We start from the raw sequence: 57,671 nt of genomic DNA on the forward strand, positions 1-57,671 counted from the left end.
CGACCCGATACGATAAAACCGCCGAAAGCTACCTTGGCTTCGTTCATATCGCCGCTATTCGCCTCTGGATGCACGCATTCGTCAACAGGACCTAGAATCACCGCTCGCGTACCCGCACAATTTTTCTTCTGAAAGGGAAGGATAAGGTTCGAAGCGGACGCTCGCATGAGACATCGGCCAAACATCATCCCCTTGCGGCATCACCAGACAAGCAGAATGCAAGTCCCGGCCACTAGAAATGCTTCTCGATTCAAGCTATTGAAAATCCGCTCCTTTCTCTTTCTGACGCATGGTACAAACATTCACTAACGCTTTTGAATATATTTCCTTGGCCTGCCTATCAAAGTCGATTCAATCAGAGATGAGCTAAACAAATAGACGGCAGGCGACTAAATACCTCAAAATATTACTGGTTATTAATCCATAAACTTAACAACTTTCACAGAAAAGCGTCATATAAGAGCTCAATGAGCAAGCTGTCCGAACGATTGCTTACCCAAGAGTGAAGATCAATAAAATTTAACTTGGAACCCATCACACCTATCGATATACAACTAAAAAATTTCACGATTCTGGTAAGATTTCAGATGTCAAGCCAGTACAAGGTCCTAGGAATGGTATTCCTCATGCCGACACTCTCTCTTCGGACAGACCATGAAAATGATTCGAAATCATAATTGATGCATCAGCTCGCTGTCTTTCAAGCAATAATTCCCTTTAGGCATTGCCTGTCGAATTGAAATATTCACAGAGCAGACAAAGGTAATATTGATGAATGATGTGTGCTTCACTATCTAATAGCGGTAATTGTTTATATTGCGTTCGGCGTTTCTCTGGGCGGCAAAGACATGGAAGCAGTGAACCGGTCTTCGTGGTTGTGTGTAACGGCGCGGGGTGCCAAGGCATGGCATTGTCCGGTATGGCGTAACTTCATTCCGTCTCGGATAAAGAAAACATCGTCTGAGCAGAGATTCCTGGACCGCATCATGAAATGAAATTCGCTATTTATTCCGTTTATTCCCCAGATTGTTCCGGCTCCAGGATCGCGAACGGCAGTTTTATGCACTACAATGTCCAATTATAAATGAAACTTCCCTTCTTAATTACTGGGTTTTAACTTGATAATTCCGCATAGAATTTAACTTTTATTTATTGGGAGAAAAAATTGGCTCGCTTGATTTCCAGCAAAATAGACACGTTACTTGCTTTGCGGGCCGATGGGCGTTTACTCGTCGGTCGTGAACGTATCACGCTGCTTGAAGCCGTTATCCAGCACGGAAGCATTACCAAGGCCGCTGAAATCGCTGGTTTCAGCTATAAGACCGCTTGGGATGCCGTTAACGCGATCAACAATCTTCTGCCACGCCCGGCGTTCATTACCCGCACCGGGGGGCCGCGCGGAGGAGGCGCTGAAGTCACCGAGGAGGGCCGCAGACTCATCACGGTTTTCCGCAGGCTCGAGGAAAAACTCGGACGGATCTCCGCCGCCATTGCTGAAGAAGGTCTGGAAAACGACCAGGATCTCCTGTTTTGGGGCGTGGCGATGCGTCTCAGCGCTCGCAACGCCTTCCATTGCACGGTGAAAGCGATCCTACCCGCGCCGGTGAACGTCGAAGTTCAACTCCAAGTCTCACCCGAATGCGAAATCGCAGCCGTTCTGACCAACGCCGCCGTTCAGGAACTTGGCCTCGTACCGGGCCGTCAGGTCGTCGCATTGGTCAATGCTTCATCGGTTATGCTGGCCCCGACGGAAGAGCCGCCGAAAATCTCCGCCAGGAATAAAATCGCCGGCACGGTCGTAAGTTATGTGAATGGCGGCATGGATTGCGAGGTCGCCATTGATATTGGCGAAGGTAAGACAATAACGTCCATCCTCTCCTGTGATGAAACATCCAAGGAAGATTTTCTGCCCGGTAAGAAAGTCTGGGCGATTTTTAAAACCTCCAATGTCATCATCGCAAGCGATTGAGGAAACGACCCGGGATCATGCCGCCGACGGAAACGACTTCTTGTCAAATATTCGTTGACGAGAGTCGTTTATTTCCCTAAGAACGCCCTTCGTCGTCGAAATAGGCTTTATTGCTTAACGGCACGATTACCAATTTTTCATGGAATCACAGGGGCCGGCCTCCACCGGACGTGGTTCAGAACCGTTTCTCGATATCATTCGAGGAACGATATGGAGAAGAGTTTTGGCTCGTATTGCTGGCGTTAATATTCCAACGAATAAGCGTGTGATCATCGCGCTCCAATATATTCACGGAATCGGTCCCAAAAAGGCGGAAGAAATCTGCGAAAAGGTGGGGATCCCGTCGGAACGTCGCGTAGTTGATCTGACCGATGCGGAGGTTCTCCAGATCCGTGAGACGATTGACCGTGACTATGTGGTCGAAGGTGATCTCCGCCGTGAAGTCGCGATCAATATCAAACGCCTGATGGACCTTGGCTGCTATCGTGGCCTTCGCCATCGGCGTCAGCTTCCGGTTCGTGGTCAACGCACCCATACCAACGCTCGAACCCGCAAGGGTAAGGCCAAGCCGATTGCCGGCAAGAAGAAATAAGCACTTGCCGCCTGTTTCTCGGGAAGTTTGGCTGGGGCGCGTTTATCACGCTCCACCTTATCGGCATAATTCGAAAATCTCAGAATTGTAGAGACTTAAATGCAAAATCGACTGGAAGTGTATGATTTCCAGTCGATTTTCATATTCCAGTTGGGGGCGTCTTCAATCCGTTCCCCTTTGATCACCTCATCCTGAATCCCGAGCGCCTGGTGTTACGGGCGCGCTCGCAAGGATCCTGAAAATGGCAAAAGAAGCTACTCGTATCCGCCGCCGCGAACGCAAGAATATCGTTTCCGGCGTAGCCCACGTCAATTCCACGTTCAACAATACAATGATCACCATTACCGATGCTCAGGGTAATACGATTTCCTGGTCCTCGGCGGGAATGATGGGTTTTAAGGGCTCCCGCAAATCGACCCCCTACGCGGCCCAGATGGCTGCTGAGGATTGCGCGCGTAAAGCGGTAGAACATGGCATGAGGACCTTGGAAGTCGAAGTTTCCGGCCCTGGTTCGGGGCGTGAATCGGCCTTGCGGGCGCTGCAGGCTGCTGGCTTTACCGTGACCTCCATTCGTGACGTCACGCCGATTCCACATAACGGCTGCCGCCCCCGTAAACGGCGGCGCGTCTGATCCTTTCGTTTCGTGGGCGCTACAGGCATCGCGCCCACGAAGCAGAAAGCCCGAACCATCATAACGCGGCAGTGGCAAGCACTTCCGCGTTGAATTTGTGTAGATAGTTTCAGTGCAACCTATTAGGCCTCGTCGCAACGAAGGATCTTTACCAAGCGGCAGCTCCCATGCCTGATCTTATTGATCGCAGCCGGTCACGATCAATGAAATTGGGTATCAAGTCTGCGATCTCAGGCCGATATCGAAATCGCATAGAGACGAAGATAACACCGCGGCGCCACCGTCGTCAGGCGTTTCGCATAGTGAAAGGTGCCATTCGTGATCCAAAAGAATTGGCAGGAACTCATCAAGCCAAGCAAGCTCGATGTCACTCCGGGCGATGATTCAAAACGTTTCGCGACGATTATCGCGGAACCGCTTGAGCGCGGCTTCGGCCTGACGCTCGGCAACGCCTTGCGCCGCATCCTTTTGTCTTCCCTGCAAGGTGCGGCAATCACCTCGGTCCATATCGACGGCGTCCTCCACGAATTTTCGTCGATCCCTGGGGTGCGTGAGGATGTAACCGATATCATCCTCAACATCAAAGACATCGCCATCAAGATGCAGGGCGATGGCCCCAAGCGTATGATCCTGAAAAAGCAGGGGCCGGGTAAAGTCCTCGCCGGCGATATCGGTACGGTCGGCGACGTTCAGATTCTCAATCCAAATCTGGTCATCTGCACACTCGACGAGGGTGCAGAAATTCGTATGGAATTCACCGTCAACACGGGCAAAGGCTATGTCGCGGCCGACCGCAACCGCGCAGAGGATGCGCCGATCGGCCTGATACCCGTCGACAGCCTCTATTCGCCCGTCAAAAAGGTGAGCTACAAAGTCGAAAATACGCGCGAAGGTCAGATTCTCGATTACGATAAGCTGACGCTTCAGGTCGAAACCAATGGCTCTCTGACACCGGAAGATGCAGTCGCCTTCTCAGCGCGCATCCTGCAGGATCAGCTGAACGTTTTCGTGAATTTCGAAGAGCCGCGCCGCGAAGAAGCGACACCGTCCATCCCCGAACTGGCCTTCAATCCGGCTCTGCTCAAGAAGGTGGACGAACTCGAACTGTCCGTACGCTCCGCCAATTGCCTGAAGAACGACAATATCGTCTATATCGGCGACCTGATCCAGAAAACCGAAGCGGAAATGCTGAGAACGCCCAATTTCGGGCGTAAATCCCTGAATGAAATCAAGGAAGTTTTGGCTCAGATGGGGCTTCACCTCGGCATGGAAGTCACGGGCTGGCCGCCGGACAATATTGACGAGCTCGCCAAAAGATTCGAGGAACATTACTGAGATCACGGAACTGGTGCATTCAGCAGCCATATGATCAAGGCTGATGTACGCAGACCATGAAAGCGGGGCGAAGGTCCCGCTCCCCTTCCCGCCTCCTTTGTGGGCGGTCAATCAAAGACGGTCGACCCTTGGCACGGCGGCCGTATAATCATCAGGAGAAAGCCAATGTATCATGGTCACGCCAAGCGCAGATTTGGGCGTACGCACGAACACCGCAAGGCCATGTTTGCCAATCTGAGTCAGGCTCTCATCAAGCATGAGCAGATTGTGACGACGCTTCCCAAAGCCAAGGACCTCCGCCCTATCGTCGAAAAGCTCGTCACGCTTGGCAAACGCGGGGACCTGCATGCCCGCAGACAGGCCATTGCTCAGATCAAGGATGTGGCTTTGGTCGGCAAGCTCTTCGAGGTGCTCGGGCCGCGCTACAAGGACCGCCACGGCGGTTATCTTCGGGTTCTGAAAGCTGGCTTTCGCTATGGTGATAATGCGCCCATGGCTGTGATCGAATTTGTGGATCGCGACGTGGAAGCCAAAGGTAAGGATTCCGGCCCGGTGCAAGTCGCAGACGCGGACGAAGCAGCTGCCTAAAGCCAATTGCGGCGGTGAACCTGATCACCGCCGTTTTTTATTTTTCTGAGTGGTGGGAAATCACTTTCTCTTTCCCCGAGAAACCAGGTCGCTTCAATATCATCTCGCGGCCTATGACGTGAAAATAGGGAGAAGGCTTCCTCCACGGATCAAGATTTCCGTGCCGAAGCGCACATGGATGGGTTCGAAACGCTCGGTGAAAATCCAAGAGCGCATTGGCAATGGCCATGAATCTCCCGCCGACATGATCCGGCCAAATTCTCATCGCGAATATTGCCTCGATCCCTTTCTCTTTTTAAGAAGTGAGCGGGATGGCACCGTCATAGACGGAAGATTCAGTCTCTCATAAGGTGACGCCTTTGATGCATGCCCAGAAAGGGTGCCGAAGCATGACCCTTTACGGCCGTTCTTCCTTTCCGCGCCTTTTTATCGTTCTCGCCTCTATTTTGGGCGTCCTTTTCATTGGCTGCGGTCCGCTCTCTCACGGCGCTTCAGGCGAGACACGGGAAATACCCGTGTCTCATGACGATGCCATTCTTTCCTTCGCCGCACCGGTCAAGAAAGCCCGTCCCGCGGTCGTCAACGTCTATGCCTCCCGCACGGAACGGCAACCTCGCAATCTTTTGCTCGACGACCCCGTCTTTCGCCGGTTTTTTGGTGAAGGACGCCGGCCTGGCGGCCCTACGGCACAATCCCTGGGTTCGGGAGTTCTCGTCGATCCTTCCGGTCTTGTCGTCACGAATTATCATGTCATAGACGGCATGACGAATGTGAAAGTCGCCCTTAGCGACAAGCGCGAATTTGAGGCGCTTATCGTTCTGCGTGATCAACGCACCGATCTGGCAGTTCTGCGTATTGAAGGAGGCGATGAACGCTTTCCCTATATGGAAATGGGAGATTCCGACGCACTTGAGGTCGGCGATTTGGTGTTGGCGATCGGCAACCCTTTCGGCGTTGGCCAGACGGTCACGCAGGGCATCGTTTCTGCCCTGGCACGCACGCAGGTCGGCATTTCGGACTATGGCTTTTTTATCCAAACGGATGCGGCCATCAATCCGGGTAATTCCGGCGGCCCGCTCATTGATATGAAAGCGCGGCTGATTGGCGTGAATTCGGCAATTTTCTCCCAAACGGGCAGTTCAATCGGCATTGGCTTCGCCATTCCCGTCAATATGGTCAAAGTGGTCGTGGCGGCGGCTAAAAACGGCGGACGTCAAGTCAAACGTCCCTGGCTTGGCGCGAGCCTGCAAGGCGTTTCAAGGGAAATAGCCGATTCCCTTGGCCTCGATCGTCCCGCCGGCGCGCTCGTTGTCGAAGTCTCTGACAGCGGTCCCGCTTTCGAGGCTGGCCTAAAGCGGGGCGATCTGATCACGAGGATCGATGGACAGGTTCTGGAAGATCCGGAATCCCTAGGCTATCGGCTTGCAACGCGGCCGATAGGCGGCAAGGCGCAATTGACTGTTTTGCGTAATGGCAAGCCGATCACAACCAATCTGAACCTCAGTGCTGCTCCTGAAACACCGCCACGCGATGAGATCAAGATCAACGGCAATTCGCCCCTCTCCGGCCTCAGCGTCGTTAATCTCTCACCTGCCGTCACGGAGGAATTTTCAATACAGGGCTCTTATCAGGGAGTCGTGATTGATGACATCGAGGATAATTCGCGTGCCGCGACCATCAACTTTCAGAAAGGCGATGTGATCATCGCTCTTAATGGAGTCAAGATCACATCGACACGTCAGCTCAACAAGCTTCTGAACGAGCAACAACAATATTACTGGAAGATTACTATCGGTCGTGGTCACGAAATCATGACGACCGTCCTCTGAGGCTTCGTGATCGACGGCCAGTCTGTCTTCGTGCGCGGGACCTGAGACTGGCCGAGCACAACGTCTCCGCGACGGGATACGAGTAAGGACCCTTCGTGATGAGCGACCTTTTCAGCGCAGCAGGTCTAGAAAAGAATGTTCAGGCGCCGCTCGCAGACCGCCTAAGGCCGCGACGGCTCGACGAGGTGGCGGGGCAAGATCATCTTCTAGGCCCAGAAGGCGCGCTGACGCGTCTCGTGAGAGCGGGCAGCCTCGGTAGCCTGATCTTCTGGGGACCGCCCGGCACCGGCAAAACCACGGTGGCCCGGTTGCTTGCGGGTGAGACGAAACTCACCTTCGTACAACTCTCTGCAATCTTCTCTGGGGTCGCCGAACTCAAAAAGGTCTTCGATGAAGCCCGCGCAAGACGGCGCCTCGGTCAGGCGAGCCTGCTGTTCGTCGATGAGATCCATCGCTTTAACAGAGCGCAGCAGGACAGTTTTCTCCCGGTCATGGAAGACGGCACCGTCACGTTGATCGGTGCCACTACGGAAAATCCAAGCTTTGAGTTAAATGCCGCCCTTCTCTCCCGCGCACGCGTCCTCGTCTTCCACTCGCTCGATGAAAACGCCATCTCCAGGCTGCTGGAACGCGCCGAAATCATAGAAGGCAGGCCCCTTCCCCTCGATGAAGGCGCTCGCGCCGCTCTCGTGCGGATGGCTGATGGGGATGGACGCGCCGCATTAAGTCTGGCCGAAGAAATCTGGCGTGCCGCCGGTGAAGGAGAGATCTTTTCGATCGCAACTTTGGTGCAGGTCGCGCAACGCCGAGCACCGATCTACGACAAAGCGCAGGAAGGTCATTACAACCTCATCAGTGCTTTGCATAAATCCGTACGCGGTTCGGATCCGGATGCCGCATTATATTATCTCGCCCGTATGTTCGAGGGTGGCGAAGATCGCCTCTTCATTGCGCGACGCATCGTACGCATGGCCGTGGAAGACATAGGCCTCGCAGATCCCCAGGCGCTCGTCATCGCCAATGCGGCCAAGGAAGCCTATGATTTTCTTGGCTCGCCAGAAGGTGAACTGGCGATCGCCGAAGCAGTCGTCTATATGGCAACGGCACCGAAATCGAACGCAATCTACAAAGCATTCAAGAAAGCCACCGCATGTGCCAGGGAGCATGGCTCTCTGATGCCACCCAAGGTCATCTTGAACGCACCGACGAAACTCATGAAAAGTGAAGGCTACGGTTCAGGCTACCGTTACGATCATGACGAGCCCGATGCCTTCTCCGGCCAAAATTACTGGCCCGATGCTCTTGGCCGGCAAACTCTCTACCAACCTACATCGCGCGGTTTCGAACGGGATATAGAAAAGCGCCTGGATTATTGGGCGCGATTACGCAAGGAACGCGAACAGACCTAAAGCATTTGCCGATTGTGCGAAATCACTGCGTGATTCCATTACATAGAAAATACTTCGATTTTTTTCGAATAGGGCGTTTACGAATTTGTCCCAAACGCTCATGACGCATACACAAACCTTATTAACGAAACACCCTATTCATGCAGTCACATGACGAGCATCACAGTCAACCATTGAACCGACGCCACAAGCAAATATACAGATAGAAAAAAGGCGGGATGATCCGTTCAGAATCATCCCGCCCTGAATTTTAGCCGCAGCAGGAGTGGAAACCACCTCTGCCTTTAGTGAGCAATGGCTCCGGAAGCTTCATCCTCGGTACCCAGGGCGACCGGCTTGGCTTCCTCTTCCCAGACGATCGGCACGGGCTGGCGGACCAGAGCATGCTGGAGCACTTCATCCATCCGCGAGACCGGCACGATTTCGAGCGCATTCTTCACAGAATCCGGGATATCGGCCAAATCCTTCGCATTCTCTTCAGGGATCAGGACCTTCTTCAGACCGCCGCGCATAGCTGCCAAAAGCTTTTCCTTCAACCCGCCGATCGGCAAGACGCGCCCGCGCAGAGTGATCTCACCCGTCATGGCAATGTCGCGCCGGATCGGAATACCGGTCATGACCGAAGTGATCACCGTCGCCATGGCGACACCAGCCGACGGTCCATCCTTGGGTGTCGCGCCTTCAGGCACATGCACATGGATGTCACGGCGATCGAAGAGCGGCGGCTCGATGCCGAAATCGACAGCTCGAGAGCGGACATAGGAAGCCGCCGCAGAGATCGATTCCTTCATGACATCCTTCAGATTACCGGTCACGGTCATGCGACCCTTGCCGGGCATCATCACGCCTTCAATCGTCAGCAATTCGCCGCCGACTTCGGTCCACGCCAGTCCGGTGACAACACCGACCTGATCCTCGAGTTCCGCTTCACCATAGCGATAGCGCGGCACACCCAGGAAGTCGGGGACATTGTCACCTGTAACGGCAACCGTCTCGACCTTCTCAAGGAGGATCTTCTTCACCGCCTTGCGGATCAGATTGGAAATCTCGCGTTCGAGGTTGCGAACACCGGCCTCCCGCGTATAACGGCGCACCAGCATAGTGAGACCGCTATCGTCGATCGACCATTCCTTTGGCGCGAGGCCATGCTTCTTGAGTGCCGCCGGAATGAGATGGCGGCGCGCGATCTCGATCTTCTCATCTTCCGTGTAGCCGGCGATACGGATGATCTCCATGCGGTCCATCAAGGGCGCAGGGATATTCAGCGTATTGGCCGTCGTCACGAACATGACGTTCGAAAGATCATAATCCACTTCGAGATAATGATCAGCGAAGGTCTGGTTCTGTTCCGGATCCAGCACTTCGAGCAAAGCCGAGGACGGATCGCCGCGGAAATCCATGCCCATCTTGTCGATCTCGTCGAGGAGGAGCAGCGGATTCGAGGTTTTCGCCTTCCGCATCGACTGGATGATCTTACCGGGCATTGATCCGATGTAGGTCCGGCGATGACCGCGAATTTCCGCTTCATCACGCACACCACCAAGCGACATGCGCACGAATTCGCGCCCAGTTGCCTTGGCAATTGACTTACCGAGCGAGGTTTTACCAACGCCGGGCGGACCAACGAGGCAAAGGATCGGGCCGGTCAGCTTGTTGGCACGGCTCTGGACGGCGAGATATTCGAGGATGCGCTCCTTGACCTTGTCGAGACCGTAATGCTCACTGTCGAGTACTTCTTCAGCGACGGTGAGATCCCTTTTGACCTTGGAACGCTTGTTCCACGGTATCGCGAGCAGCCAATCGAGATAGTTGCGCACGACGGTCGCTTCGGCCGACATAGGCGACATTTGACGCAATTTCTTCAATTCAGCAGTCGCCTTGTCGCGCGCTTCCTTGGAGAGCTTGGTATTCTTGATGCGCTCCTCGATTTCGGCAAGATCATCCTTACCGTCCTCGTCACCGAGTTCCTTCTGGATCGCCTTCATCTGCTCGTTGAGATAATATTCACGCTGGGTCTTTTCCATCTGGCGCTTGACCCGCGTACGAATACGCTTCTCGACCTGCAGGACAGAGATTTCACTCTCCATCAGGGCAAGGCATTTTTCCAGCCGCTTGGTAATGGACGTCGTCTCAAGAACGGCCTGCTTGTCGGCGATCTTCACCGCGAGATGCGAGGCGATCGTGTCGGCAAGCTTTGCGTAATCGTCGATCTGAGTCACCGCAGCGACGACTTCTGGAGAAATCTTCTTGTTGAGTTTCACATAGCCTTCGAATTCGGAGACGACCGAACGCGCAAGGGCTTCGACTTCAACCTTGTCGATCGGATCATCAGCGATCGCCTCGGCGTCGGCCTCGTAATAATCTTCGGTGCGTGTATAATTCTGCACCTTGGCACGCCACTGCCCTTCAACGAGCACCTTGACGGTGCCATCGGGAAGCTTCAAAAGCTGAAGAACTGAAGCCAATGTGCCAGTCGTGAAAATGGCATCCGTAGCCGGATCGTCATCAGCGGCATTCATTTGAGTGGCGAGAAGGATGAGCTTGTCAGCCTTCATCACTTCCTCAAGAGCGCGAATCGATTTCTCGCGTCCGACGAACAAGGGCACGATCATGTGCGGAAAGACGACGATATCGCGCAGGGGAAGAACAGGGTAGCTCTCCACGGAACCGGGGCGAACAAGATCACGCTTCTGGGTCATTTTATCGTCCTATCTCGAAACGCATGTAGGCTATTTTACGCTTGCGTGGCAGAAAGGCATGGCATCGTTTGGGGGATGACGACGCAGGAAACGCAAGCCTTTTGTGCGTTTACCAATTTACGGCCATTTGCTTTAGTCACAGATGGCCACTCGATAGAACCGTTTCAAGAAGACTCTTGGGTTCTGTTAGAGGACGCGAACACATTCGTGTCCTCTTTTTTTGTTCGGGATGTGCGGCGAAATCCCATCTCGCCGCACCCTCTCTACCCTCGGGGGCTATGTCAGGCGCTCGTACCGCTCTTTTCGTTACGCTCTGCGTAAATATAAAGCGGGCGCGATTTTCCTTCGACAACATCCGGGCCGATCACCACCTGTTCGACACTGTCGAGACCCGGCAGATCGAACATTGTATCGAGCAGGATGCTTTCCATGATTGACCGCAGACCGCGTGCTCCGGTCTTGCGCTCAATGGCCTTCTTGGCGACGACATTCAGCGCCTCGTCCTGGAAGGTCAGCTCGGTATTTTCCATTTCGAAAAGCCGCTGATATTGCTTGACAAGCGCATTCTTCGGCTCGGTCAGGATCTTTTTCAGGGCTTCTTCATCGAGATCTTCCAGCGTGGCAATCACAGGAAGACGGCCGACGAATTCCGGAATGAGACCAAATTTCAGCAGGTCCTCCGGCTCAACCTTGCGGAAGATTTCACCCGTGCGCCGATCGTCAGGCGCCTGCACCGTTGCCGAGAAACCGATTGATGTCGTCTTGCCGCGCGTCGAAATGATCTTCTCGAGCCCTGCGAAAGCGCCACCGCAGATAAACAGGATATTGGTCGTATCCACCTGCAGGAATTCCTGCTGCGGATGTTTGCGACCACCTTGCGGCGGCACGGAAGCGACAGTGCCTTCCATGATCTTTAAAAGCGCCTGCTGCACGCCTTCGCCGGAAACATCACGCGTGATCGATGGATTATCAGACTTGCGCGAAATCTTGTCGATTTCGTCGATATAGACGATACCACGCTGCGCCCGTTCGACATTGTAATCGGAAGCCTGCAAAAGCTTCAGGATGATGTTTTCGACATCTTCACCGACGTAACCCGCCTCGGTAAGCGTTGTCGCATCGGCCATCGTGAACGGCACATCGAGGATGCGAGCGAGTGTCTGCGCCAGCAAGGTCTTGCCGGAACCTGTGGGCCCGATCAGCAGAATATTGGATTTCGCGAGTTCGACGTCATTATGTTTGGTAGCGTGATTGAGCCGCTTGTAATGATTATGGACGGCGACCGACAAGACACGCTTGGCCTGAAACTGGCCGATGACATAATCATCGAGAACCTTGCAGATTTCGCGCGGCGTGGGAATTCCATCTCGGCTCTTGACCAGCGAGGATTTGTTTTCCTCGCGAATGATATCCATGCAGAGCTCGACGCATTCATCGCAAATGAAGACGGTAGGACCGGCAATCAGCTTGCGGACCTCATGTTGGCTCTTGCCACAGAACGAGCAATAAAGCGTGTTCTTGGAGTCGCTGCCGCCGACCTTTGTCATGGATCATCTCCTAACGGCCGAAACCCATGTGCGGGTCCCGAACTTGTTGAATTAAAATCGTGAAGAGAGATCACCCCTCGTCACGGCCGGCAGATCCGCACACGAACCAACCGACTTTTATCCACTCGAACCTTCGATCCACTCCTCATTGTGCCTAGAGATTTTCGCTATGCGCAAGATAAGGTTTGGAGATTCAAGTTTCTGCCATGCCTTGCAATCCTTGCGGCCCTACATGACGCCATGCAGACCATGTCATCACTCCGCAATAGAAGGCTTTCATTATGCCGATCCGTTGATTAGCGCCGTCTTCATAACTAAGCGGCTTATTCTTGTGTCGGCCTTACGTGACCCACGGTTGCCAGGATGGACAGAACCGCTGATCAAAGAAACGAGCAAGTTACGTACCAGTGACTGAGCTTATTTTTTGCGGCGGATTGCCCGGCGAAAATGCCGGGCAAGGCCGAGATTCCGAAGCTTAGACCCTCTTTTCGTGCGATCCAAGCATTGGATGAAGTTTCGGTTTATTTTGCTTCCGCGGTCAGAGCGAGTTCCTCAGGCCGCTTGTCGATGACGTGATCGACAAGGCCGAATTCCTGCGATTCAACCGCCGACATGAAATGGTCGCGGTCGAGCGTCTTTTCGATCGTGTCGTAATCCCGCCCCGTGTGCTTCACATAGATTTCGTTAAGCCGGCGCTTGACCTTCATAATATCCTCGGCATGGCGGAGAATATCGGAAGCCTGGCCCGAGAAGCCACCCGATGGCTGGTGCACCATGATGCGGGAATTGGGGGTGGTATAACGCATTCCCGCCTCGCCTGCTGCAAGCAGGAGCGATCCCATCGATGCCGCCTGACCAACGCAGAGCGTCGAGACTTTCGGGCGGATAAACTGCATCGTGTCATAAATCGCCAGACCAGCGGTCACAACGCCGCCCGGCGAATTGATATACATCGAAATTTCCTTCTTGGGGTTTTCCGCTTCAAGGAAGAGCAACTGGGCGATGATCACCGACGCCATATTGTCCTCGACCTGACCGGTGAGGAAGATGATCCTTTCCCGCAAGAGGCGCGAATAGATGTCGAACCCGCGCTCGCCACGGCTGGTGTTCTCGATCACCTGCGGAATCAGATAATTGTTATAGATTTCAACCGGATCGCGGTCACGGATAGCCATGGTATCGTCTTTCCTGAGCTGAAGGCCTGATCCTACCGACCAAGCCCCATAAATGAGCGTTACACTTTGAAGGAGACAGCCAATGAGGGCCATCCGAACGCTTGAATCGCGAAGATAATGACTTCCACGCGCTTCGCAAAGAGATTGCTGCGCGGGAAACATCTCCCGGAACAAGATGCAAGCCAGATCTTGCTGCCGGCAGGCAGTCTCTGTGTTTTTCGTCGAACATAGGTGAGGAAAGATGCGGCAGGAAAAAGGGGCAATGCCCCGCGTCTGAAAAATGGGAAAAATGCCGGCGAGTTCAAGACTTCGATCAGTCCATGGCCACTTTCCCTCAATCGCCATGCTCGGCAGCACCTGCTTCGGGCCCCAGGGTGAAGATAGATGGGAGGGTATCAAGGGTTCGAAACACGCCCAATTTTTAGGCGGTATTTCGGATAATCGGCCGATTCCTCATCAATTCCCGGGTTTTTACGACGTTTGTAAAAACCCGGCGGGATGGTGATCGAGATTCGGAAAATGGTCCAGCTTCGCGGCGGTCGATTCGAATCTCTTCAAACGCGCGGAGCCCGGCGGTTGTGCTGACCGCCGGGCTCCGTCACACATAAAGCATCAAAGGACTCGGCCGGTGAGAACAGCCGGCCAGCCGATCATTCGGCTTCGGGCGCTGCCGCCTCGTCCTTTTCTACCTCTTCCGCCTTTTTAAACAATTCGTCCTTCGAGACTTTGGTGTCCGTCACCTTGGCCTGCGTCAAGATGTAGTCGACGGTCTTATCCTCGAACAAAGGAGCGCGAATCTCGTTCAAGGCTTTCGGATTCTGGCGATAGAAATCCCAGATCATCTTTTCCTGGCCAGGGAAGGCACGCGCGCGTTCGACCAGGGCCTTGCCCACTTCCTCGTCGGGCACGACGATCCCAGCCTTTTCGCCGATTTCCGCGAGCAAAAGGCCAAGTCTTACCCGGCGCTCCGCAATTTTGCGATAATCGGCGCGCGCCGCTTCCTCGGTGGTTCCTTCTTCTTCGAAGGTCTTGCCGCTTCTCTGCTGATCGAGTTCGACCTTGCGCCAGACAGTGGCGAATTCGCCCTCGACGAGGCCTTCCGGCAATTCGAAAGTATATTTCTTGTCGAGTTCGTCGAGCAAAGCGCGTTTCCACTGCGCCCGCGATGCTGCCGTCAATTCCTCGCCGAGTGTATTGCGGATCTGCTCCCGCATGGCCTCAAGCGTCTCATATCCAAAGGCCTTGGCGAGATCATCGTCGATCTTCTGTTCGCCAGGCGCTGAGACCACCTTCACCTTGATATCGAAGGTCGCATGTTTGCCCGCGAGCTTGGCGGCATAATCTTCCGGGAAAGTCACGGCGATCTGACGCTCGTCACCGACCTTGACGCCGACGACCTGATCCTCGAATCCCGGAATGAAAGTATCGGAGCCGAGCACCAGGTCGATATCCTCACCTGTACCGCCTTCGAAAGCCTCGCCGTCGACCTTGCCGACAAAATCGATCGTGACCTTGTCACCCTTCTCTGCCGCCTCTCCCTCAGGGCGCGGTTCATAGGGACGGTTCTGATTGGCGAATCGCTCAACGATCCGATCGACTTCTTCTTCGGGCACTTCGGCAATGAAGCGCTCGATGGTAATGTCGTCGAGGCTACCGATCTCGAATTGCGGCAGAATCTCCATCGCCACTTTGAAGGCGAAATCCGCGGTGGATTCGAAGGCCTTCTCCATTTCGTCTTTTTCGCCGTCGAAATCGATCTTCGGCTCACCCGCCGGACGAAGTTTATTGTCTTCGAGGATCTGGCGATTGGCTTCGTTGATGGCCTCCTGCACGACATCAAGCATGACGGAACGGCCGTAGAGACGCTTCAGATGGGAGACCGGCACCTTGCCGGGACGGAAACCGTTGATCCGTACCTTTGCCTTCATCTCCTGAAGCTGCTCGTCGAGGCGGGACGCGATATCGGCAGCCGGAAGCACCACTCTATATTCGCGCTTGAGACCCTCGGAGAGGGTTTCGGTCACTTGCATCTCAATCAACCCTTTTCGACTGACAGCTCTATTGGAATTGCGGCCGTTCGCGCGATGGCTGAAACATCGCCGCTATTCATTGTTCAAGAAAAAACGCAATGCGCGTGGTTTTCGGAACGGGCATCCGAAATCGGCCGGCAGAACCGGCCGTGAAACCGGATTGTGGTGCGGGCGAAGGGACTCGAACCCCCACGATTTTCATCACCGGAACCTAAATCCGGCGCGTCTACCAATTCCGCCACGCCCGCGATCCGCCGCGACCGATACCATCGCTTGCGGCGAGAACCGCCATTACATCGCTTCGGAAAACGCTCTATAGCAATGACGCGGCGCCGATGCAGCAAAAAAAGTGGCCGGCTTATGCAACCTCAAAGAGCAGGGGCACGAAAGGGTTGGTTTCAAAGTCGGCTCAATCCTCCTCTCCCGCCTGGGAACTGCTGGAAGACCCGTCCGGTTTCACAACCTCGCACGATGGGAACGCCAATTCCGGATGCCTGCGGTTCGATCGCATAGCCGCTCTAAACGTCCCGTCGACACATGGTTTTTTGACGAAATGACCCTCATGGATCTCATTCGGACGTGAGCAATCAAGTTGCTATAGTGCGCGCGAGCCTCTTCGGCGTTCACATCCTTCTTCAGACCGATCATGCAAGACATTTTTATGCTGCAAGGTTTTTCCATGAGCCGCCGTGACATGCTCAAGAACACGGCTCTGGCCGTGAGCTGTCTTCCGATTCTCAGGCAGGCGAAAGCTGAAGACAGCTTTCGGACGATTGAAGCACGCCGCGGAAGTCTGCGTCTGATGACGGAGCCGCAACCGGAAACCATTGTATGGGGGTTTGACGGAACCGTACCCGGGCCGATTCTGCGCTTCAAGAAAGGCGAGGAACTGAAAATTCGCCTTTCGAACAAGCTCGATCAGCCACTGACACTGCATTGGCACGGCATGCGCTGCCCCAACGCTATGACCGGGATCGGGGGGCTCACGCAACCGCCGGTATCATCCGGTGAAACTTTCGACTACCGGTTCACGCCACAAGACAGCGGGCTATTCTGGTATCATTCCCATGTGCTTCCCTGGACGGGCGAGCAGTTGGGCCATGGCCTTTACGGCATCATCGTCGTCGACGAGGAAGAGCCGCCGCACAGCGATTACGACATTCTCCTTATTTTCAGCGACTGGCTGCTAACTCCCACGGGAGCGATCGAAAACAATTTCACCGACCGGCAGACGGCGATGGGCATCGGCCGCATCGGCTCGCTCATCACGGTCAATGGAAAGCCGATTCCGTTCGAACAATCCCTGACACCCCGCAGCCGGGTCAGATTACGCATCGTCAGTGCCATGGATTCACGCGTGATGTTCCTCGGTTTCGATGCTTTGCACCCGCGTGTCATCGCCGTCGACGGCATGCCCTGCGATCAATCCTTCGAGCCTCTCCGGCAAACGATCCCAGCAGGACCAGGCTCCTGCTTCGACCTGCTCTTTGATGCGCCGGAGACCGAAGAGACGGAAGCGCGGCTCCTTTTGCGTGCGGATAAAGCACCCGACCTGCCGCTCGTCCTGTTCAAAACCACCAGGGAAGCAGCGCGGCCGCAATTGTCTCCCATTCCCTCGCTGCCGCATAATCCTTTGCTGCCCGCCGCTATTCCGCTGCAAGCCGCATTTCGCTTCGACCTCGTAATAGAAGGCGGCAATTCGCCCGAAGCAAAGGCGGCTTCCGAAAAGTCCGGTTCTTCCGCATCGAAACCGGACGAAACCAAAGGACAAGCCGCGCCCCCAAAAGCCGATGAAACACAAAAGCCGCTGCAACACCCTGATACAGAAGCCATTTCCAAGAATGCAGCACGGAAGGCGGAAGCCGCCACCGGGGATGCGCCACTCTTTTGGCAGTTGAACGGAAAATCACAACCAGGTTTTTCCACCACTCCCCTCTTTTCCATCAAAAGGGGAACAACAGTGACGCTCGCCTTGATCAACAAGACAGCCTTTGTGCAGCAAATGCGTGTTCATGGCCATTGCTTCCGCTTGCTGCATGATCTCGACGACGGCTGGGAGCCTTACTGGCGCAATGCGGTACTGGTGCCGCCTGGACGCACCAAACATCTCGCCTTCATCGCTGACAATCCGGGTAAATGGCCGATCGAAAGCCTGATGGCTGCGCGTCAATCAACTGGCCTTGCAGGCTGGTTCGAAGTGATATGAATTCGGAAAAAACCCACTAACTGTCAGTTTATAAGGTTGCCATGATATAGAAACATTGCAAGGTTACATAAATTAATTCTCATAAAATACTGTTTCACCACACAATCATCCGAGACCTTCACCTCAAGCATCTCGGCAGGCCGGGCAGTGCCGATCATCCATGCAAAAGACGGATCGGCACCGAAACATATTGCACGTGCTACATTTTTCCGAAGACAAGGCGGCGACGAGGAGTCATTAAAATCCTCCACGTCAACGTAACTATCAACTGATAAAAAGATGTTTGACTATTCCGATTTCAAGGGCACAATTTATTGGTATCGTCGCTTGGTGCATTATTCGGCGACATTGAATCACGCCGCGATTCCATCTTTTTGAAAATACTCTAATTTTTTGAATGCAGCGTTTCTGTATAGATCCGAAACGATCCGAGCGAACCCGCATATCAGTCCCTGAAACTATGCCATTTAGAACACTATATTCGCATTATAGCTCAAGCTTAACCTACTGGCACACAATATCCCTCCCCGCTCGCCGTGTATTTTGATACTCGCGGACGAGCCGTGAATAAAAGCACGTTTATTGTACAAAACAACAAACAGGATGAGTTTTTGAGGCTTTTTGACCTCGAAATGTTAGCGTTGTACCGGAACTTATTGATGTGGATCAATAAACTGCGGCCAACTATTTTGCATTGCTCCGATTTTTCGGCCGATACGTAGCCCATTCGCGCAAGCAGCAATGCCTCTTAATTTCTTAAACCAAAATTTTAAGTCCCAATAACTTTTGATAATGCACAGCGCCTCATTCTGGATCTGTTCGATATTAAATTCGGAAGTCCCGATCTATGAGCAGACAAGCTCTTGATCACATACAAATCTCATGTATATGAGATACATAATGAGAGGTGACTTCACATGTTGGGAAGAACACAATTCATTTCATGGGTCGATCAGTTTCCCTATATCAGCCGTATGCTGCGCGATTATCGTGACCACAAGGCTTTGAATGAGCTCACATGGGATAAAGTTGAAGGCTATGAATTTTCCCTTTGGGGAGGTAACTGGCTCGCAGCCGGTGTGTATGGCGACCATGGCCTCCACGAGAAAGATGAGCTTGATATCATTGCAAAGCTCATGACTGATGCGGATATCCTTCTCGATGTTGGTGCCAATTCAGGAATTTTCAGTTGTCTTGCAGCGAGCCTCGGAAAACAGGCCATAGCATTCGAGCCCATGCCGGCAACGCTCGCTATTCTTTTAAAAAACATAAAAGCGAACAAATTCACGCAAGTCGTTGAAATTCTGCCTGTAGCCGTAGGCGAGGGATTGGAGATATTGCCTTTTTTCGGCAGGGGACAAGGCGCGTCACTCGTACCGGGATGGGGCAAACACCGTGCCTTTGATCATATCCTCGTTCCCTCGATCAGCCTCGATCAACTTTTGGCTGACCGTCTGAAGGGATTAAGAGTCGTCATCAAGATCGATGTGGAAGGCTATAAGATCGGAGTCCTCAAGGGAGCGACCAAGCTCCTGCAGACACGTCCCCCATTATTGATAGAAAATTCCGTATCACGAAATCATCCGGATGGGCTTAATCCATATTTTGAGCCCATTTTCAGGATGTTGTGGAATTTCGGATATACCGCCTATATCGCTAATTCGGAACGCCAGAAGGTCACCGAAGATATGCTGATCTCCTGGGTGAAAGCGCGAAACATGGATAACGGCACCGAGAATTTCGTATTCATGCCGAATTACCAATAAGAAGATTGATTGACCGCAGTCACCAGCACTTGAACAGGATTCACGCCATCATTTTCCGGCCGGGCGAAACTTTCTCAGATAGACACTGGCGATCACTGCCCGAGCGACATATTCGGCCATGCATTGATAGCCGAGATCGTTCAAATGAAACTGGTCGCTCATCATGAGCGGCTGATTGGCGCGTGTTTTGGCGATGAAACGCATGGCATCGTAACGCCGCACATACAAAATCCCGGTATCCTCGGCAATCCTGCGAATCCTGTCGTGAATTTCATAATAGGCCGCATCCTTGGCGAAACGCGGAACATATTGCATGCCGACGAGGGCGACATCGATGTGATTGTCACGCAACCAGCCGATCGTCGAACGGACCGTCTGCTCGAATTCATTAGGGTCGACGCGCGACAGCGCATCGTTCATGCCCACTTGCCACAAAACGAGATCCGGCATCTCCGTCACGACCTCGCTTTTGATCCGTTCGGCGGAAGTCGATGCGACCTCTCCCGGGAGACCGCGGTTGATGACATCGATATCGGAGCCCTTCAATGACGTTTCGAGAAGGCTCTCGATGCGCATGGGATAGCTCTTGATGCCGGACGGCGCTCCATAAGCAAGATCCGAGGAAGATCCGATCGCCAGAATGCGCAAGGGCTTCATCTGCTGCAATCGAGCAGAAACATTCGGCATTGGTACCGGCGAGGACAGGTCCGACGCTGGCACGTCGCAAGCGGGGCTGAGAGGAGGTGGCGCCGGCTCTTGCGTTTGGGCGAGAGCCACGGCCAATCCCTCATGCTGGATCAACCAGCTGAGGAGGCAGAGGCCGGCAGCGAGACGGCGGCTTCCCCGCGCCGCGCCTGCAATTGATTTCGCCACTCCGATACCCATGCAACCCAACCCATGATCCCTATGCCGAGGATAACGAGGATTGCATCGGTTGCAACTCTCCCGCCGAAGGCAAAGCGGAAAATCTGCCCACCGAGACTAAGCAGTGATCCTATGCAGAAAACATTCAAGGAGTTTCTGCCGAGCATCGCGAAAAAACGTGCGAGTGATTGGACATGCTGCATGATTCGAGGGAACAATCCGCCAAACAGAGCGACGAGAGCCAGACTGCTCAAAAGCGGCACGGGAGATAGATAGGTCTTGTCGAACATGAACAGAAGTTTCGGCTCCGGTAAGGAAATCGGATCCGGAGCATAATCCAACAAAGCGAATGGCACTCCGATGATCGCTACCGGCAGAGCGAGCATACGCAAGAGTTTACGGTTGCGGCGGGCCCAGCCCCCGAGACCATCACGGCCGGCGAAGAGAAAACCCAACACATAAAGAATTTGCCAGGCAAAAGGATTGAAGAACCAGGTGCCCTCTACCGGCCATGTCGGCAGATTGAAGCCAGTGATCAAAACCGCAAAATAGGCTGCAAGGGAAAGCGGCAGAAGAAGATAAGGCGCATAGCGGAAAATGAGCGCGATTCCGGGTGCCATGAAGGTGAGCACGACATAAAGCGGCAGAATGTTGAAATAGCCAAGCTGGTAGGTGAGGGTCACGAGGCCGATATGCGCGCGGATCGGATCGAGAAAAACGGCGGAGGCATTGTGCCAATCAAGCAGAAAAGGTGCATCGAGCAGGATCGAACAGGCAGCCAGCATGGCAATGGCCAGTTCCGTCAAAACGGCCTGCGCCGCGTAGAGTGATAGAGCCCTCCCCCCGAGCCGCACCACCAGTGCCGCCGGAGACAATTTCGAGGCCGATCCCTGGACCAGAAGCCGCATCGCCCACCCCGCGAGAAAGACGAACAGCTCGGCTGAATCCGATAGTGCGGCATTATGGAAGGTCACGCGCTCAAAGGTTAGACCAGGGATATGATTGAGGAAAATGGTCACGAGCGCAAAGCCACGCCAGAAATCGACCTCATTGGCGGCCCGCATCAAACCTCCAAATTCGTTTTCATGATCGCTGAGCCCGTTTCTGCGAAGATTGGCATCCAGCAGAGCGTCGCGCCTTCGATAGACGGTTGGGTTCGTTCCTTCAGCTGCTGTCCCCTCCTTAAAGCATCGGTCTTGAAGGCTCCAGAGCACGCGGGTCGGGCTTCATGAAAGACCCATTGGGCACCCGGTTCAAGCGAGAGGGGGGTCGAGAAGTCTGCGCAGGACAGCCGGAAGCAGTTCGGGCAGATCTTCGGCGATGAGGCCCGGTCCAAAGGCTGCTCCGCATTCGCCATGCAGCCAGACCGCCGCAGCTGCAGCCTCGAATGCGGGCATGTGCTGGGCCAAGAGGCCGCCGATGAAACCTGCCAACACATCCCCCGAACCAGCGGTTGCAAGCCAGGGTGTGGCATTATCGGCGATGAACACGCGTCCATCCGGTGCAGCGACAACCGTGTCAGGTCCCTTAAGAACGACCACACATTTCAAGACTTGCGCCGCCGCACGGGCGCGATCAGGTTTGGATTGGCCCGCAAACCCATTTTCATTCGCAAACAAGCGATCAAATTCCCCTTCATGGGGCGTAATAACAACGGATGTATCCGCTGCCATGATCGCCTGGAGCAACCGCTCTCGATTTTCTGCGAAACTGGTGAGAGCATCGGCATCGAGGACGATGCCGCGCGGCACCGCCTCCGCATCATTGGCACATGCGGCAAAGATCGTTTCGACAGCCACCCGCGCATCTTCGCCGATGCCAAGACCCGGCCCGATGACAACGGCATTCTTGCGACGGTCCTCCAAAAGCCCATGCAATTCCGGCGGACTATCGCAGACGCGTGTCATAATGGCTGTAAGCGCGCTTGCATGTACCGGCAAGGCGGCGCTCGATGTTGCTACAGTGACGAGACCGGCACCGATCCGCAGGGCACCGCGCGCGCTGAGCCGGGCAGCCCCCGTCTGGGCGACAGGTCCCGAAACGACGACAGTATGACCGCGTGTATATTTATGCGCCTCGATACTCGGCACCGGAAAATCACCGATCCAGGCCTCTGGCCGGTTGAGGAAAGTTTTCGGCTGAATCTCGGCAAGAACCGTCTCCGCAATGCCAATGCCGATGACAATGGTCCGGCCACAATGCACACGCCCGGGAAGAAGGACATGGCCCGGCTTAAGACGAAAAAACGTCACCGAGATCTGCGCCCTGACGGCGACTCCCTGCACTTCTCCACTGGTTCCATTGATTCCGGACGGAAGATCGACAGCGAGGATCGGGTTCCCGGTGCGTTCACTCCAGGCATTCATGCGTAATACGAGTTCTCTTGCGAGCCCTTCAAGCGGCCGGCAGAGGCCAGCCCCGAATAATGCATCGATGACGAGATCCGCACTTTCGAGATCGATCTCTTGCGCCGGCAAGATGGGGCCATTCCAGGCGCGTGCAGCGCTATCGGCATCGCCATGCAAGGTATCGCGCTCGACGAGAAGGCCAAGATCCACCTGAAATCCATGCACGGCGAGCAGACGCGCCGCGACAAAACCGTCGCCGCCATTATTGCCCGGCCCGCACAGAACCACGATACGGCCTTCATCCGGCATAAGCCGCAGAGCTTCGCGGGCGACACCCGCCCCGGCCTGCTCCATGAGAAACGAACCGGGTACGCCCGATTCGATCGTCAGAGCGTCGGCGGCAGACATCTCCTTATTATTGAGGAGTTCGAGATCGGAAATATGGGACATGGGATAGGGCCACCAAAACCAGTGCGGTCATGTGAACGGATGATGCTGCGGAGGGATCAGAGGGTAGGATGATATATCCGAATTCCACTGGAATTCGGGGTTCCGTTCTTGCAACTTATTCTTATCCAGTGATTTGCAAGAATGTACCGCCTTATTTCACCGGAATGGCGGTATATGAGTTACAAATCTGGCGAGCCATGCAGCTTTCTTGACCAGTGATCAAGATATCCGCGCTCGCATTCAACAGATTTGAGATTATGGCATTCACGGCGACGCTACAGGCATGAAGCCAAACAAAGCTTGTGGATTGGATGATTGCCCTGTCTCACAATCGGTATCACCGACTGAATGTTGCAATGGAGCGGGCCTTCGTTGACGCCTTCGCGTGAGAGGAATATGGTGAATCAAAGATTTGGTAGAGTTTAAAGTTTTACCGGGCATGCTGCGCCCCATTGTGCCTATTTTAAAACAAGCGCGGGATCGAAAAACTGCGACGATGAAACGGCTCATTGGATTATTCTGAGGTAATCTTGCTGCCGCTCGATGAACCAGCACGGTCCAGCTCCGGTTTGCCAACACCCAAACCATGGCCGATCCGTTTCATGCTAAAAGCCACATAGTGTGGATGATCGAAGCCAATCTTCATAAAATCCGTTCATGAAATCACGCACCGCGAAATTCGGCATAGGCCAGGTCGTCCGGCACCGGAAATATCCTTTCCGGGGCGTCATTTACGATGTCGATCCTGTATTTGCGAATACAGAGGAGTGGTGGCAGGCGATCCCGGAGGAAGTCCGGCCTCACAAGGACCAACCTTTTTACCATCTTTTCGCTGAAAATGCCGAAACCGAATATGTCGCCTATGTTTCGGAACAGAATCTGATGCCGGATACGTCGGGAGATCCTTTGCGCCACCCCCAGGTGGAGGAGGTCTTCATCCGCGCGCCGGATGGTGCTTATCAGGTACGCAGCGCCCGCTTGAACTAAGAAAGCCATGCAACGACAGCGGCAGCATCGGCGAGTGCAAGCCGTCCTGCGACAGCCCCCCTGTTGGCAACATCTTGCGTGCAGCCTCCCGGGCTTTCCCAGGAAACCCGCCATCGCAGAGGCTAAATCCCGATGAGATTTGCTCATCGGGATTGGTAATGATCCGTTGCAGGATCCTATTTGCCAGCCGGCGCGGGAGCGGGAGTGGCCGGAGGCGTGGCGTTCGGAGCTCCGGGTTTCTGCTGCGATGCTTCGAGACGCTTGCGCTCTTCCTCGGCACGCTTCTGCAATTCCGCCTGAAGCTTCTTCTGCTGTTCCTCAAGCACTTTCGGGTCGATCGGCGGTCCATCAAACGCCTTGCCAAACCCGGCCAGGGGCACAACGAAAGTGACCTCGTTATTGACCTGATTCTTGACCGCAACGTTGAAAGAGTTGCCCTTACGCATCTGATCGATCGTCGCGCCCTTGACTTTAGCTTCGGCGAAGCAGCCATTCGGGAAGCAAAGTTCGAAGGACCCTTCGATGGTCGGGCTCTTGTCCACCGAGAAGCGCAGACCTGGACGCAGGAGAAGTCCGACAGGCATCAGCAGACGGACGACACGAGCGTCCTCGCCTTTGACATCGTAGACTGCGAGCGCCAGAACCGGTGGTTGATCGGCCTGCGAACCGAAATCACGTGTCGTGTAGCAGACTTCCTTGCCGGAAGCAGGATCGCGGCCGCAGACTTTCGTCCATTCCATCTGTGTCGCAACAAGATCCAGACGAACCGGCCCTTGCGGTTGCTGTGGAGCCTGCGGGGCTTGTTGGGCTTGCTGTTGGGTATTGGGCGCCGGTGCGGCAGGCTTGCGGGCTTGCGCCATGGCCGGGTGCATGGTCACAGCTTCCACGAGAAGCCACCCGGCAGCACCAACGGCGGCCATGCGCTTCAACGAATTCGGCATGCATTTTCCTTTCAGACGATCTGCCTTGCGATGTCGGCCCCCATGCGGTCCGCACGGACCGCACCTGCTTCCTCCCATATGCCCGGGCTGTGGTGGCATTGGGTCATGCGGACGGGGTTAAGCACAGGAATCGCACTTTGCAAGCCCGACACGGGAAGCTTTTCTGAAAATTTTGAAAGATCGCCACCAAACAAACCTAAACGTTCAATTATCTCCTACTTTCCGACCATTTGCGAAATGCTTAATCTTTTCTTGCTTTCTTCACTCCGTTCCAATGATGCGGCTTCACCCGGTTGTCCTTGATGTTTTTTGTCCTGAACAGACTCATAGTCGCTTTACTGCTCTTGGCCGTCGGCTATCACGTACCGGCTTTCGCCGCGTCGCCGCTTGTAGCGAGCCATGCGATTGCCATGCATGGCGCTCCCGCGCTGGCCGAGGATTTTCACGCTTTTCCCTATATCAATCCCGATGCGCCACGCGGAGGACATCTGCGGCTTGGCTTTCAAGGGACTTTCGACAGTCTCAATCCATTCAATCTCAAGGCTGGATCGACGGCGCAGGGGCTCATCGGCAATATTTTCGAACCGCTGATGACACGTTCCCTCGATGAGCCTTTCACGCTCTATGGCCTCATCGCCACGACCATCGAAACCGATGACGCGCGCGATTCAGTGGTGTTCCACCTCAATCCCAAGGCGCATTTTTCCGACGGGCGAAAAATAACCTCCTCCGACGTTCTCTTCAGCTTCAATCTTTTGAAGGCGCACGGACGACCGCAGCATCGCGTCGCTTATGGAATGGTCAAGAGCGCCAGCGCGCCCGACGATGAGACAGTCCGATTTGAACTCGGCGCCGGCCAGGATCGGGAACTGCCGTTGATCCTCGCGCTGATGCCAGTTCTACCCAGCCACCGTATCGATCCTGCCTCATTCGATGAGGCGTCGCTACAGCCTCCCATCGGCTCCGGCCCCTATATTCTGAACGAAGTCCGGCCAGGAGAACGGCTCGTTCTAGAACGCGATCCGCATTATTGGGCCGATGATTTGCCCGTGCGCCGCGGGCTCAACAATTTTCAGACGATCACCATCGATTATTTCCGTGATGCCAACAGCATGTTCGAAGCCTTTCGTGCTGGCCTGCTCGATTTCCGTGAGGAGACAAGCCCTTCAAGATGGCTTTCGGCCTATGATTTTCCGGCGCTGAGGGAAGGCAGGATTTTCAAGGAAGCCCTGCCGGTGGGGGGTCCCAAGGGTATGGAAGGCTTTGTCTTCAATCTGCGGCGCCCGCTCTTTCACGATATCAAAGTACGCGAGGCCCTGAGCGCGCTCTTCGACTTCGATTGGATCAACGCCAATCTGTTCGGCAATCTCTACCGCCGCACCCAAAGCTTCTTTGACGAATCGGAACTCGCTTCGACCGGGCGGCCGGCGAGCGAGGCGGAACGCAAGCTTCTCGCCCCCTTCCCTGGCGCGGTGCGTGAGGATATTCTCGAAGGCCGTTGGCACCCCCCGCAGACCGATGGATCCGGGCAGGACCGCATCCAGCCGCGCCGCGCCCTCGCCTTGCTGCATGAGGCAGGGTATGATTTGCACGATGGCGTTTTGACGAAAGACGGCGTGCCATTCACCTTCGAGATCATGGTGAAGGACCGCAACCAGGAGCGGCTGGCGCTCGAATTTGCGCGTTCTCTGACCCGCATCGGCGTCACCGCGAAGGTCCGCCTCGTCGATGAGGTCCAATACCAAAGGCGCCGACAAAAATTCGATTTCGACATGATGCTCGGCAGTTGGGCCGCATCAGCCTCGCCGGGGAATGAACAAAGATCCCGCTGGGGATCGCAAAGCGCCGATCAGGAAGCCTCGTTCAATCTGGCGGGCGTCAAATCCCACGCTGTCGACGCGATGATCGATCAATTGCTGGCCGCCCGTTCGCGCGAGGATTTCGTTACCGCAGTGCGCGCCTATGATCGGGTCCTGCTGTCGGGCTTCTACATCGTGCCACTGTTTCACTCGCCAACACAATGGATCGCAGGTTCGGCGCATCTCGGGAAGCCGGCAAATCTGCCGCATTATGGTTCACCAATTGGCAGCGCGACGCTTGAGACCTGGTGGATGAACCAGTGACGATTGCAAAATTGCCCGCCAAAGGTCCTCGGAACTCCGCATTTGGACAATAGGGACGCATCGGCTGAATTGTTTTGCCGAAGCGCGCAACCATTGATCTCGCCCTACCCACTTCGCACCATCCTGCGGAAAGGCTATAAGTTTTATATCGATGTCTTGCCCGTGATCTCCTGGCGCAGCTGCATTTGTCGCGTCGCCACGCACTGTTGCCGCGAAAGTCCGGGACGGTCCGGCTGTTGCTTTGAATTTGGAAGTTCCTTCACCTTGTCCGTTCAATTGAATCGAAAGGTCAACACATGAGTCTGCGCCGTGAGTGAGAGTGATCCTGGTCCCATACCGATCGATATTGTCGGCGATATCGTCTCAGTACCCTGTTTTCTCGGTTTGCGATTGGTCAACGCCGTCGTCAATTCCGTGCCGGGCCTTGCGGCAGATATCCGGTGGTATCCGTTTCAGATCGATCCGGATTTGCCGCCGGAAGGACTCGATCGCACAACCTATCTGCTGAAGACCTACGGCGACAGCCAAGTTGAAGCAGTTTTGGAGCGCGAAGCCCAGAGCGCACGGGAATTCGGGATCGAATTGGCCCTTGACGCCATCAAGCGTCAGCCGAACACATTCGATGCCCATCGGCTCATCCGCTATTCTTACAGGTTCGGAATACAGACACAAATCGTCGAACGGCTGTTTCAGGCTTTCTTTCTGCAAGGTCTCGATATCGGCGATCGCGCCGTCTTGGTCGCCGTGGCGGCGAAAGCCCGTCTTGATCCCAGGGAAGTAGAAACTTTTCTCGCTCAAGGCGATGACATCGAGGCACTCGAAAAGGAAATGTCCGATATACGCAGCGCCGGTGTCACGGAGGTTCCGAGATTTACGATCGCCGGCAAGACCGACATCATCGGCCTGCAATCGGCAGATGTCTTCTCCGATAGCCTGTTCAATGCCATAGAACAGGAATAAGCCGCAATATCAATCAGGCGTGGGGTCGGACTTATCTGATCCCTCGTTCACGATAGCTGTCTTGGACCAGCGCAAGTTCATCGCGCGGCATGATCATTCCCACTTCAGTTGACCCAGATTACGGCCTGGAGCACCCTCCTCCCATTGGAAGCATTTGCGCCGCCCCTGCCATTCGACACCATCAATTAGTTCGGCATAAACCTCGGCCCTGGCTTCAGCCCCTCCTACCCCACGGAAGAATTGTCTTTTGATGAGCCATGCTCATGAGGCTTCATGCATGCAGAAATTATCACATCAATTTGAACCGGCACGTGCCGCGAAAATTTTCATTCTCGTGCTGACCCGTTGCTGATCAATTGGGCGTGTACACGTCGCTCTCTCATCCTCGACGATGACAGCTACGATCGCCCCCTTTGAATGCTCGTCATCCACCGAACCAGACATATTTCGATGTTGCCGACCGGTTCCCGTTAAAAGATTTTCCAACAATTCTGAATGACTTAGCGGCTCCATACCATTGGAAATACGATTATTTTTTTGTAAATCGTTTCTGGATATCTCAAATATCTAGAACCTCCTTCTTTCAAACCCTCGAGATTCGGGCGCCCTGTCGCATTGAAAATCGTCTTGAAACCCGATGACACCCCGGTTCATATTACTGACGTCCGATGATGACAGTGATCCAGAGCTTATCGCCCCCGTTGCACGCCGAGCCGACAGGCGTACGCTTTAACATTCCTCATCAGCCGAAACCGTCTCTTCTTGGGGAAAGGGGCGATTGTCATAGACGCCAGACGTCATGAGATCCTGTTTGCTTCGAGTGAGAATCATCCAGTCGAATTGGAGAGATCTATGGACCAGCCTAATTCTACTCCCACAGGAGAATCCCAAAGTTTCGACCTCCCCTTTTTCTGGCCTTTCGCCAAAACGGCTGTCGATCTGACCGAGCATAATCTCGACGCCTGGACGAAAAATCTTGAGTTTTTCTCCGAGGAAGAAAAGTTCGAGGCGGTTCTCGAACCGCACCTTGCCACGGAAAACCGGCTCCGGCTCGATTTGCGGACGATGCGGTTTCGCGATTACTCAAAGCCGGATCCGAAAGGAATCCCAACGATTGTCGACGCGCCATACGCTGGACATTCCGCCATGATCGCGGATTACCATAAAGGCCAGAGCCTTATGGAAACCTTGAGCGATAACGGCATTGATCATCTTTTTCTAATCGATTGGAAATCAGCAACCCCCGATATGAAAGATCTAGAGATCGATCAATATCTGGCCGAGATTAATGTATGTGTCGATGATCTCGGCGGGCGCGTCAATCTCGTCGGCTTATGTCAGGGCGGCTGGATGTGTGCGATGTATGCGGCACGCTTTCCCGAAAAGGTTGCGAGTCTCGTCCTCGCCGGCGCTCCGATCGACACGGATGCGGGTAACGGCCCGATCAAGCAAATGGCCCAAAGCTATCCGGTATCATTCTACGAAGAACTGGTGCGGCTCGGCGGCGGGCTGATGCGTGGCCGTTTCATGCTGGCTGGGTGGAAGAACATGCATCCGGAGGAGCATTACTTCAAGAACTACATCGATCTCTATCAACATATCGATGATCCGGATTACATTTCGAAAGAGGAAACATTCCAAAGCTGGTATGAACATCCCATCGATCTGCCGGGACGCTGGTATCTTCAGGCCATTGTACAGCTCTTCAAGGAAAACCGTCTCGCCAAAGGTACATTCGTTGCGCTGGGCAAGACACTCAACCTGAAGTCCGTCACCTGCCCTGTCTATCTGCTCGCGGGAGAAGCGGACGACATCACGACCAAGGAACAGGTTTTCGACGCCGACAAGTATCTTGGCACCGCACAGGATCAGATCAAAAAACAGCTTGTTCCCGGCGGTCATATCGGGCTTTTCATGGGATCACATACACTTAAGTCCGCCTGGCCGGGAATAGCCACCTGGATCGCTCAGATACACTAGAGCGTTTCGGATGTTTGCGAACTGCTCCACCTGGAAAAGTTAGAGCATTAAATAATATAAAAATGGATGATCGCCCGATCCAACAGGCGATCATCCATCATGGTTTCATCTCGTACCGCGTTTTCATCCCGCCATGCCAGAGCATGAGAAAATTTGCTCTTTATGCCGATCTTCCGAACAGCAATGCGGAACACTCGTGATCAGTCGCAAATTTCCTCGTTGTCTTCGCCGTCATACTCGACACATCACAACCGAAAACACAGTCAGTCCGTCTTCTTTTCCCCTCTGGCCGTTATCGAGTTTCCGACTGAGGGTGGCGGTGAATATGTGGATTGATGGTCGGCACCTGTCTGCTCTTGGCCTGACCGCCTACGGCATCGGAAGACGATTCCGAAGGTGAATATTGCGGTGCGTCACCTCTCATTTTTTCGAGCAAAGTCGCGAAGGGATCATAAGTTTCCGCTGCCAAACCTTGGCCAATGACGAAGTTGGTACCGATAAGGACGGCGATGATGCTCAAAAATTTCATAGAAGAACTCCTCGACCTTCAAGGCAAAACGCAAACATTCGGACGAATACCAGACGCTGCTCGTTCAGAAGCCCCTCTTCCGATAAACCCGATATGCGAAAGCGCATCAGGCGTCGAAATAACGACGGCCTCATAAGCCCCCCCCTGGCATCAAGGTCGCATCTTCCTCGCCCCCGCGTTCCATAGTGTTGAAGCTTCGCTCCGTAATCGGAATGCAGAGCAATACTTCAATTCTCCACAAATGCATTCGATGCATTCTGGAACGGGGCTGCTGCGCAGTTGATTTTCCGATGCGGAATATGTTCCGCCCAAAACTTCAGCATTTTGCCGCAACTTTTCCGCTCACTCCAATATAGGGACGACGCGCGTTTAGATAGAGTTATTTGAGCAAGACACCATTGCAAATGCCGCATGAAACCGAGCATCGATAGCTCTCTACCATCAGCCAGCGGCTCCGTATTTGTGTCAGATAATTCTTCAACGACATCTCAATCACACCAAGTCATCATCAGCCATCAATGGATTTCCCGACAACCCATCTTGACCGTTGTTTTGAGAATCCAAGCCCACTCATCTCATAACTCAAGCTTTGCAACAAATTTTTACTGGTGCACCAAGATCTCTGTGAGGTCTTTCGCCCAGATCGACGGGATAAATCTGCAAATCGGGAAAGTCGCCTGAAACCTCCCGTGACAAAGATCAGTTTCTGCCTCGATATAGTAAAGATCAAGCTGCTGCATGACGCTCGCCATCGCCCCTTTCAAGCGGGAAAAATCAATAGGCGCGTCCTCTTCCCGGCAAAGCCGACGCGGCAGGCGTCGCCGAAATTGAGGACGTAGTATCTCGCTACTACCTCCCCCCTCCGCGATGCAGATAAGCTTCTTGGCCAAATCATAAATATCAGGCGGTTCTGCCTGAGCCAGGGAGTAATTTGCCTATGGACGGCAGACGTTTAGCGGTGGCTTGGCCGCTCTTTGCTGCAGCAGCCATCATTTTTCAGAGTGGACACGTCGTCGCCGAAGACGTGAGGCTCGATCCGATGGAAATTGGAAAGCAGCAGTTTCAGACGAGTTGCGGCACTTGCCACACAGCTGAGGAAGGGGCGGGTAATCGCCAAGGTCCCAATCTCCATTCCGTCTATGGCCGCAAAGTTGGAACAGCGCCGGATTACCATTATTCAGATGCGTTGAAATCCGGTGATTGGGTCTGGACGGAAGCGACACTCGATCCGTGGCTCACCAATTCTCAAAAGGCCCATCCCGGAACTTTCATGAATTATCGTCAGGCGAATGCCGATAAACGGCAAACTGTCATCGCCTATCTCAAATCTCTCTCGAAAAAAGTCGAGTAGTATCCATGACCAAAGCTATCCATACAATGCTGCGTGTTCTCGAAGAAAACAGATCCGTTGCTTTTTACAACACAGCCTTTGGCCTGACGATCGCCGACCGCTTTCCCTTCGATGGCTTTACACTCGTCTACCTGCGCAGTCCCGATGCCGATTTCGAGATCGAACTGACGATCAATCATGATCGGAAAGAACCCTACAATCTCGGTGACGGTTACGGACATATTGCCTTTGTGACTGCCGATCTCGACAAGGAACATGCCCGGTTTGAGGCCAAAGGTCTCAAACCCACCGCAATCAAGGAATTTTTCCGTGAAGGTGGCCTGATGGCCCGCTTCTTCTTCGTCCAGGATCCTGACGGATATAAAATCGAAGTCCTGCAAAAACATGGGCGATACCGGTAACAGCCGTTTCCGTCGCCAAGCTAACATTTGCTCGACATTCCCCATGAGTGCTCGACATTCCCCATGAGTGATTGTCGCGCAGAAGCAGAGGGAGAGTTCTCCGCGATCGAGAACACCAAATCCAGATGCATCGTGTTCATCTGGATTTGAAATAATTAAGTAGCAAGATTAACATACACATCGGGAGGAACGGATGAGCATGCAAGGGGACCATCATACGAGCCCCGACGATCTTGATCGTCGACGCTTTCTTAAAGGATCCGCGTTACTTTCTACTTCAATGTTTATCGTCGGCACCGCGCTTATTCACCCGGGCGAAGGTTGGGCGGTCGAGGCCACCGGCCTGAAACCGGCGACAATGCAAACACTTATCAAGATGGCACGCGATATATATCCGCACGATCAGATTGCCGACAAATATTATGCCATAGCTGTTAAAGGCTACGATCAGAAAGCCACCCAGTCTTCAGATATCAAGACCCTCATTGAAAAAGGCGTTGCTCAGGTCGATCAAATCGCCAAGGAACGGCATAATCGCGTTTACACAGCAATCATTGACGAATCACCTCGCGTTGAAATTCTTCACGTGGTTGAAGGTGGTCCCTTGTTTACAATGCTACGTGCCGGCCTGATCGTTGACCTCTACAATCAAAAGGAGCTCTGGCCACTTTTCGGATATGAAGGCGAAAGCGCTTCCAAAGGCGGGTATATACGGCGCGGTTTCAACGACCTCGCGTGGCTTTGAGCGGATCACGTGGCAGGAGCAAAAATCATGACATCATTTCCTCTCAATGATGACTCTGTCGTCGTGATCATCGGGTCTGGTGCCGGCGGTGGCACCCTGGGAACGGAATTGGCTCTTAAGGGTGTCAAAGTTGTCATCCTTGAAGCCGGTCCCCGTATCGAAATCGAAGATTTCATTAACGACGAATGGGCGTCGTTCGCGCAGCTCTCTTGGTCTGATAAACGTACGACATCAGGGAGCTGGCGGGTCCACAAGGATTTCCCCAATTTGCCTGCTTGGATCGTGAAAGCTGTGGGCGGAACCTCCATTCACTGGGCAGGTGCCTCGCTGCGGTTTCAAGACCATGAATTCAAAGCCCGCACGCATTATGGAAATGTGGAAGGCGCCAACCTTCTCGATTGGCCTATTACCCTGGGCGAGCTGGCGCCTTATTACGAAAAGGCCGAGTTCAAAATGGGTGTCACGAGAACCAATGATATCCCCGGCCTTCCAGGTAATAACAATTTCAAGGTTCTCGAAGCTGGCGCAACGAAGCTCGGTTATAAGGAAGTCCACACTGGCCGAATGGCTATCAACTCCAGACCCCGCGATGGTCGCGGTAGCTGCCAGCAGATCGGCTTCTGTTTTCAGGGCTGCAAATCCGGGGCGAAATGGTCGACGCTCTATGCCGAACTCCCTAAAGGCGAAGATACCGGCAATCTTGAGGTGAGGCCCGAAAGCCACGTCCTCAGGATCGAACATGATGGATCCGGCAAGGTCACTGGAGTCGTTTACGCCGATAGCAACGGAAAGCATCAACTCCAGAAGGCCAGAGTCGTCTGCGTTGCCGGCAATTCGATCGAAAGTCCCCGAATCCTTTTAAATTCGGCGTCCAATCAGTTCCCTAACGGTCTCGCCAATTCATCCGGCCAGGTCGGGCGAAATTATATGCGCCACACAACCGCCGCCGTATTCGGTGTTTTCGACAAGCCGGTTCATATGTATCGCGGGACAACGATGGCAGGCATTGTGCGCGATGAAAGCATACATAATCCCGAACGCGGATTTGTCGGAGGCTATGAATTCGAAACGATTTCAGTCGGCTTACCATTTATGGCTGCGTTCCTCGATCCCGGTGCCTGGGGCCGTAAATTCACCGCCGCACTCGACTCGTACCCAAATATGGCCGGCCTCTGGATCGTCGGCGAAGACATGCCGCAGGAAACCAATCGGATTACGCTCAACAAAGATATCAAGGACAAATTCGGTATGCCAGTACCGAACGTCCATTATGACGACCACAAAAATGATATCTCCATGCGTAACCATGCCTATAAACAAGCCACAGCTCTTTATGAGGCAGCTGGCGCCACTCATGTTTACCAGCAAACGCCCTATCCATCGACCCATAATCTCGGAACGAACCGCATGTCCGCCAATCCCCAGGACGGCGTCGTGAATAAGTTCGGCCAGACCCACGACATCAAAAATCTTTTTGTGTCGGATGGCTCTCAATTCACGACTGGCGCCGGCGAAAATCCGACATTGACTATCGTTGCCCTGGCCATCCGACAAGCGGATTATATCGCGGGAGAAATGATGAAACGCACCATTTAGCAGCCAAATTTCCTCACATGACTTTGGAGCGTCTTTCATTAGATTTCCGTCACGGGACGCTCCACCTTTTATCGCCCAGCACTAACGACTCGGCGAATGTTTTTCGTCAGCCGAACAAATATTTCCGCACTTTCCTCAGCGCGTATCTCGGCAATATTAGTAGATCGCGTTAGAGACCATGACATGTTCTTGTATCCACAAAGCCCGATTCATCGGCATGATTTGCTGCGCAAGACTGTCATCGCTCCTAATTGGCTCTTGACGAGCCCGTCTTCCAATGACATCGCGCGGCAATGCAGATAGAAAACTTATGCCATAATTAGTAATAACAGTATGTCATCTAAATGCGAAAACGCACACTAGCACAATAAAGAACAAAGTTGTTTTGCTCAGCATCCTGGGAGGGAGAGTTGATTAGATTCATCAAGTCAAAAAAGACACACAAATCTCTCCCGAAAATAATCACCTGTCTTCTCCTCTTATCCGGCTCCGGCTTCCTTTTCCTTCCCAATTCTGTCCGCGCTGATACGACGGACGAATTGTTGGATCAACTTAAACGTAAAGGGGTGCTGTCTACGTCTGAATTCAAGACTCTCAAGGAAAGACACAGAAGAGAATTACAGGCGCGACACGAAAAGTTACAAAGAAACAACCAGGTTATTGTCGGTACGCGTAGTGGAAGAGGGCCTCTTGGGACACCTGACGATCATTACGTAAAGGCAGCTGACAAGGGGATTGGGCTACGGATAGGCGCGGTCGACGTGACTTTGAATGGAGCCGTTACCTTCTTCGCCACGCAGGCCTTCAACCCCTCTCATGGGCCTCAAGTGGACGGTTCCTTGATGACAACGGGCGCAAACAATAGTTTCGCCATCCGTGGTGGTTTACCCCCGAGCCTTCTAATCCTGAGCCTTGCCACCAACCAAATGGGTTATGACCTTGGCTTTACAGCCGGATTTTATACGGGCGGCACGAATGTCAATCCAGGTCTCTTAAACGCCAATGGTGTAGGCGCGGCAATTGGCCTTGGCACCCCCGGAATCGACGTGCGTCAGATTTTTGGCACCATCGGTTCGGCTGATTTCGGTACGGTGAAAATAGGACGTGATCTTGGTCTGTTCGCTGGCGACGCTATTTTCAGTGATGATACGATTTTCGGAGCAGGTATTCCTTATTTTAATACAGCGCCACATAATTCCACGCTTGGACGTATCGGATATGGATATGTTTATGCTGATTATATACCGCAGATAAGCTATACGACGCCCAACTTCCAGGGATTTACCGCCTCTATTGGCGCATTTTCGCCGCTACAGATGTTCGATTTTACGGGCGACTCCGGTACGATGACGAGCCATGATCAGCCCATGTTTCAAGGTCGCCTCAAATATGCCGGCGCTCTGACGGAAGGCGTCAAAGTGACGGCTTGGACGAGCGCTCTTACACAGCAGCATCGCGCGGAAATAGGTGACGCGATCAATCTCGCACCAGGTACGAATATTCGCGCTTTCGCGGTCGATGCAGGCACTAAATTCGAAATCGGACCGGCGAACTTCGTCGTTTCAGGATATTATGGCGTTGGCCTCGGTAATGTTGGCTTATTTTTTGATGGCATCACGGTCAACGGCATTAAACGAAAATCGTATGGTGGTTATGCGCAAGGTAGCTACATGATCACCGATCGTCTCAAAGTCGGTGGCAGCTATGGCATCAGCCTTTTGGAAGCTGTTTACGGTGATCCGACCACTCTCATTCGTTCCAGCGATGCCTATATTGGATTCGCCCGCTATAAATTGACAGACTGGTTCTCATTAGAAGCTGAGTTCATTCATACCACTCAGCGCAATCAGACTGGCAACGGATTTAGTAACAATGCAATGATTCTCGGATCCGTCTTTGCATTTTAACATACCGCTTTTGATCAACACACCGCATGCACGATGCATTATGAAATCGTGTTAGAGAACTGAGCGGACAGACCAGAACAAGTAAATACGCTTCAAAGTCCATGAGAAACCCAAGTTGTCGCCCTACCCTCACTTCTAGGGCACTGGCTCTACTTTATTTTCCTATGCTCGCCTCGGAGCAAATTGACACCTGTCGAACGGTGATCGGCTCTATCCAATAGTCGAAATTCCCGTTACCTCCGCCGCCAAACTCGCAGCGTGAGCTATGGTTCTGTTCAGATTTCCCGCACATTTCGGAAAATTCAAGCTGTGTTGCAAAACGCTACACGGATAATTCTAACATATTGTCTTTACTTGTAATTATTTGCGACAGTTATTTGTAGCGTTGCGCAACAAGAAAGCCACTAAAACGACAGTTTGCAAATCAGAACATTTCCATATCATATTGTATTTACTTATATTTTCTATCTGGTACGCATATTGCCGTTATCATAGTGGATGATAGCTCGGTTGTAGCTATCGTCGTGATGCAGGGTAGAAAAGCAATTAAGTCCTGAATGCACTCGAAGCCATCAGGGGTTTGGAGGCAAAGCGGGAAACGAAAATTCGAACGGCGTATCAACGTCGTAGCCTGCAGCGAAATATCTGGACAAGCATGAACGAATGGGAGGAATGTCCTTATGAGTCTTTCACTGACCAGCATCACCCAACAAAAAGGAATGCCAATAGCGGAAGCGACGCGGAGAATAGCCGATCTCGGCTGGACTCCTTCTTATGTCAAGGAAGCCATGGCTTTTCCGACTGATTACAAAATATCCCGTCAGCCGAAAGATCCGATGAAGCAGGTCCTGCGCTCCTATTTCCCCATGCAGGAGGAAAAAGATAATCGTGTCTATGGCGCACTTGATGCGGCTTTGCGTGGTGATATGTTCCGCAATGTCGATCAACGCTGGGTCGAATGGATGAAGCTGTTTCTTGCAATCATTCCATTCCCGGAAATTTCCGCCGCACGTTCAATGGCGATGCTCGGCCGGCTAGCACCTGGAGACGACTTGCGCACCGGTTTCACGATGCAGATGGTTGACGAATTTCGTCATTCAACCATCCAAATGAATCTCAAGAAATGGTATATGGAAAACTATATTGATCCGGCCGGCTTTGATATCACAGAAGCCGCCTTTGGAAAATGCTACGCGACAACAATCGGACGTCAGTTTGGCGAGGCCTTCATCACCGGTGACGCTATCACTTCTGCCAATATCTATTTACAGGTTGTCGCCGAGACAGCATTTACAAATACGTTATTCGTTGCCATGCCATCAGAAGCGGCTCGTAACGGTGATTACGCACTACCAACTGTCTTTCTTTCCGTTCAATCGGATGAATCACGTCACATTGGCAATGGTCACTCATTGTTGATGTCCATCCTCAACAACCCTGACAATCATCTTCTCCTAGAACGCGATATTCGGTATGCTTTTTGGCAAAACCACGCGATCGTCGATGCGGCAATCGGCACCATCATCGAATATGGCACGAGAAATCGCGATAAAAAGAAGGAATCCTACGCCGAACTTTGGCACCGCTGGATTTATGAAGATTATTATCGCACCTATATGCTGCCACTTGAAAAATACGGCATCAAAATCCACCATGATGACGTGCATCAGGCTTGGGAGGATATAACCAAAAACGGTTATGTCCATAAAGTTGCCCAATTCTTCTCTGCTGGCTGGTGGGCGAATTTCTGGCGCATCGATCCGCTCGACGAACGTGATTTCGACTGGTTTGAATATAAGTATCCAGGCTGGTACAATGAATACGGTGCGTGGTGGGAAAACTACCGTAAACTTTCGAAGCCTGGCAGCGTGCCAATTACATTTGCGGATACCGGCTACGTCTATCCACATCGTTGCTGGTCGAACCTTGTCCCGTGCGTCATCCGTGACCAATTGAAAGTCGATGAAGTCGACGGACAACTCTATACCTACGGTAGTGAAGTTGACCGCTGGACCCATAAAGAAGCCTTTTCCGGCGAATATAAGGGTCGCGCGACCCCGGCTATGGGCCGTTTCAGCGGGCGCAGACAATGGGAGGAACTCTACGACGGATGGGATGTCGCGGACGCGATCAAAGATATGGGTTTCGTGCGCGCAGACGGAAAGACGCTTATCGCCCAGCCGCATCTATCTCTCGAAGAGAAAGACATGTGGACACTCGACCATGTCCGCGGCAACACTATCAAAGCACCGATCACTACGCTTCGATCCCTGTCTCCTGAAGATAGAGAAAAGCATATTGCGGAATATCGCAAAGGCAGCGCGATAAGGCTCGTGTAATCATCTATGAAGACAAGAGCAGAATGATGTCAGATCGATTTCTGAAGAACGTTATTCCGCGTCTTCTGCTCTTGTTCTTCATGGAAAGTTACAACGTCTCTCACTGGGGAACTGAGCGTTATGCGTCTTCAGCTCACCTAGATGAAGAGCGCCCTTTCCTGTAAACACGTCGGTTTTCTCGTCGATGTTTAGAACGGTCACCTGTCCACCAAATCAGGTCCTATATTCGTACTTCATATCGTATCGTAAAGAACGATCGAGACAAAAAAGATCCACTAGGGAGGTCTCCTTTGGTTAATAAGCCGGACACGACCAAGCCCCGTCACCTGGTCCGTCTGCAACCTACAGGCACGGAATTCGAGGTCTACGAGGGAGAAACCGTGCTAAATGCCGGTTTCCGTCAGGGCGTTGCCCTGATTCACGGATGCAAGGAGGGGCAATGCTCCGCCTGCAAGGCCGTCCTGCTCGACGGCGATGCAGAGATGTTGAAATATTCAACTTTCGCGTTGCCCGAATCTGAACGCGAAACCAATCATGTTCTCTTGTGTCGTACGCTCGCCTACAGCGACCTCGAGATCGAATTATTAATGTTCGACGAAGATCTGCTGTCACATTCAATCGCGGTGCGTGAGTTTGCGGGAGAAATCGTCACGATCGAGCCTCTAACAAATGACATCCGGCGCTTGGTCGTTCATCTCGATTCTCCGATGACATTCTTTGCTGGGCAATATGCGGATATCACATTGCCCGATGGCTCATTGACGCGTTCCTATTCGATGGGCAGCCCGCCAAGTAATCCACAACTGCTCGAGTTCATTATCAAATGTTATCAAGGGGGCCGCTTCTCGTCTCGACTGGATGGCGAATTAAAACCCGGCGCTAAGGTCATGATCACCGGTCCTTACGGCACCTGCTTCCGCCGAGAGCATAGGGAGGATACACCCTTGTTACTGATTGGCGGCGGTTCGGGTCTTGCGCCACTTTTATCGATTCTTTCCGATCAAGTCGCGGAGGCCCCCAATCGTAAGATACGCCTTTATTATGGAGCTCGGACAAAGGCGGATCTCTTCTGGCTCGACCGCTTTCACACACTCACGCAAGAACTGCCCGACTTTCGCTTTGTCCCTGCTCTATCTGCAGCAGAAGATGATGACAGCTGGGAAGGCGAGCGTGGCTTTATTCACGAAGTCCTTCAACGCGCGCTTGCCGCCGATGGATTAGAAAATGGTGCCGATGCCTATGCCTGCGGCCCAGCACCTTTGATCGACGCCGCAATTCCCGTTCTACAGGTCGCTGGTGTCGAGCCAGACCGTATCTATTTCGACAAGTTTACGCCAGCAATCGGATAAATAACATTTAGGAAGGAAATCCCATGAATATGCAAGCAACAATCGAAGAGGAAGCCGTTTCCGGAGCCGCTGGAACAAAGACATTCCCGAGCTCTGATAGCCGTAAATATAATTATTTTGAGCCGAAGGGACGCAAGGCGACCCATTACGAGGATGTGACGGTCGACGTCCAACCCGATCCGGAACGCTATCTCGCGCAGAACTGGATTATCTCATTTGCAAATGGCGATCCTACCTATAGCAAAGATTGGACCTGCATCAAAAGCGCTAACTGGCATCTTTTCCGAGCGATTGACCAGGAATGGGAAAGAAACCATTACCAGCGCCAATCGACAATTGTCGGAATGATTGAGAACGTGATTCAGAATGGTCGGCGTTCCGGCGCCCCCTCGCGTTTTGATAAGCAATGGGTCGGAATCCTGCAAGATCATCTCGGCGCCTATAAACACTTCGAATATGGCATAGGCGTCGCACTTATGAATGCGCAGCGTCGCGGCTATACGCAGATGATTAACAACGCGCTTTTGACGAATAGCTCTTATAAACTGCGTATGGCGCAAGATATCACGCTTTATCTGGGTGAAATCGGGCTCGATATTCCAGGATTCGATCCAAGCGCGGGTAAAAAGCATTGGCTTGAAGATGAAATCTGGCAGGATACCCGCCGCGCAATCGAGACGGTGATGGGAACCAACGATCATCTGGAACAATATTTTGCAATCAACGTCTGCCTGGAGCCTCTCGTCGGCGAGCTCTTCCGTAATGGCTATATCGCTCAACTCGCCGCGGCACAAAATGATTTCATGACCCCGTCTGTCGTATCAGCCGGCGAAGCAGACTATGATCGTAACCTTGCAAACACCGCCGAGCTTTTCATTACGCTCGTCAACGATCCGACTTATGGCGCCGAGAATAAAGCTATTTTACAGGATTGGCTGAAGACCTACGGAGGCCTCGCTCTATCAGCCGCGCACAACCTGGAACCGCTTTGGTCACTTCCAGCCGTAAAGATTGCGCAATTCGCAGGCGCTTTGCAGGCCCAATTGGAACGCATCGACACAATCACTAATGCAATCGGGCTCACTCCGTTAGCACGACACTGAGACGAACCTCTTCATCTCGTCAATATCAACGCGCAATTACAAGATTGGAAGGTTGCACTATGAGCTCGGAGCATTCTGATAATATTTTCAAATCGATGGATGAAATCACCTTTGAGGACACGATTTCCCATCAATGCGGCGTAACGATGAATGATAGTGTCGAAGCGCGCTGTATTGCCGAAGTGATGGAGACAAAGCCGGGGATTACCGTCACTTATTTGCCGGCAATGATCCGAATTGATGGCGAAGGAAAAATCACTTTCGATATGAAAGAATTGAGCGAAGCTCTCGGACGTGAAATGACGCCACATCTATTCGAGATCTGTACATCAACCCATTACGGGGCAATGGTGATGATTGATGAGGATACCGTCGCCCTCTTCGGAGATATGGACGAAGCCCAACATTATATGTGACCGGATCGTCTTATCGAATAAATTGAACGTAGCGCCTTGCCGCGCTACGTTCGACATCATAAATTTAGAAACTGGGAGAGTCGAAAAAGACCTCTTGGATAAACAAACAAATAAAACAATAAAGTAAAAATATATAAATCTGGGGGAGGAAAGATGGTGAAGTTGCTGTTGCACGGTGCAGAAGCGCGCGCCGCCTTGGCGATTGGTGTAGGCAAACTCGCAGCGGCAGTCAGCGGTACGCTTGGACCACGCGGCTTGAATACGATCATAGACCGACCTGTCGGACCGCCGATCGTTTCCAGAGACGGCGTGAGCATCGCCGAAGAAATCGAACTCGAATGCCGCTTCGAGAATCTTGGCGCACAAGTTGTCAGACAGGTTTCCAAACAGACGGAAGCAGTTGCGGGTGACGGAACGACAACCTCTGTCGTTCTTGCTAACGCCTTGATTCAGGACGGTGCAGCCTTGCTGGCAAAGGGTGGCGCCGGTGCAATGGACCTTCTTCAAGGACTCGATCTGGCAGGCGACATGATGATCGAGGCTTTGGAGGCCAATGGCAAATCACTCACCAAGGGACCGGAACTTTACGCCATCACAACGGTAGCAGGTACTGAATCTGGTATCGGCACGATGGCCGCTACGGCATTAGAGGCTGTCGGCGCCGATGGCATTATTGACACAGAAGAATCATCAACGCTCTCCGACAAGATCGAAGTTATGGATGGCTTCTGTTTTGACCGCGGCTATGTCTCACATCATATGATCGATGATGTACCGAATATGCGTGCTGTTCTTGATAATGCTGCAATTCTGGTTACGGATCATGCGATCAAGACATTCACACAAATCGAGCATTTGGTCGAAGAGTGCCACGCGCGTGGAAACCCTCTCCTTATCTTGGCTGAAGATGTCGACCCGAGCGTCATAGTCTCGCTATTGGCGCTCCGCGCAAAAGACCAACGGCGTATCGTCATTGTTCATCCACCGGAATTTGGACACTGGCGTAAGGCAATGATGGAAGATATCGCCATATTAACTGGTGGCGAAGTCATTTCCAAAGATTTAGGTTATAAGCTTGAATCAACTTCCGTCAACGAACTCGGTAAAGCTGCACGCGTCGTCGTCAGTCAATTTGAAACACTTATCTTACACGGCTCTGGTACAAGAGAGGCAATCGAGGGCAGACGACAACAAATCCTCAAACAGCTCGATCTCGCGCCCCAAAATGTGGAACGCGACAAGCTCATAGAACGACTATCAAAAATGACATTGGGGACCGTCAGAATTTTTGTCGGTGGAGCAACGCCAGCCGAGCGACGGCGTCGATTGCAACTATTTGACGATGCGCTTTGTGCCGGGCGCGCGGCATTGAAAGAGGGGGTGGTCGCTGGCGGCGGCACGGCGCTGGCACAATTATCGGTCCAGATTGCTCCTAAACTCAGAAATACAGCAGAACCATCGAAACTAACAGGAATCGATCTCTTCCTTTCGGCGATGAGAAAGCCTCTTGCACAGATCGCGGAAAATGCCGGGCATGATCCGATATCGACAGTCGATCGGGTTTTGAACGAGTCATTCAATCACGGTTTCGATGCAAGGAAAGGCACGTTCGTTGATATGTTTGAGGCCGGAATTCTCGATCCGGTCAAAGTAACAATCACTTCCGTGCGCAATGCCGTCTCGTCTGCCAAGCTCATCCTTGGTACAAATACACTCATCGTGGATAAGCCTGATTACCTCGATCCAACGGAGGGCCCGGCGAGAGGCGGTGGAGGCGAGAAGCTTGGTCGCGCATGATACTTCGGAACATGACCGCATATTTTTTCGTTCGACTTCAAAGCGACGTTTCGACGGTATTCAAGTGGCGTACTCAAGTGAGTTAATTGTTATTCTATGCTGAAAGCCGTCCTGTAACTGAACAGCTTTGGCATGAATAGAAACGTGAAGCGGGTAAGCTGGTAAGCTGGTGCTAAGCATGATCGCTAGGGATCAAATTGATCACAGGCCATGCTCCCAACGTAATACGCCCCCTGAAGGGGGCGAGCAAGAAACTATAGCCAGACAATAGTCTAACTGTAAAGCCCATTCATCACGTTAAAGGCAGGGAATATATCGGCTGGTCTAAATATATTCCCTGCAACACAACGTTGAGACCTAACAACGGAATTGAAATCTCAAGGCGCTCCAGATATAATTAATTATAAAAATACCAGGACAAATCTATCAAACAGATTACCCACATCATGTTTGTGACGATCCTGGAAAAAGCGGGATGGAAATGTCTTCCGAGGATTGGGTGTTATGCATATCGATCAACCGGACGCCAAAAAACTTTCTCACCAATCGTTGGTTGCTTTCGACGCCAACGTAGAACGCTTGACGACGAAAGCGTGGGAGGATTACAGATCTGGTATTGTTCGTTGTCCCCAAGTGCGTGATGTCGTTGCAAAGTCTTGGGAACGGTGCGTAGCGATTGGTATCAACCCTAATCGACCTGGATCGGAAACGATAATTGAGGAAGCGGAGTTTGAGAAGCGGCTTCATCGTAACACGATTCTTTTGAATGCGGCAAAAGTTGTACTTGAAGAAGTTCATTTTCTCCTTGCTAACGATAGCTCAATGCTGGTGTTAACTGATGTTACTGGCATTGTCTTGTGTGCGGTCGGTAATGCAGAAACCGTGGAACGCGGCCAAGAAATCAATCTCGTTGTAGGTGCGGATTGGAGTGAAGCCAAAGCAGGTACAAACGGTATCGGTACCACACTCGCCTATCACAATCCTGTCCTTATTCATGCATCGGAACATTTCTGCTCTCTTACGAAAAACTGGACCTGTGTCGGTTGCCCTGTGAGAAATCCTCTTACAGGAGAAATCCTCGGTCTCGTCGATATTTCTGGCCAGAAAAGCACCTATCAACGGCATAATCTAGCCTTTATTGTCATGGTTGCTCGGCGAATTGAGGAAGCTCTCAAACTGCAATTCGAAATCGAGCATCGCCATCTTGTTGAGTATAGTTCGAAATATAGTAAGAGCTCAGATGGAGATGGCTTAATTATTTTAAACCGCTTTGGCCGGATTTTGCGGGCAGATGAACGCGCTTCTCGCCTGCTCGCTACGCGTTCAGGTTATGCGGAGCTGCTTGGAACATCCCCTACAGAAAGCGCTGCTTTTCTGGAACTTAGCCCAGATGGCAGAAGCTTTGATCTAACGGATGTTCGCAAACAGGGCATCGAAGCGGACAATGTGATTCAGGTTCAGCATGAAGGTGCTCTAATTGGCGCCATCGTCATTACCCCGTCTAATTCTCCCCGACCCGCCCTATCACAAAAGCAGTCGAAAGCCTTTGAACCGATCGCAACCGGTTGCGCGTCTATGGCCGATGTCATCTATCGCGCCAAACGACTCGCTGCCTATCATGCCCCCGTATTGATTGAAGGTGAGACTGGTGTCGGGAAAGAATTGTTTGCGCGCGCAATCCACGATGCCAGTCCATGTGCACACGGCCCGTTCGTCACATTCAATTGTGGAGCTGTGTCAAGAGAATTGATTGCCACAGAATTGTTCGGATATGTGAAAGGAGCGTTCACGGGCGCTCTATCCACAGGCACGCTCGGACGCTTTGAGCGCGCTCATAATGGAACGCTGTGTCTCGATGAAATCGGCGAGCTTCCTCTGGATCTACAACCTTATCTTTTGCGCGTTCTGGAAGAACAGGCGGTCTATCGCGTTGGTGATGCCACACCAAGACCGATCAAAGTCAGACTCATCGCAATGACGAATCGCGATCTTGCTGCGGAAGTTGAGGCTGGGCGCTTTCGGCGTGATCTGTTGTATCGTCTGAATGTCTCAACGTTAAAAGTACCACCACTAAGGCGTCGTCCAGGAGACGCTGTCCTTCTCGCCAAACATTTTCTTGCCACCCTTACAAAGAAGCACGAACTGGGCTCGCGACACTTCACCCCCGATGTCTTGGACATATTTCAAACTTACGCATGGCCAGGGAACATTCGAGAGCTGCGCAATATTGTCGAAAGCGCCCTGCTTTTGTGCGACACGACGACTATAGGCAGAAGCTGGTTGTCACCGAGTCTCCTCGATCATTATCAACAATACAATCGACCAGAACCAAATTCGATACCAGAAAACGCTTCAGATCGAGAAATAGGACGGGTCGAGCCCAAGCCGTCGAAGGATGAATTGAAAGATCTGAGATCTCACGACAAAATTTATATCGAAAATGTACTTGACCAATTTCGTGGGAACATAAGCCACGCCGCAAACGCATTGGGTATTGCACGCAGTACGCTCTATCGCCGCCTGCAAACGTACGGCCTTGACGTTACCCATAACGAAAAACACGTGCACACTTCAAAAGCAACGCATAGTAAAAAGCAAAAAGGATAAAATTCGGGGTATTTTTGTTAGCTGAGGCGCCTTCAGAGGTTTCCACGACCCGCATCTGGAGTAGAGGATGCATAGTCAGGTACCTTCGATCGCAAAGCGTTTGAGCTAAAATGACAATACTTTGATATACACAGCTATTTGTCAGCACATTGCATATACGCAATGGCTGTATCGGCTGCCCGTTCGACGCGAGAAATATCAATGTGCAAGCTTTTCAGTGAGCTCGACTCCACCTCCTACGCGGTCCAAACACGGTCCATACGTATTGGATGTCATGTGACCTCAATCCGGCTGGAAAATCTTTTTTGGGATATGTTGGAAGACATAGCGGTACAAGAGAACATATCTCTCGGAAAGTTGCTCACAAAATTAAATGATGAATTTCTCGAAACCGTAGAGGGCGTCATCAATTTCACCGCGCTTGTACGATGCGTTTGTATTCGGCATGCCATGAAAATGCAGAACTCCACTATTACTGGATCTACCAATCCCTATAAATTCAAGGAAAAAAACAAAGCGGCCTAATTTCAGCACGATTCAAAAGTAAGCGGAGGCTATTCAAACACCAACTTTAAGTTTCTTTTCATCAAAGCAAACAAAAACCCGATTTCATATACGATACACGAACGTTTTTCGTTTTCATATTGATGATATACATCAATCTAGCCTTATAGCTTTTTTATTAAATCTATGCATTCAGGAAAGTGTTGGTGATATTTTTGAAAGTGTGGCGCTATAATAATTAAACCACCTCTTATGATGCTCATTAGAAGCCGATACCATGTATTTTGTATGCACTGACGGCACTAAAATTTACAAATATGCTTTTTCCCGACGTAAAGCAAAAGTATAATTACAAGACGTCCGCAAAGCAGTATCAAAAAAGCAAGGGAGATCCCAACAATGGTCGGATTTTACACAAACGCGATAAAGCCGATCGGCGAGCTCCCAACGAACTCCTCGGTATGGCCCTTTAAACGACACGTCGTAATTCATCCAGAAAGACAGAGCTTGCGATCTGCATTACTCTTGACTTCGTTATTGCTCGCTGTCTTTGCAGTCGATGATCATGCCAAAGCTGCAGAGCAAATGAGGCCGATCACCGCAACCGAAGCACTCCGGCAGGATATCGTTCCTGGCGCTTCTTCCATCGATTTATCGTTTAAAGCTCCCCAGGAGCAACATGAGGCCTGGATCGAATTTATTACCAAAGGCAATCATGAATTCACAAATGCACGCTGGAAAGAAGCATTAAACGCCTATCAAGCTAGTCTTGCGATTGGTCATGCGCTTGTGAAGCTGGATATGATCAATAAAGAATGGCAACATGATGTTGTTGTAAGTCTCATCATGATTGGAAATACAAAAGCAGAAATGGAAGATTTTCAAGGTGCCGCTGATGTCTATCATGCGAGTCTGGATCTTTCCAAGAAACTTGCCGATTCTGATCCCTTCAATCAAGAATGGCAACGCGATATCGCTGTGAGTCTCATCAAGATCGGTATGAACAAACTTGCTCTCAGAGATTCGCAGGGTGCATTAGAAGCATGCCAGACGGGCCTCTCGATCACGCAAAAACTTTCCCGCGAGACACCAGATAATAGGGAATGGGAGCGCGACATCGCCGTAGGTTCGTTTATCATGGGAATGATCGAACAGACGAAAGGCAATAGAGAGGCAGCTCTTGAGGCCTATCAGTCGAGCCTCACAATTACACGCAGGCTTTCCACAGAAAATCCCGATAATGTGGACTTACACCATGATATCCAGCTTACCCTCAAAAAGATCGGATCATTAAAGAAAGAGCATGGCGATGTTCAGGGTGCTCTCGACGCGTATCAGGAACATCACGATATCTGCCGCAGAATAGTCGAGTTAGATCCAGATAGCCCTGCCAGGCGACGTGATGTCTCGCTCAGTCTTGCGATGATTGGCGATGTAAAACGTGCTGCCGCCGATACGCAAGGTGCTCTCAATGCTTACAATGCAAGTCTGGAAATGACACGTAAGCTCGTCAATCTCGACAGCCGTTCCCTGCCGTGGAAACGCGATATGGTGCTGAGCGCGAACCGGATCGGCGACGTGAAAATGGAGACTGGCGATCGGCAAGGCGCCCGCGAAGCTTACGAACAAGCACTTGAGATTAATCGTAAACGTATTTCCGAGGTTTCCAATGAACTAGAAACCCAAAGTGATCTCGTCACATCCCTGTTGAAGGTCGGCGGAATAAACGGCGACATTCGATTGATCCAAGAAGCTCGATTGATTCTTCAAAAGCTTGATGAAGATAACAGGCTGAATGCTCAGCTCAGGGATCAGCGTGATACAATTGACCAATTATTTGCCGATCGATTATCACGGCACTGAAATAAGACGCTCCATAGAAAACGCGGCGAGAGCGCGTATCTTCCCTTGTCGTATTTAAGGAATAAGGCCACTTTGATGACATCGGGACAGTTTAAGAGTTGATGGAACCATTGGACGAGGCGCACTATTAAGATGGTAGCCCTATCCTTAGAGAGTCAGCCGCACCACTTCGCCGAAGGGAAAGCTTCGGTCGTCGGCGATACATCCCCACAAGACCGGATAATCCGGAGCGTCCGGCGGAAATTCTCCATCGCCATCGGTCAGATAGATGAGCGCGTCAGGGCATAGCTCCTGCTCAGCGAGATAATCGAAAACCGGCGTAAAACGCGTCCCTCCGCCGCCCGGCGCACCAAGGCTCCGGATCGTCAACAATTGTTCAGCCACTTCGAGATCATCCACGCGCTGCAACACGGCATCACACCACAGAAGCAAAAGTCTTCTCGGAGCGAGGCTATCGAGAATGCCGCTGATTTCGGAAAGAAACAGGCGCAGGCTTGGTTCCGTGATCGAGCCCGAGGAATCAACACCAATGATAATCAGATTGGCCCCTTCGCCGATACGGGCCGGAGCGCCAATCCCGCGGATGATCATATGTCTGTCGAGTTTACGCCAGGAATAACGGCTACGCCCCGTTTCCCGCGCGAAAAAGGCGGCAATTTTGTCGCGCCAATGCACTTTCGGAACGAGAATTTGACCAAGGAAACGCGATAACGCGCCGCCATGGCGTCCCTGCAGACGCTCGATTTCAGCTGCTTCCGCTATGGCCGCAGACCAGGCCGCCTGATTTTTTTCTCCGTCGGCATCGACGGCCTTGCGATTACGCCAGCGTTTCGGCGTGCCTTCACCAGCTTCGAGATGACTGTCGAGATCACCGCCAGGCGAGGGCTCCGACGCTACATGCAATTTACGATAGACATCGATTGAGCTTTCCGTCGCCTTGCCGAAACTCGGCTCATGGCGTCCCACGGCGACCTCCGGCAAGGTACCGATCTGCGCGGAAACAAGCATATCGTTGACGATGAAATCCTGCGCCAGAGCCAGCATGATATGGTCGAGCGCCAAAACCAGACCATCGGCATAGATGACCTGGCCCGAACGCCGCAGAAGTGTCCCGAGATGGAGATGGTCGAGAATGCAATGGGCGACCAGATGCGCCATCAAAAATTCGCGTTCAGCAAGCGGCAGCGTCAGAAATGTTCGCGGATTGAGGAAGAGTGAAAAGCCGTCTGTGCCAGCGATTGGAACGTGATCCGTGAAATAGGCGAGCTCATTGTCAATCGTGCTCATCAACGTGTAAAGAACATGAGAAAAGGCTGGACAGCGCCACAAAAAGGCAGCGCGTGTTTCTTCCCACGCCTTCCGCTGTTCTTCGCTGAGCGGAACGAACGGCAAACCATACTCTTCCCGCGCAGTCTCCTCCAGCAACAACTCTCTGGCCTCTTCCCGGTCTAGCGCCGTGGGTATAGTCATCCCCGCCTCATCGCCCATATTGCAACAGGTTGATCATGCCGGCATTCCTTTTGGTCCAGGCCATGACCTCCTTGTTGGCGATGAGCACTGGAGCGCGTTTGAACGCGGCTTTACCAAAGGCCATGGCCATATCAACGGGCAGACGTTCGATGTAGCGGATAATCTGGCCAATCGTGTCACGCTCCGCCCGCGCGGCCAGAAAGAAGGCGACCAGCATCTGCTCGTCGATCTTTTGCGGCAGCAAAGCCTTTTCCGGAGCCTCCAATATATCCTCTAGCGCGGGCAGTTTGAGGCGCGTCGCGATCATCGCGAAGAATTGTCGCTGAGCCGCGACACCGATGAGGCCCGCGACTTCTATCGCGAGATCAGGATCCTCAATCGGCGCGGCACCGTCAGGACCCGCCAAAGCCTGCATGAAACGATCGGCAAGCACCAGCGAGCGTGGCGTGCACCAGGGTCCCTGCACTTCCGGCACCTCGCTCGCAAAGACGATTGTCGGATTGAGCTTGGTAAAGGCTATCGCCTCGGCGGAGACATTGTTTTGTACGGCCCAATGGATCCAGCTCTCGATATCGTCGGTGATCTCGATTTCCATCCGGCGGTTGATCAGATGATCGAGACGGCGGGTTGAGCCTGAGCGATCTCTCTGCCTGTTGCCAGCCGTCCAGATCCGCCAGCCGGGCGGAATTCTGTGAGAGCCGAGGCGACCCGAAAGCGCGCCTTCACCCAGTATCTTTTTGACATCGACATCAAGCTTGTCTTCCTCATCCACGAAGACAATGCCACCATCATAGGCCTCAAGAGGTTTGTTTTCGGCCGTCATCCACCAGAACGGCCGCGTGAATTCGGAATAGGAGCTGCCGTCCCGTGTCACCGGGACAAGATAACCCGTCGCATCGGCAATCGTCAGGCTGCCGCCATTGATGATGACAATGCCAAAAGCCTTGTCAGGATAGCGGCTGGCGAGCAGTTCCGGGACCGCCTCAATCGTCGTCGATTTGCCGCGGCCGGGCGCCGATTGCAGGTGAATGCATAAGCCGGATTCATACCAGGCCGGTATGCGTGCAAGAACCGTATCAAGCTTCAAATGTCCGTTCCTGTCTCTGATACCTGGTCACAATGAGCATGACTCATCGAGACCTGGCCGCCGCGACCGCATTGCAGCGCCTACCTCGTATAACGCCATTGCGGCTCCGGCATCATCACCCGAGTGTCAATGCAAGGATCGCCTTGAACTCGTCATAGATCTCGAGGCGTCGCGCCGCGGCACCGCACATGTCATAAGGATCCAGCGGATCACGCAGAGTCGGCAATAATTCGAAAAAGGCGTCGACAGCAGATTGGCGTGTGTATGTCAACGTCAGATTATAGAGCGCCTCGATCACGGCATTGCGGCGTTCGTCCCGATGCCAGCGGGCATTGTAGAAACCGCAATCGATAAAGGCCGCATAGGCATAGGCCGCGCCAAAAACACCGCGAGAGAAACTGCACCGATAAATGCGGCAGTGAATGAAGCGGACATTGGTGAGATCCATGTCCTCGAAATTGAGATTGCGCAAATCGCAATATTCGAATGTCCAAGCTGGCGGTCCTTCTATGGCGGGAAGATCCTCCTGCATGATGATCCGATGAGAGAATATTTGTGCCGTCTCACCCATGGGCTGGCCTTTGATGCGCAAAGATCGAAAATCGACTTGCGCGCCGACGGCTTCGAAATGAAGAACGCCGATGTGGAAGGATCAGGGCTTTAGCGCGCGCCTGCGCGACCACGGCCCCTTTGGAATGGGGTTGTTTTAGAAAAGGTGTCTCTTTTTCTCAAGCTGCCGCCGGAACAGATGCAAAATGTCTCTTGAGCAGCCGACCTTTCATCTCTTATACCAAGATCGGTAAAGTGGCGGCTGGCCTCTTTATCGAATTTTTGAAGTCTCATATTTTCAATGTGATCGCGAAATGTGAGAGCGTTCCACCGGTCCGTCCCACGACCGATGGCAGAGCACGGCAATCATGAAGTTTCTCATTTTCATCCTCGGGCCCAGTCTGCTCGCTATCGCCGTTCCGCTCTATAACCGGATCGAGCCACGTTTGGCCGGTTTTCCCGTTTTCTATTGGTATCTCTTGCTGCTGATCCCGTTCGGCTCCTTGTGCCTTTATCTTTACGACAGGGGGCGCAGCGATGATCGACGCCCTGAATAAACCGGCCGCGGCGGTTTTCGTCGGCTTCTTTCTGTTTGTCAGTGTGCTCGGTTTCATCGCTGCCCATTGGAAACGCGCCGATCTCGACGATCTGCATGAATGGGGGCTTGGCGGTCGGCGCTTTGGCCCCTGGATCTCCTGGTTCCTGATCGGCGGCGATCTTTATACGGCCTATACGGTCATCGCCGTGCCATCGGTTGTCTATGCAATCGGCGCCTACGGCTTTTTCGCTATTCCCTATACGATCCTGATCTATCCGCTTCTTTATGTCGTATTCCCTAAACTCTGGAGCGAAACACACAAACACGGCTATCTCACCGCCGGCGATTACGTCTATGGCCGTTTCAACAATCGGTGGCTCGAAGGCGCAGTCGCCTTCACCGGCATTCTGGCGACCATGCCCTATATCGCCCTGCAATTGATCGGCATGGAAAAGGTCATCAAGGCACTGGGTTTTTCCGCCGAAGGCTTCATGGGCCATATGCCCCTCGGCATCGCCTTTCTCTTGCTGGCTCTCTATACTTACAAGAGCGGCCTGCGCGCGCCGGCGATGATCGCCTTCGTCAAGGATCTCATGATCTATGTGGTGGTCATCGCTGCGATCATCATCATACCGGCCAGGCTCGGCGGCTATGGCGCGATCTTCGACGCGGCGCAATCGGTCTTCACCGAAAAGATGGTGATCTCCCAAGGCAAGATCGTGGCGGGCATCATGCTCACGCCGGGTCAGATCATGCCCTTCATCACGCTCGCCATCGGCTCCGCCATGGCTTTGTTCATGTATCCCCATGCGCTCACCGGCATTCTCTCCGCCTCGGGCGGCAAGGCGATCCGTACCAATGCCATCACCCTGCCCGCCTATTCCGTCGCGCTCGTCCTCATCGCCCTCATGGGCTACATGGCTCACGCAGCTGGTATCAGGACACAGGATCCGCAAGATGCCGTGCCGCAACTGTTCTTGACGATGTTTCCAGACTGGTTCGCCGGTTTTGCCTTTGCGAGCATCGCGATTGGCGCTCTGGTTCCTGCCGCCATCATGTCAATCGGCGCTGCCAATACATTCACCCGCAATCTATGGAAACCCTTATTCCAACCGGCCATTTCAACACGCGATGAAGCTGCGCTGGCAAAATTCACCTCCCTGCTCGTCAAGGTCGGCGCGCTTTTCGTCATCCTTTTCATGCCGACCAAATTCGCGCTCGACCTGCAATTGCTCGGCGGCATCTGGATGATCCAGATTTTCCCGGCAATCGTCTGCGGCCTTTTCTCCAGGCGCTTCAACGGTACGGGCCTGCTCGCGGGCTGGAGCCTCGGGATGGCGCTCGGCACCTGGCTTTCCTGGGGCGCAACCGCCTGGACGCCGCTTACCAAATTATTCGGCTATGCCAATTTCGGCATTTACAATGGGCTGACGGCGCTCGCCGTCAATCTCATTGTCGCCTATTGCGTCTCTCGCCTGTCGCCGTGGGATCAATACGCCCATCTCCCGGGCAATCAGAAGGAATGGCTCTGAGCCGCCTTTAACCGGCCTGTTTCGGGACCCTCACCCCTTCAGGATTTTTCCCTGTGTCGCGCTGTTTTTCCGATGCGCCAAGATCGCGCGAGAAAAGCTCCATCAATTCATCTCGCGTCTGCTGCGCGGTTTGAATGAGCTGGCGTTCGTCTTCGTAAAAGGCATGCGTCTCGACGAGGACCTTTTCATCATGCTGGCGGAAGAAATCGACGGTCCGCTCCGCCTCCTTCGCCGCCACCCCTAAAGTTTTCAGCACCATGCGGGAAAGGACCAGGCTCGAATGATAGGTCTCCCGCACGATACCATCGATGTTGCGGTCCATCAGCAGATGATGGTGACGGCGATTGCGGGCTCTGGCGAGGATTTTGAGATTGGGAAATGCCTCCCTCGCCATATCGACGACCTTCAGCGTTTCTTCCATATCCGCGAGCGCGACGACCAGCAGCTTCGCCCTCTCCGCACCGGCTGCCCGAAGAACATCGAGCCGGCCCGGATCGCCATAAAAGACCTTGGTCCCATAGCGCCTGACAAATTCGACCTGCTCCTCGTCCTTTTCCAACGCCGTGAAGGGGATGTTCTTCATCGCGAGAATACGGCCGACGATCTGCCCGACACGCCCGAACCCGCAGATGATCACCGACGATTCTTCATCGAAGACTTTGTCGTAGACCGGCTTCCTGGCCGGCTCGAACCGGGGAATGAGAGAGCGCTCCGAGAGCGAGAACAGGACGGGCGTCGTCAGCATCGACAAGGCGATGATCAATGTGAGCTGATTGGCAAGCGGCGTCGAAAGAACACCCGCACCGACAGCGGTGGCGAAGAGGACGAAGCTGAATTCACTGCCCTGCGACAGGGACAATGCGAAACGGATACTCGCCTGCATATCGCTTCCGCGCAGACGGCCGAGCGCGAAAGCCACGACGATCTTGACGACGGTCATCACCAGAAGGCCAAGACCAATGGTGATGGGATCCGTCAACAGGAGATCAAGATTTGCCGACATCCCTACCGAGATGAAGAAAAAGCCGAGCAGCAACCCTTCAAAAGGCTCGATATCCGCCTGCAACTCATGCCGGAACTCGGAATCCGATAAAAGGACGCCACCCAGAAAGGCGCCGAGAGAGGCCGAAAGCCCCGCGCCGAGAGCGATCGCCGCCGCGCCGACGACGATCAAAAGGGCCAAAGCGGTGAATGTTTCCGGTGTGCGTGATGCCCCGATGAGCCGGAAGACCGGACGGATGAAAAACCGGCCGCCGAGCAGAATGACCACAATGCCAAGAATGCCGCGGGCGACCTGTATCCACGGATCATCCAGCGGCAAACCTTCGCCGGTCACAAGAGGCACCAGCGCGACCATGGGAATGAAGGAGAGATCCTGAAACAGCAGAACCGAAAAGGCGTCACGCCCTGCGGTGGTCGCAAGCAAGTCTCGCTCCGCGAGAAGCGGCAGAACGATGGCCGTGGACGATAAAGCAAGCCCCGCCGCAACAACGAGAGCGCCGGTCCATCCGGGGCCCGCGAGATGAACGAGTGGAAGCAGAACGGCGCCGGTCAGCAACAATTGTCCGACGCCAAGACCGAAAACCGTCTTGCGCATGATCCACAGGCGGCGCGGGCGAAGCTCGAGACCGATGAGAAACAAGAGCATGACAATGCCGAGTTCCGCGATCTCGCGGATATCGTCAACATCGGTTACAAGGCGAAGCCCGGCGGGCCCGATGATAATGCCCCCGATGAGATAACCAAGCACATTGCCGAAACCGGCACGCCGCGACAAGGGTGTGAACAGGACATTCGCGGCAAGCAGGCTCAGAAGCGTGTGGAGCATTCAATCTTTTCCGGTGGATCGTGTTTTCATCAGGGCCGATATCGATGGTGCCGCTTGCAAATGCCAGGCAGATTCCACCTCCTGTTCGAGGCGCAGCTATAACAGGAAAGTCTGGTATCAGCCACCGCCACACCTCCCGTCACAGCCTGTCTCTATTGCCAAAAGAGCATTGGAACAGGATAGAAAGAGGTGCTTGATGCGCCAGCTCACATCAGCCGGTGGCGGTCCGACAAGCCCCTCGGTGACAAGACCAAAGGAATGTCATGAAAACATTCACGCTGCACGCGTCATGCCTCACCATGCTCGATGCGGAAACGCCCGAAGCGGAAGCCCTCCGCAAGCTCCTAGCGGCACAGGCGACCGGAAAAGCCCATCTGGCAATCGCCGCGCTCAGCGTTCAGGACCATCCCGAGATCACCAAACACGCGCAATTTTCTGCTTATCTCGACGAAAAGGCGTTCGGCGGGATCGAAATTTTGCGGCCCATGACCTATTTCGACGTTTCCCTCGCCGATTGGAGCATTCTCTCGACACCCGAACAGGAAGATCTCGAGAGAGAAATTCATGCAATCCTGTTCCCGAATGTTCAGTTCTTCTGGCGGGATTTTCGGTTCGCACACGGGATTGCGGAAAAATCGCCGCCCTTCACCTGCCCCTGGCGCCAGTGCAAAGCGGATGTACAGGCGATCTGGACCCATATCGAAGCGGAGCGGGATGTCTTCGTGACCGCCGATTCCAATTTCCATACCGACAAGAAAAAACAAACGCTAACAGCACTTGGCGCGCGATCCATCGCCTATCCCGAAGAAGCCGCGGCCCTGCTGCAGGAGAATTGAATTCGTATCGCGTACCCGCCACGAGCTGCGGCGCGAACGGACTTCATTGATCACAGGCATCGCAATCAATGAAGCCTGACCAGGATTCCAATCAAGTCGATGTATTAGCGCACTCACGAATATTCAGTTCGTAAATACGCTCAACAGACAATAAGCAAAAATGTATGCGCGATAGCGATCGTCAAATCGCCAGGAAGACGATTACAACCTCACCCTTCGACAGGCGCCGGTTTCGTCCATTTCAGCACGGGGCTTCGCGCCGCTCTGGTTTCATCAAGCCGCCGGCGCGGGGCGAAATGCGGTGCGCCGAGGAAGCGCTCCTTGTCGCCTCGCCGTGCCGCCATCGCCAAATCCCGTAGAGCGGCAATGAACAGATCGAGCGTCGCTTTCGATTCCGATTCCGTCGGCTCGATCAGCATGGCACCATGAACCACGAGCGGGAAATAGACCGTCATCGGATGATAGCCTTCATCGATCATCGCCTTGGCAAAATCGAGCACGGTCACGCCCGTATTCTTCAACCAGCCATCATCGAACAAGGCTTCATGCATACAAGGCCGGTTGCCGAATGGCAGCGACATCAAATCTGCAAGGCCGACACGAATGTAATTGGCATTGAGCACGGCATCCTCGGAAGCCTGGTGCAATCCATCGGCCCCATGCGACAGCATGTAGGTGAGCGCCCGCACGAACATGCCCATCTGGCCGTGGAAAGCACCTAGCCGGCCAAAAGTGCCTGGCGCTTCGGCCGGATCCTCCACCAGCTTCAGACCAGATCCATCCTCTACAAGCAAAGGCAGTGGGGCATACGGGGCAAGACGGCTCGAGAGCACGACCGGGCCGGCGCCAGGTCCGCCACCGCCATGCGGTGTGGAGAAAGTCTTGTGCAGATTGA

Annotated in this window: 43 protein-coding genes and 1 tRNA gene (1 of these 44 running past the window's edge); 29 read left to right on the top strand and 15 right to left on the bottom strand. The window is 53.1% G+C overall.

Annotated features, from left to right (window positions below; translation table 11 throughout):
* The first annotated feature begins 1,165 nt into the window (after window positions 1-1,165).
* From DL88_RS10710 to DL88_RS10740, 7 genes are all read left to right on the top strand, one after another.
* On the top strand, window positions 1,166-1,969 hold the full coding sequence (locus DL88_RS10710; RefSeq protein ID WP_034995813.1) for a TOBE domain-containing protein: 804 nt from the start codon (window positions 1,166-1,168) through the stop codon (window positions 1,967-1,969).
* 223 nt (window positions 1,970-2,192) lie between these two features.
* A complete protein-coding gene (rpsM, locus tag DL88_RS10715) occupies window positions 2,193-2,561 on the top strand; it encodes a 30S ribosomal protein S13 (RefSeq protein ID WP_034995818.1) in 369 nt (122 codons plus the stop codon).
* A 241-nt stretch (window positions 2,562-2,802) separates the two neighbouring features.
* Window positions 2,803-3,192 carry a 30S ribosomal protein S11 gene (gene rpsK / locus DL88_RS10720; RefSeq protein WP_034995819.1) on the top strand — a complete coding sequence of 130 codons (390 nt, stop codon included), beginning with the start codon at window positions 2,803-2,805 and terminating at the stop codon, window positions 3,190-3,192.
* Between the two features lie 318 nt (window positions 3,193-3,510).
* The gene (locus DL88_RS10725; protein WP_034996006.1) at window positions 3,511-4,527 is read left to right on the top strand and encodes a DNA-directed RNA polymerase subunit alpha; all 1,017 of its coding nucleotides are present in this window, start codon (window positions 3,511-3,513) and stop codon (window positions 4,525-4,527) included.
* A gap of 165 nt (window positions 4,528-4,692) precedes the next feature.
* The gene (gene rplQ / locus DL88_RS10730; protein WP_034995822.1) at window positions 4,693-5,115 is read left to right on the top strand and encodes a 50S ribosomal protein L17; all 423 of its coding nucleotides are present in this window, start codon (window positions 4,693-4,695) and stop codon (window positions 5,113-5,115) included.
* Between the two features lie 389 nt (window positions 5,116-5,504).
* Window positions 5,505-6,944, top strand: a complete 1,440-nt coding sequence (locus tag DL88_RS10735; protein ID WP_051955888.1) for a DegQ family serine endoprotease — start codon at window positions 5,505-5,507, stop codon at window positions 6,942-6,944.
* 98 nt (window positions 6,945-7,042) lie between these two features.
* Window positions 7,043-8,353: a replication-associated recombination protein A gene (locus DL88_RS10740; protein WP_034995823.1), complete on the top strand. Its 1,311-nt coding sequence runs from the start codon at window positions 7,043-7,045 to the stop codon at window positions 8,351-8,353.
* Window positions 8,354-8,637: 284 nt separating this feature from the next.
* On the opposite strand, the gene lon is transcribed toward DL88_RS10740, so the two are convergent.
* From lon to DL88_RS10765, 5 genes are all read right to left on the bottom strand, one after another.
* A complete protein-coding gene (gene lon, locus DL88_RS10745) occupies window positions 8,638-11,052 on the bottom strand; it encodes an endopeptidase La (protein WP_034995826.1) in 2,415 nt (804 codons plus the stop codon).
* A 281-nt stretch (window positions 11,053-11,333) separates the two neighbouring features.
* Complete coding sequence (clpX, locus tag DL88_RS10750) at window positions 11,334-12,599, bottom strand: ATP-dependent Clp protease ATP-binding subunit ClpX (protein ID WP_034995828.1); 1,266 nt, start codon at window positions 12,597-12,599, stop codon at window positions 11,334-11,336.
* 521 nt (window positions 12,600-13,120) lie between these two features.
* Complete coding sequence (locus tag DL88_RS10755; RefSeq protein WP_034996009.1) at window positions 13,121-13,774, bottom strand: ATP-dependent Clp protease proteolytic subunit; 654 nt, start codon at window positions 13,772-13,774, stop codon at window positions 13,121-13,123.
* Between the two features lie 650 nt (window positions 13,775-14,424).
* Window positions 14,425-15,804, bottom strand: coding sequence for a trigger factor (gene tig / locus DL88_RS10760; protein ID WP_034995832.1), 1,380 nt, complete (start codon window positions 15,802-15,804; stop codon window positions 14,425-14,427).
* Between the two features lie 163 nt (window positions 15,805-15,967).
* Window positions 15,968-16,052, bottom strand: a tRNA-Leu gene (locus DL88_RS10765).
* 398 nt (window positions 16,053-16,450) lie between these two features.
* On the opposite strand from DL88_RS10765, the gene DL88_RS10770 reads away from it, so the two are divergent.
* Window positions 16,451-18,010, top strand: a complete 1,560-nt coding sequence (locus tag DL88_RS10770) for a multicopper oxidase family protein (RefSeq protein WP_245270771.1) — start codon at window positions 16,451-16,453, stop codon at window positions 18,008-18,010.
* Between the two features lie 917 nt (window positions 18,011-18,927).
* On the top strand, window positions 18,928-19,776 hold the full coding sequence (locus DL88_RS10775) for an FkbM family methyltransferase (protein WP_034995835.1): 849 nt from the start codon (window positions 18,928-18,930) through the stop codon (window positions 19,774-19,776).
* Between the two features lie 48 nt (window positions 19,777-19,824).
* Here DL88_RS10775 and DL88_RS10780 read toward each other — a convergent pair whose 3' ends face one another.
* The 3 genes from DL88_RS10780 to DL88_RS10790 all read right to left on the bottom strand — a co-directional run bounded on the left by DL88_RS10780 (window position 19,825) and on the right by DL88_RS10790 (window position 23,438).
* A complete protein-coding gene (locus DL88_RS10780) occupies window positions 19,825-20,649 on the bottom strand; it encodes an SGNH/GDSL hydrolase family protein (protein WP_245270773.1) in 825 nt (274 codons plus the stop codon).
* A complete protein-coding gene (locus DL88_RS10785) occupies window positions 20,574-21,704 on the bottom strand; it encodes an OpgC family protein (protein WP_034995839.1) in 1,131 nt (376 codons plus the stop codon). The genes DL88_RS10780 and DL88_RS10785 overlap by 76 nt, the downstream gene beginning before the upstream one ends.
* Window positions 21,705-21,893: 189 nt before the next feature.
* Complete coding sequence (locus DL88_RS10790; protein WP_034995842.1) at window positions 21,894-23,438, bottom strand: bifunctional ADP-dependent NAD(P)H-hydrate dehydratase/NAD(P)H-hydrate epimerase; 1,545 nt, start codon at window positions 23,436-23,438, stop codon at window positions 21,894-21,896.
* A gap of 657 nt (window positions 23,439-24,095) precedes the next feature.
* On the opposite strand from DL88_RS10790, the gene hspQ reads away from it, so the two are divergent.
* Entirely contained in the window at window positions 24,096-24,425 is a 330-nt protein-coding gene (hspQ, locus tag DL88_RS10795) for a heat shock protein HspQ (RefSeq protein WP_034995845.1), read from the top strand.
* Between the two features lie 176 nt (window positions 24,426-24,601).
* On the opposite strand, the gene DL88_RS10800 is transcribed toward hspQ, so the two are convergent.
* The gene (locus DL88_RS10800; RefSeq protein WP_034995848.1) at window positions 24,602-25,366 is read right to left on the bottom strand and encodes an invasion associated locus B family protein; all 765 of its coding nucleotides are present in this window, start codon (window positions 25,364-25,366) and stop codon (window positions 24,602-24,604) included.
* A gap of 302 nt (window positions 25,367-25,668) precedes the next feature.
* Between DL88_RS10800 and DL88_RS10810 the strand changes: the two genes are divergently transcribed.
* The 3 genes from DL88_RS10810 to DL88_RS10820 all read left to right on the top strand — a co-directional run bounded on the left by DL88_RS10810 (window position 25,669) and on the right by DL88_RS10820 (window position 30,429).
* A complete protein-coding gene (locus DL88_RS10810) occupies window positions 25,669-27,489 on the top strand; it encodes an extracellular solute-binding protein (protein ID WP_034995852.1) in 1,821 nt (606 codons plus the stop codon).
* Window positions 27,490-27,798: 309 nt separating this feature from the next.
* Window positions 27,799-28,449: a DsbA family oxidoreductase gene (locus DL88_RS10815; protein WP_034995854.1), complete on the top strand. Its 651-nt coding sequence runs from the start codon at window positions 27,799-27,801 to the stop codon at window positions 28,447-28,449.
* Between the two features lie 852 nt (window positions 28,450-29,301).
* Window positions 29,302-30,429: an alpha/beta fold hydrolase gene (locus DL88_RS10820; RefSeq protein ID WP_034995856.1), complete on the top strand. Its 1,128-nt coding sequence runs from the start codon at window positions 29,302-29,304 to the stop codon at window positions 30,427-30,429.
* A gap of 292 nt (window positions 30,430-30,721) precedes the next feature.
* Here the strand turns inward: DL88_RS10820 and DL88_RS10825 are convergent, their stop codons facing one another.
* Window positions 30,722-30,958: a hypothetical protein gene (locus DL88_RS10825; protein WP_034995859.1), complete on the bottom strand. Its 237-nt coding sequence runs from the start codon at window positions 30,956-30,958 to the stop codon at window positions 30,722-30,724.
* Between the two features lie 937 nt (window positions 30,959-31,895).
* Between DL88_RS10825 and DL88_RS10835 the strand changes: the two genes are divergently transcribed.
* The 13 genes from DL88_RS10835 to DL88_RS10895 all read left to right on the top strand — a co-directional run bounded on the left by DL88_RS10835 (window position 31,896) and on the right by DL88_RS10895 (window position 48,936).
* Window positions 31,896-32,309, top strand: coding sequence for a c-type cytochrome (locus tag DL88_RS10835; protein ID WP_034995864.1), 414 nt, complete (start codon window positions 31,896-31,898; stop codon window positions 32,307-32,309).
* 5 nt (window positions 32,310-32,314) lie between these two features.
* A complete protein-coding gene (locus tag DL88_RS10840) occupies window positions 32,315-32,710 on the top strand; it encodes a VOC family protein (protein ID WP_034995865.1) in 396 nt (131 codons plus the stop codon).
* Between the two features lie 193 nt (window positions 32,711-32,903).
* Entirely contained in the window at window positions 32,904-33,455 is a 552-nt protein-coding gene (locus tag DL88_RS10845; protein ID WP_245270775.1) for a Twin-arginine translocation pathway signal, read from the top strand.
* Between the two features lie 27 nt (window positions 33,456-33,482).
* Complete coding sequence (locus DL88_RS10850) at window positions 33,483-35,051, top strand: GMC family oxidoreductase (protein ID WP_034995867.1); 1,569 nt, start codon at window positions 33,483-33,485, stop codon at window positions 35,049-35,051.
* A gap of 410 nt (window positions 35,052-35,461) precedes the next feature.
* The gene (locus tag DL88_RS10855; protein WP_245270777.1) at window positions 35,462-36,958 is read left to right on the top strand and encodes a porin family protein; all 1,497 of its coding nucleotides are present in this window, start codon (window positions 35,462-35,464) and stop codon (window positions 36,956-36,958) included.
* Between the two features lie 680 nt (window positions 36,959-37,638).
* Entirely contained in the window at window positions 37,639-39,297 is a 1,659-nt protein-coding gene (locus DL88_RS10860; protein WP_034995869.1) for an aromatic/alkene/methane monooxygenase hydroxylase/oxygenase subunit alpha, read from the top strand.
* Between the two features lie 290 nt (window positions 39,298-39,587).
* Window positions 39,588-40,646 (top strand): FAD-binding oxidoreductase, encoded by a 1,059-nt coding sequence (locus tag DL88_RS10865; protein ID WP_034995871.1) that lies wholly within the window; start codon window positions 39,588-39,590, stop codon window positions 40,644-40,646.
* 29 nt (window positions 40,647-40,675) lie between these two features.
* Entirely contained in the window at window positions 40,676-41,749 is a 1,074-nt protein-coding gene (locus DL88_RS10870) for a ferritin family protein (RefSeq protein WP_370736391.1), read from the top strand.
* Between the two features lie 59 nt (window positions 41,750-41,808).
* Window positions 41,809-42,165, top strand: a complete 357-nt coding sequence (locus tag DL88_RS10875; protein WP_034995875.1) for an MmoB/DmpM family protein — start codon at window positions 41,809-41,811, stop codon at window positions 42,163-42,165.
* Between the two features lie 153 nt (window positions 42,166-42,318).
* Complete coding sequence (locus DL88_RS10880) at window positions 42,319-43,962, top strand: molecular chaperone GroEL (protein ID WP_034995877.1); 1,644 nt, start codon at window positions 42,319-42,321, stop codon at window positions 43,960-43,962.
* Window positions 43,963-44,466: 504 nt separating this feature from the next.
* Window positions 44,467-46,569: a sigma-54-dependent Fis family transcriptional regulator gene (locus DL88_RS10885; protein WP_084705119.1), complete on the top strand. Its 2,103-nt coding sequence runs from the start codon at window positions 44,467-44,469 to the stop codon at window positions 46,567-46,569.
* Between the two features lie 201 nt (window positions 46,570-46,770).
* Window positions 46,771-47,094, top strand: coding sequence for a ribbon-helix-helix domain-containing protein (locus tag DL88_RS10890; RefSeq protein ID WP_084705120.1), 324 nt, complete (start codon window positions 46,771-46,773; stop codon window positions 47,092-47,094).
* 378 nt (window positions 47,095-47,472) lie between these two features.
* Window positions 47,473-48,936 carry a tetratricopeptide repeat protein gene (locus DL88_RS10895; protein ID WP_084705121.1) on the top strand — a complete coding sequence of 488 codons (1,464 nt, stop codon included), beginning with the start codon at window positions 47,473-47,475 and terminating at the stop codon, window positions 48,934-48,936.
* Window positions 48,937-49,083: 147 nt separating this feature from the next.
* Here DL88_RS10895 and DL88_RS10900 read toward each other — a convergent pair whose 3' ends face one another.
* From DL88_RS10900 to DL88_RS10910, 3 genes are all read right to left on the bottom strand, one after another.
* A complete protein-coding gene (locus tag DL88_RS10900; RefSeq protein ID WP_169741563.1) occupies window positions 49,084-50,406 on the bottom strand; it encodes a vWA domain-containing protein in 1,323 nt (440 codons plus the stop codon).
* A gap of 7 nt (window positions 50,407-50,413) precedes the next feature.
* A complete protein-coding gene (locus DL88_RS10905; protein WP_034995882.1) occupies window positions 50,414-51,493 on the bottom strand; it encodes a hypothetical protein in 1,080 nt (359 codons plus the stop codon).
* 115 nt (window positions 51,494-51,608) lie between these two features.
* Entirely contained in the window at window positions 51,609-52,025 is a 417-nt protein-coding gene (locus DL88_RS10910) for a pentapeptide repeat-containing protein (protein WP_034995883.1), read from the bottom strand.
* Window positions 52,026-52,410: 385 nt separating this feature from the next.
* Here DL88_RS10910 and DL88_RS10915 point away from each other — a divergent pair, with 385 nt between their 5' ends.
* Together DL88_RS10915 and mctP are read left to right on the top strand one after the other, a co-directional pair.
* Window positions 52,411-52,599, top strand: coding sequence for a DUF3311 domain-containing protein (locus DL88_RS10915; protein ID WP_034995885.1), 189 nt, complete (start codon window positions 52,411-52,413; stop codon window positions 52,597-52,599).
* Window positions 52,580-54,112 carry a monocarboxylate uptake permease MctP gene (mctP, locus tag DL88_RS10920; protein ID WP_051955889.1) on the top strand — a complete coding sequence of 511 codons (1,533 nt, stop codon included), beginning with the start codon at window positions 52,580-52,582 and terminating at the stop codon, window positions 54,110-54,112. Before DL88_RS10915 ends, mctP begins: the two co-directional genes overlap by 20 nt.
* A gap of 7 nt (window positions 54,113-54,119) precedes the next feature.
* Here mctP and DL88_RS10925 read toward each other — a convergent pair whose 3' ends face one another.
* Complete coding sequence (locus DL88_RS10925; protein WP_051955890.1) at window positions 54,120-55,940, bottom strand: monovalent cation:proton antiporter-2 (CPA2) family protein; 1,821 nt, start codon at window positions 55,938-55,940, stop codon at window positions 54,120-54,122.
* A gap of 263 nt (window positions 55,941-56,203) precedes the next feature.
* Between DL88_RS10925 and DL88_RS10930 the strand changes: the two genes are divergently transcribed.
* Window positions 56,204-56,776, top strand: a complete 573-nt coding sequence (locus DL88_RS10930; protein WP_034995887.1) for a hypothetical protein — start codon at window positions 56,204-56,206, stop codon at window positions 56,774-56,776.
* Between the two features lie 209 nt (window positions 56,777-56,985).
* Here DL88_RS10930 and gcvPB read toward each other — a convergent pair whose 3' ends face one another.
* Window positions 56,986-57,671 carry the 3' portion of an aminomethyl-transferring glycine dehydrogenase subunit GcvPB gene (gene gcvPB, locus DL88_RS10935; protein WP_084705128.1) on the bottom strand. Its footprint extends 898 nt past the window's final position, so 686 of the gene's 1,584 nt are visible here — the last part of the coding sequence; its start codon lies off the right edge, out of view — the gene reads right to left on this strand; the stop codon is at window positions 56,986-56,988.

It is taken from the genome of Beijerinckia mobilis (assembly GCF_000745425.1).
Lineage (GTDB): Bacteria > Pseudomonadota > Alphaproteobacteria > Rhizobiales > Beijerinckiaceae > Beijerinckia > Beijerinckia mobilis.

What these genes read in the sequence shown, in the direction of transcription:
- rpsK (WP_034995819.1), top strand. Translation starts at nt 2,803, where the DNA reads ATGGCAAAAGAAGCTACTCGTATCCGCCGCCGCGAACGCAAGAATATC.
- rplQ (WP_034995822.1), top strand. Translation starts at nt 4,693, where the DNA reads ATGTATCATGGTCACGCCAAGCGCAGATTTGGGCGTACGCACGAACAC.
- DL88_RS10735 (WP_051955888.1), top strand. Translation starts at nt 5,505, where the DNA reads ATGACCCTTTACGGCCGTTCTTCCTTTCCGCGCCTTTTTATCGTTCTC.
- DL88_RS10740 (WP_034995823.1), top strand. Translation starts at nt 7,043, where the DNA reads ATGAGCGACCTTTTCAGCGCAGCAGGTCTAGAAAAGAATGTTCAGGCG.
- lon (WP_034995826.1), bottom strand. Translation starts at nt 11,052, where the DNA reads ATGACCCAGAAGCGTGATCTTGTTCGCCCCGGTTCCGTGGAGAGCTAC.
- clpX (WP_034995828.1), bottom strand. Translation starts at nt 12,599, where the DNA reads ATGACAAAGGTCGGCGGCAGCGACTCCAAGAACACGCTTTATTGCTCG.
- DL88_RS10755 (WP_034996009.1), bottom strand. Translation starts at nt 13,774, where the DNA reads ATGGCTATCCGTGACCGCGATCCGGTTGAAATCTATAACAATTATCTG.
- tig (WP_034995832.1), bottom strand. Translation starts at nt 15,804, where the DNA reads ATGCAAGTGACCGAAACCCTCTCCGAGGGTCTCAAGCGCGAATATAGA.
- DL88_RS10770 (WP_245270771.1), top strand. Translation starts at nt 16,451, where the DNA reads ATGCAAGACATTTTTATGCTGCAAGGTTTTTCCATGAGCCGCCGTGAC.
- DL88_RS10775 (WP_034995835.1), top strand. Translation starts at nt 18,928, where the DNA reads ATGTTGGGAAGAACACAATTCATTTCATGGGTCGATCAGTTTCCCTAT.
- DL88_RS10785 (WP_034995839.1), bottom strand. Translation starts at nt 21,704, where the DNA reads ATGCGGGCCGCCAATGAGGTCGATTTCTGGCGTGGCTTTGCGCTCGTG.
- DL88_RS10790 (WP_034995842.1), bottom strand. Translation starts at nt 23,438, where the DNA reads ATGTCCCATATTTCCGATCTCGAACTCCTCAATAATAAGGAGATGTCT.
- hspQ (WP_034995845.1), top strand. Translation starts at nt 24,096, where the DNA reads ATGAAATCACGCACCGCGAAATTCGGCATAGGCCAGGTCGTCCGGCAC.
- DL88_RS10800 (WP_034995848.1), bottom strand. Translation starts at nt 25,366, where the DNA reads ATGCCGAATTCGTTGAAGCGCATGGCCGCCGTTGGTGCTGCCGGGTGG.
- DL88_RS10810 (WP_034995852.1), top strand. Translation starts at nt 25,669, where the DNA reads ATGTTTTTTGTCCTGAACAGACTCATAGTCGCTTTACTGCTCTTGGCC.
- DL88_RS10820 (WP_034995856.1), top strand. Translation starts at nt 29,302, where the DNA reads ATGGACCAGCCTAATTCTACTCCCACAGGAGAATCCCAAAGTTTCGAC.
- DL88_RS10825 (WP_034995859.1), bottom strand. Translation starts at nt 30,958, where the DNA reads ATGAAATTTTTGAGCATCATCGCCGTCCTTATCGGTACCAACTTCGTC.
- DL88_RS10835 (WP_034995864.1), top strand. Translation starts at nt 31,896, where the DNA reads ATGGACGGCAGACGTTTAGCGGTGGCTTGGCCGCTCTTTGCTGCAGCA.
- DL88_RS10840 (WP_034995865.1), top strand. Translation starts at nt 32,315, where the DNA reads ATGACCAAAGCTATCCATACAATGCTGCGTGTTCTCGAAGAAAACAGA.
- DL88_RS10845 (WP_245270775.1), top strand. Translation starts at nt 32,904, where the DNA reads ATGAGCATGCAAGGGGACCATCATACGAGCCCCGACGATCTTGATCGT.
- DL88_RS10850 (WP_034995867.1), top strand. Translation starts at nt 33,483, where the DNA reads ATGACATCATTTCCTCTCAATGATGACTCTGTCGTCGTGATCATCGGG.
- DL88_RS10860 (WP_034995869.1), top strand. Translation starts at nt 37,639, where the DNA reads ATGAGTCTTTCACTGACCAGCATCACCCAACAAAAAGGAATGCCAATA.
- DL88_RS10870 (WP_370736391.1), top strand. Translation starts at nt 40,676, where the DNA reads ATGCAAGCAACAATCGAAGAGGAAGCCGTTTCCGGAGCCGCTGGAACA.
- DL88_RS10875 (WP_034995875.1), top strand. Translation starts at nt 41,809, where the DNA reads ATGAGCTCGGAGCATTCTGATAATATTTTCAAATCGATGGATGAAATC.
- DL88_RS10880 (WP_034995877.1), top strand. Translation starts at nt 42,319, where the DNA reads ATGGTGAAGTTGCTGTTGCACGGTGCAGAAGCGCGCGCCGCCTTGGCG.
- DL88_RS10885 (WP_084705119.1), top strand. Translation starts at nt 44,467, where the DNA reads ATGCATATCGATCAACCGGACGCCAAAAAACTTTCTCACCAATCGTTG.
- DL88_RS10890 (WP_084705120.1), top strand. Translation starts at nt 46,771, where the DNA reads ATGTGCAAGCTTTTCAGTGAGCTCGACTCCACCTCCTACGCGGTCCAA.
- DL88_RS10895 (WP_084705121.1), top strand. Translation starts at nt 47,473, where the DNA reads ATGGTCGGATTTTACACAAACGCGATAAAGCCGATCGGCGAGCTCCCA.
- DL88_RS10900 (WP_169741563.1), bottom strand. Translation starts at nt 50,406, where the DNA reads ATGACTATACCCACGGCGCTAGACCGGGAAGAGGCCAGAGAGTTGTTG.
- DL88_RS10910 (WP_034995883.1), bottom strand. Translation starts at nt 52,025, where the DNA reads ATGCAGGAGGATCTTCCCGCCATAGAAGGACCGCCAGCTTGGACATTC.
- DL88_RS10915 (WP_034995885.1), top strand. Translation starts at nt 52,411, where the DNA reads ATGAAGTTTCTCATTTTCATCCTCGGGCCCAGTCTGCTCGCTATCGCC.
- mctP (WP_051955889.1), top strand. Translation starts at nt 52,580, where the DNA reads ATGATCGACGCCCTGAATAAACCGGCCGCGGCGGTTTTCGTCGGCTTC.
- DL88_RS10925 (WP_051955890.1), bottom strand. Translation starts at nt 55,940, where the DNA reads ATGCTCCACACGCTTCTGAGCCTGCTTGCCGCGAATGTCCTGTTCACA.
- DL88_RS10930 (WP_034995887.1), top strand. Translation starts at nt 56,204, where the DNA reads ATGAAAACATTCACGCTGCACGCGTCATGCCTCACCATGCTCGATGCG.